At 58.5% G+C, this 57671-nt stretch carries 52 protein-coding genes and 2 pseudogenes (1 of these 54 running past the window's edge); 23 read left to right on the plus strand and 31 right to left on the minus strand.

Annotation, left to right across the window (positions count from 1 at the left end; all coding sequences use genetic code 11):
• The first annotated feature begins 116 nt into the window (after positions 1–116).
• Entirely contained in the window at positions 117–758 is a 642-nt protein-coding gene (locus ACX80D_RS06610; protein WP_459321856.1) for an IS3 family transposase, read from the plus strand.
• Between the two features lie 250 nt (positions 759–1008).
• On the opposite strand, the gene uvrB is transcribed toward ACX80D_RS06610, so the two are convergent.
• Positions 1009–3090, minus strand: a complete 2082-nt coding sequence (gene uvrB, locus ACX80D_RS06615) for an excinuclease ABC subunit UvrB (protein ID WP_459321857.1) — start codon at positions 3088–3090, stop codon at positions 1009–1011.
• A 160-nt stretch (positions 3091–3250) separates the two neighbouring features.
• Between uvrB and ACX80D_RS06620 the strand changes: the two genes are divergently transcribed.
• Positions 3251–3673, plus strand: a complete 423-nt coding sequence (locus ACX80D_RS06620) for a DUF4190 domain-containing protein (protein WP_459321858.1) — start codon at positions 3251–3253, stop codon at positions 3671–3673.
• 129 nt (positions 3674–3802) lie between these two features.
• Here the strand turns inward: ACX80D_RS06620 and ACX80D_RS06625 are convergent, their stop codons facing one another.
• The 3 genes from ACX80D_RS06625 to ACX80D_RS06635 form a co-directional block, all read right to left on the minus strand.
• Positions 3803–4243 carry a kynureninase/PvdN C-terminal domain-containing protein gene (locus ACX80D_RS06625; protein WP_459321859.1) on the minus strand — a complete coding sequence of 147 codons (441 nt, stop codon included), beginning with the start codon at positions 4241–4243 and terminating at the stop codon, positions 3803–3805.
• 132 nt (positions 4244–4375) lie between these two features.
• Positions 4376–4621 carry an aminotransferase class V-fold PLP-dependent enzyme gene (locus ACX80D_RS06630; RefSeq protein WP_459321860.1) on the minus strand — a complete coding sequence of 82 codons (246 nt, stop codon included), beginning with the start codon at positions 4619–4621 and terminating at the stop codon, positions 4376–4378.
• A 40-nt stretch (positions 4622–4661) separates the two neighbouring features.
• Positions 4662–5012, minus strand: coding sequence for a hypothetical protein (locus ACX80D_RS06635; RefSeq protein WP_459321861.1), 351 nt, complete (start codon positions 5010–5012; stop codon positions 4662–4664).
• Positions 5013–5116: 104 nt separating this feature from the next.
• Between ACX80D_RS06635 and ACX80D_RS06640 the strand changes: the two genes are divergently transcribed.
• The gene (locus ACX80D_RS06640) at positions 5117–5335 is read left to right on the plus strand and encodes a hypothetical protein (protein ID WP_459321862.1); all 219 of its coding nucleotides are present in this window, start codon (positions 5117–5119) and stop codon (positions 5333–5335) included.
• A 9-nt stretch (positions 5336–5344) separates the two neighbouring features.
• Positions 5345–5491 carry an Lrp/AsnC ligand binding domain-containing protein gene (locus ACX80D_RS06645; protein WP_459321863.1) on the plus strand — a complete coding sequence of 49 codons (147 nt, stop codon included), beginning with the start codon at positions 5345–5347 and terminating at the stop codon, positions 5489–5491.
• Here the strand turns inward: ACX80D_RS06645 and coaE are convergent.
• Positions 5488–6381, minus strand: a complete 894-nt coding sequence (coaE, locus tag ACX80D_RS06650; protein ID WP_459321864.1) for a dephospho-CoA kinase — start codon at positions 6379–6381, stop codon at positions 5488–5490. The genes ACX80D_RS06645 and coaE overlap by 4 nt on opposite strands.
• A gap of 92 nt (positions 6382–6473) precedes the next feature.
• Here coaE and ACX80D_RS06655 point away from each other — a divergent pair, with 92 nt between their 5' ends.
• The gene (locus tag ACX80D_RS06655) at positions 6474–7196 is read left to right on the plus strand and encodes an IMPACT family protein (protein ID WP_459321865.1); all 723 of its coding nucleotides are present in this window, start codon (positions 6474–6476) and stop codon (positions 7194–7196) included.
• Between the two features lie 64 nt (positions 7197–7260).
• Here ACX80D_RS06655 and ACX80D_RS06660 read toward each other — a convergent pair whose 3' ends face one another.
• The 4 genes from ACX80D_RS06660 to polA form a co-directional block, all read right to left on the minus strand.
• On the minus strand, positions 7261–7899 hold the full coding sequence (locus ACX80D_RS06660; RefSeq protein ID WP_459321866.1) for a DUF805 domain-containing protein: 639 nt from the start codon (positions 7897–7899) through the stop codon (positions 7261–7263).
• Positions 7900–8117: 218 nt separating this feature from the next.
• On the minus strand, positions 8118–9596 hold the full coding sequence (gene rpsA, locus ACX80D_RS06665; protein WP_459321867.1) for a 30S ribosomal protein S1: 1479 nt from the start codon (positions 9594–9596) through the stop codon (positions 8118–8120).
• Positions 9597–10047: 451 nt separating this feature from the next.
• On the minus strand, positions 10048–11448 hold the full coding sequence (locus tag ACX80D_RS06670; protein WP_459321868.1) for a GNAT family N-acetyltransferase: 1401 nt from the start codon (positions 11446–11448) through the stop codon (positions 10048–10050).
• 65 nt (positions 11449–11513) lie between these two features.
• Positions 11514–14141 carry a DNA polymerase I gene (gene polA, locus ACX80D_RS06675; protein ID WP_459321985.1) on the minus strand — a complete coding sequence of 876 codons (2628 nt, stop codon included), beginning with the start codon at positions 14139–14141 and terminating at the stop codon, positions 11514–11516.
• Positions 14142–14280: 139 nt separating this feature from the next.
• On the opposite strand from polA, the gene ACX80D_RS06680 reads away from it, so the two are divergent.
• Positions 14281–14739, plus strand: a complete 459-nt coding sequence (locus ACX80D_RS06680) for a hotdog fold thioesterase (protein ID WP_459321869.1) — start codon at positions 14281–14283, stop codon at positions 14737–14739.
• Positions 14740–14830: 91 nt separating this feature from the next.
• Here ACX80D_RS06680 and ACX80D_RS06685 read toward each other — a convergent pair whose 3' ends face one another.
• The 6 genes and pseudogenes from ACX80D_RS06685 to ACX80D_RS06710 form a co-directional block, all read right to left on the minus strand.
• Positions 14831–15085, minus strand: coding sequence for a hypothetical protein (locus ACX80D_RS06685; protein ID WP_459321870.1), 255 nt, complete (start codon positions 15083–15085; stop codon positions 14831–14833).
• A 344-nt stretch (positions 15086–15429) separates the two neighbouring features.
• Positions 15430–16629, minus strand: a pseudogene (locus ACX80D_RS06690) (inorganic phosphate transporter); the annotation flags it as partial.
• A gap of 524 nt (positions 16630–17153) precedes the next feature.
• Positions 17154–18206: an LLM class flavin-dependent oxidoreductase gene (locus tag ACX80D_RS06695; protein WP_459321871.1), complete on the minus strand. Its 1053-nt coding sequence runs from the start codon at positions 18204–18206 to the stop codon at positions 17154–17156.
• An 87-nt stretch (positions 18207–18293) separates the two neighbouring features.
• Positions 18294–19526, minus strand: coding sequence for a pyridoxal phosphate-dependent aminotransferase (locus ACX80D_RS06700; protein ID WP_459321872.1), 1233 nt, complete (start codon positions 19524–19526; stop codon positions 18294–18296).
• An 89-nt stretch (positions 19527–19615) separates the two neighbouring features.
• A pseudogene (locus ACX80D_RS06705) lies at positions 19616–20677 on the minus strand (LLM class flavin-dependent oxidoreductase).
• Positions 20678–20828: 151 nt separating this feature from the next.
• On the minus strand, positions 20829–22619 hold the full coding sequence (locus tag ACX80D_RS06710) for a long-chain-fatty-acid--CoA ligase (protein ID WP_459321873.1): 1791 nt from the start codon (positions 22617–22619) through the stop codon (positions 20829–20831).
• Between the two features lie 172 nt (positions 22620–22791).
• Here ACX80D_RS06710 and ACX80D_RS06715 point away from each other — a divergent pair, with 172 nt between their 5' ends.
• The 6 genes from ACX80D_RS06715 (at position 22792) to ACX80D_RS06740 (ending at position 26788) form a co-directional block, all read left to right on the plus strand.
• On the plus strand, positions 22792–23061 hold the full coding sequence (locus ACX80D_RS06715; RefSeq protein WP_459321874.1) for a GlsB/YeaQ/YmgE family stress response membrane protein: 270 nt from the start codon (positions 22792–22794) through the stop codon (positions 23059–23061).
• Between the two features lie 13 nt (positions 23062–23074).
• The gene (locus tag ACX80D_RS06720; protein WP_459321875.1) at positions 23075–24277 is read left to right on the plus strand and encodes a YihY/virulence factor BrkB family protein; all 1203 of its coding nucleotides are present in this window, start codon (positions 23075–23077) and stop codon (positions 24275–24277) included.
• Between the two features lie 254 nt (positions 24278–24531).
• On the plus strand, positions 24532–25167 hold the full coding sequence (locus ACX80D_RS06725; protein WP_459321876.1) for a uracil-DNA glycosylase family protein: 636 nt from the start codon (positions 24532–24534) through the stop codon (positions 25165–25167).
• A 64-nt stretch (positions 25168–25231) separates the two neighbouring features.
• Positions 25232–25624, plus strand: a complete 393-nt coding sequence (locus ACX80D_RS06730; protein WP_459321877.1) for a DUF3054 domain-containing protein — start codon at positions 25232–25234, stop codon at positions 25622–25624.
• 132 nt (positions 25625–25756) lie between these two features.
• A complete protein-coding gene (locus tag ACX80D_RS06735) occupies positions 25757–26038 on the plus strand; it encodes an Lrp/AsnC family transcriptional regulator (RefSeq protein WP_459321878.1) in 282 nt (93 codons plus the stop codon).
• Between the two features lie 9 nt (positions 26039–26047).
• Entirely contained in the window at positions 26048–26788 is a 741-nt protein-coding gene (locus tag ACX80D_RS06740) for a copper homeostasis protein CutC (RefSeq protein ID WP_459321879.1), read from the plus strand.
• A gap of 77 nt (positions 26789–26865) precedes the next feature.
• Here ACX80D_RS06740 and trpD read toward each other — a convergent pair whose 3' ends face one another.
• Complete coding sequence (gene trpD / locus ACX80D_RS06745; RefSeq protein WP_459321880.1) at positions 26866–27939, minus strand: anthranilate phosphoribosyltransferase; 1074 nt, start codon at positions 27937–27939, stop codon at positions 26866–26868.
• Between the two features lie 186 nt (positions 27940–28125).
• On the opposite strand from trpD, the gene ctaE reads away from it, so the two are divergent.
• From ctaE to qcrB, 4 genes are all read left to right on the plus strand, one after another.
• Positions 28126–28764 (plus strand): aa3-type cytochrome oxidase subunit III, encoded by a 639-nt coding sequence (gene ctaE, locus ACX80D_RS06750; protein WP_459321881.1) that lies wholly within the window; start codon positions 28126–28128, stop codon positions 28762–28764.
• Between the two features lie 90 nt (positions 28765–28854).
• The gene (qcrC, locus tag ACX80D_RS06755) at positions 28855–29643 is read left to right on the plus strand and encodes a cytochrome bc1 complex diheme cytochrome c subunit (RefSeq protein ID WP_459321882.1); all 789 of its coding nucleotides are present in this window, start codon (positions 28855–28857) and stop codon (positions 29641–29643) included.
• A 99-nt stretch (positions 29644–29742) separates the two neighbouring features.
• Positions 29743–30771, plus strand: coding sequence for a cytochrome bc1 complex Rieske iron-sulfur subunit (gene qcrA / locus ACX80D_RS06760; RefSeq protein WP_459321883.1), 1029 nt, complete (start codon positions 29743–29745; stop codon positions 30769–30771).
• A gap of 2 nt (positions 30772–30773) precedes the next feature.
• The gene (gene qcrB, locus ACX80D_RS06765; RefSeq protein WP_459321884.1) at positions 30774–32444 is read left to right on the plus strand and encodes a cytochrome bc1 complex cytochrome b subunit; all 1671 of its coding nucleotides are present in this window, start codon (positions 30774–30776) and stop codon (positions 32442–32444) included.
• 363 nt (positions 32445–32807) lie between these two features.
• Here qcrB and ACX80D_RS06770 read toward each other — a convergent pair whose 3' ends face one another.
• A complete protein-coding gene (locus ACX80D_RS06770) occupies positions 32808–33587 on the minus strand; it encodes a GntR family transcriptional regulator (RefSeq protein ID WP_459321885.1) in 780 nt (259 codons plus the stop codon).
• Between the two features lie 76 nt (positions 33588–33663).
• On the opposite strand from ACX80D_RS06770, the gene ACX80D_RS06775 reads away from it, so the two are divergent.
• The gene (locus tag ACX80D_RS06775) at positions 33664–33963 is read left to right on the plus strand and encodes an HPr family phosphocarrier protein (RefSeq protein WP_459321886.1); all 300 of its coding nucleotides are present in this window, start codon (positions 33664–33666) and stop codon (positions 33961–33963) included.
• 218 nt (positions 33964–34181) lie between these two features.
• Here ACX80D_RS06775 and ACX80D_RS06780 read toward each other — a convergent pair whose 3' ends face one another.
• The 5 genes from ACX80D_RS06780 to ACX80D_RS06800 form a co-directional block, all read right to left on the minus strand.
• A complete protein-coding gene (locus tag ACX80D_RS06780; protein WP_459321887.1) occupies positions 34182–34583 on the minus strand; it encodes a cytochrome c oxidase subunit 4 in 402 nt (133 codons plus the stop codon).
• Positions 34583–36283 carry an aa3-type cytochrome oxidase subunit I gene (gene ctaD, locus ACX80D_RS06785; protein WP_459321888.1) on the minus strand — a complete coding sequence of 567 codons (1701 nt, stop codon included), beginning with the start codon at positions 36281–36283 and terminating at the stop codon, positions 34583–34585. Before ctaD ends, ACX80D_RS06780 begins: the two co-directional genes overlap by 1 nt.
• Positions 36284–36296: 13 nt before the next feature.
• On the minus strand, positions 36297–37181 hold the full coding sequence (gene ctaC, locus ACX80D_RS06790; protein WP_459321889.1) for an aa3-type cytochrome oxidase subunit II: 885 nt from the start codon (positions 37179–37181) through the stop codon (positions 36297–36299).
• A gap of 180 nt (positions 37182–37361) precedes the next feature.
• Positions 37362–37763, minus strand: coding sequence for a HesB/IscA family protein (locus ACX80D_RS06795; protein WP_459321890.1), 402 nt, complete (start codon positions 37761–37763; stop codon positions 37362–37364).
• Positions 37764–37828: 65 nt separating this feature from the next.
• Entirely contained in the window at positions 37829–39283 is a 1455-nt protein-coding gene (locus ACX80D_RS06800) for a M20/M25/M40 family metallo-hydrolase (RefSeq protein WP_459321891.1), read from the minus strand.
• Positions 39284–39353: 70 nt separating this feature from the next.
• Between ACX80D_RS06800 and ACX80D_RS06805 the strand changes: the two genes are divergently transcribed.
• Together ACX80D_RS06805 and ACX80D_RS06810 are read left to right on the plus strand one after the other, a co-directional pair.
• A complete protein-coding gene (locus ACX80D_RS06805; protein ID WP_459321892.1) occupies positions 39354–39956 on the plus strand; it encodes a DUF3043 domain-containing protein in 603 nt (200 codons plus the stop codon).
• Positions 39957–40277: 321 nt separating this feature from the next.
• On the plus strand, positions 40278–41282 hold the full coding sequence (locus ACX80D_RS06810) for an aldo/keto reductase family protein (protein ID WP_459321893.1): 1005 nt from the start codon (positions 40278–40280) through the stop codon (positions 41280–41282).
• Between the two features lie 135 nt (positions 41283–41417).
• Here the strand turns inward: ACX80D_RS06810 and ACX80D_RS06815 are convergent, their stop codons facing one another.
• Entirely contained in the window at positions 41418–42485 is a 1068-nt protein-coding gene (locus tag ACX80D_RS06815) for a quinone-dependent dihydroorotate dehydrogenase (protein WP_459321894.1), read from the minus strand.
• A 105-nt stretch (positions 42486–42590) separates the two neighbouring features.
• On the opposite strand from ACX80D_RS06815, the gene ACX80D_RS06820 reads away from it, so the two are divergent.
• Positions 42591–44261, plus strand: coding sequence for an FAD-binding dehydrogenase (locus tag ACX80D_RS06820; RefSeq protein ID WP_459321895.1), 1671 nt, complete (start codon positions 42591–42593; stop codon positions 44259–44261).
• A gap of 9 nt (positions 44262–44270) precedes the next feature.
• The gene (locus ACX80D_RS06825; protein WP_459321896.1) at positions 44271–45434 is read left to right on the plus strand and encodes an alpha/beta hydrolase; all 1164 of its coding nucleotides are present in this window, start codon (positions 44271–44273) and stop codon (positions 45432–45434) included.
• Between the two features lie 21 nt (positions 45435–45455).
• Here ACX80D_RS06825 and ACX80D_RS06830 read toward each other — a convergent pair whose 3' ends face one another.
• The 3 genes from ACX80D_RS06830 to leuA form a co-directional block, all read right to left on the minus strand.
• Positions 45456–46292, minus strand: coding sequence for an isoprenyl transferase (locus tag ACX80D_RS06830; RefSeq protein ID WP_459321897.1), 837 nt, complete (start codon positions 46290–46292; stop codon positions 45456–45458).
• A 10-nt stretch (positions 46293–46302) separates the two neighbouring features.
• A complete protein-coding gene (gene recO / locus ACX80D_RS06835) occupies positions 46303–47055 on the minus strand; it encodes a DNA repair protein RecO (protein WP_459321898.1) in 753 nt (250 codons plus the stop codon).
• A gap of 125 nt (positions 47056–47180) precedes the next feature.
• Complete coding sequence (leuA, locus tag ACX80D_RS06840; RefSeq protein ID WP_459321899.1) at positions 47181–48923, minus strand: 2-isopropylmalate synthase; 1743 nt, start codon at positions 48921–48923, stop codon at positions 47181–47183.
• Between the two features lie 330 nt (positions 48924–49253).
• Here leuA and ACX80D_RS06845 point away from each other — a divergent pair, with 330 nt between their 5' ends.
• Complete coding sequence (locus tag ACX80D_RS06845; protein ID WP_459321900.1) at positions 49254–51218, plus strand: M13 family metallopeptidase; 1965 nt, start codon at positions 49254–49256, stop codon at positions 51216–51218.
• Between the two features lie 139 nt (positions 51219–51357).
• Here the strand turns inward: ACX80D_RS06845 and ACX80D_RS06850 are convergent, their stop codons facing one another.
• The 5 genes from ACX80D_RS06850 to ACX80D_RS06870 form a co-directional block, all read right to left on the minus strand.
• Positions 51358–52959, minus strand: a complete 1602-nt coding sequence (locus ACX80D_RS06850) for an LCP family protein (RefSeq protein ID WP_459321901.1) — start codon at positions 52957–52959, stop codon at positions 51358–51360.
• Between the two features lie 183 nt (positions 52960–53142).
• Positions 53143–54108, minus strand: coding sequence for a GTPase Era (era, locus tag ACX80D_RS06855; protein WP_459321902.1), 966 nt, complete (start codon positions 54106–54108; stop codon positions 53143–53145).
• Positions 54101–55489, minus strand: coding sequence for a hemolysin family protein (locus ACX80D_RS06860; protein ID WP_459321903.1), 1389 nt, complete (start codon positions 55487–55489; stop codon positions 54101–54103). Before ACX80D_RS06860 ends, era begins: the two co-directional genes overlap by 8 nt.
• Positions 55486–55959, minus strand: a complete 474-nt coding sequence (gene ybeY, locus ACX80D_RS06865; protein WP_459321904.1) for an rRNA maturation RNase YbeY — start codon at positions 55957–55959, stop codon at positions 55486–55488. The genes ACX80D_RS06860 and ybeY overlap by 4 nt, the downstream gene beginning before the upstream one ends.
• A complete protein-coding gene (locus tag ACX80D_RS06870) occupies positions 55956–57029 on the minus strand; it encodes a PhoH family protein (RefSeq protein WP_459321905.1) in 1074 nt (357 codons plus the stop codon). Before ACX80D_RS06870 ends, ybeY begins: the two co-directional genes overlap by 4 nt.
• A 400-nt stretch (positions 57030–57429) precedes the next feature.
• Between ACX80D_RS06870 and ACX80D_RS06875 the strand changes: the two genes are divergently transcribed.
• Positions 57430–57671, plus strand: partial view of a GerMN domain-containing protein gene (locus tag ACX80D_RS06875; RefSeq protein WP_459321906.1) — the beginning only. The gene runs 757 nt beyond the window's last position; the window shows 242 of its 999 coding nt (coding positions 1–242); it begins with the start codon at positions 57430–57432; the stop codon falls past the right edge of the window.

A 57671-nucleotide genomic window follows, 5' to 3' on the forward strand; every position in this document is an offset into this window, starting at 1 on the left:
TCATCCGTAAAACTACGACGTTGACTCTTCTTCTCTGACATCACTGACATCCTCTCAGCAGGATCAATAATCCCGCTAACTCGGGTGTCCACTAATTCAGGCTAACCCCAGGAACGGTGGCCTCGATCATGGCGGAGAATGGCTGGGCAGCCAGACGAATGCGGGCTTTCAAGCGCACCACCATCCCCTCAGACCCAGAGAAAGTCTTCAAGGATTTGATCGGCCGAGACTTCACCGCTGCAACCCCAGGCACCCGCCTCGTCGGAGATATTACCTACTTACGCACCGGCGAGGGGTGGCTGTACCTGGCCACCGTCATCGATCTATGCACCCGCATGATCGTTGGCTGGGCAATGGCCGATCACATGCGTGCTTCGCTCTGTGTCAGCGCGCTGACGATGGCCAGAGACCGCGGACATCTACGAACCGGAGCAATTTTTCACAGCGATCACGGGGTGCAATACACCTCTCGAGAACTTGGATCCTGGTGCGCTGGCAACAGCATCCGCCAATCCATGGGAGCCAAGGGCGTGTGTTGGGATAATGCCGTGGCCGAGTCAGTTTTCTCGTCCCTGAAGAACGAGTTCTACCACCACTACAGCTTTGACACCCGCCAAGACGCCAGACGGGCCACCATGCGATACATCGAGGTCTTCTACAACCGGTGGAGACCGCACACCCACAATGACGGTCTACCGCCGGCAACAGCCATGGCCAACTTCACCACCCAAAACCAGCAACAACCCCTCGCTGCCTAACCCAAAAGAAACTAACCAACTGTCCCAGATCCTTGACACACCTCACTATGAGCAGTGTAGACAACTACCGACCACCAATGGGCCTCCTATGGGATTCGAACCCATGACCCCCGCTTTCTAAAAACACTGGCCATTAAACACGCAGTGGCGAGGCAGATACCCGCCTCGCCACTGCTTTGAAACCAGTAAATCTGGGCTCTTGGCCCTTCAAAACGCGAAGGCCTATCAGATTCGAACCAATGTCTCCGCTTTAGTCGTGGCCGGCTTCTCGCATCTGGCGGAGTTCCTTCTTCAGGTCCCCCACTTCATCGCGAAGCCGAGCGGCCAGTTCGAAGTGGAGATCGGCAGCAGCACCGTGCATCTGGGCAGTGAGTTCCTCGATTAGCTCCACCAATTCCTTGGCAGGGCGGGAGGTAACTGCAGAGCCCTTCTTCTTCCCTGCCTTGCCGCCGGTCTCCCGCTTGAGCCGCGCTTCTTCCAGGAGCGCTGCGGTGTCCGCGTCTTCCCGAGCCAACTGGTCCGTGATGTCCGCAATCTTCTTGCGAAGCGGCTGCGGGTCAATGCCGTGCTTCTTGTTGTAACTAACCTGGATTTCTCGACGCCGATTAGTCTCGTCAATCGCGAACTGCATGGAAGCTGTGATCCGGTCCGCGTACATGTGGACCTCGCCTGAGACGTTTCGTGCGGCTCGGCCGATGGTCTGAATCAGCGACGTCGAGGAGCGCAGGAATCCTTCCTTGTCGGCGTCGAGGATGCTAACCAAGGACACTTCCGGAAGGTCGAGACCCTCACGGAGCAGGTTGATTCCCACCAACACGTCGAAGACACCCATGCGAAGTTCGCGCAATAACTCCACACGCCGCAGAGTATCGACGTCGGAATGCAGGTACTGGACCTTAATGCCGTTGCCGAGTAGATAGTCGGTGAGGTCCTCGGACATCCGTTTGGTCAGGGTGGTGACAAGAATACGTTCGTTCTTGGCCGTCCGCTTGCGGATCTCGCCGAGCAGATCGTTGATCTGGTCTTGTGAAGGCTTAACTATGATCTCAGGGTCAATCAGCCCTGTGGGACGAATGATCTGCTGCACATAGCCGTCCGACATGCCTAACTCATATTTGCCCGGGGTGGCCGAGAGGTACACCGTCTGTCCGATGCGCTCGAGGAACTCATCCCACTTCAGCGGCCGGTTGTCCATGGCTGAGGGCAGACGGAAGCCGTGGTCCACGAGGGTGCGCTTGCGGGACATATCGCCCTCATACATGGCGCCAATCTGCGGAACGGTCACATGGGATTCGTCAATGACCAGCAGGAAATCGTCCGGGAAATAGTCGATGAGGCAGTGTGGGGCGCTGCCCTTGTCACGCCCGTCAATATGCCTGGAGTAGTTTTCGATGCCATTGCAAAAGCCCATTTGCTCCATCATTTCCAGATCGTACGTGGTGCGCATGCGCAGTCGCTGGGCTTCGAGGAGCTTGTTTTGGCTTTCAAGTTCTTTGGTGCGGGACGCGAGCTCGTCCTCAATTTGTTTTACCGCACGGGACATCCGGTCCGGACCGGCAACGTAGTGCGACGCCGGGAAGACGTACATTTCGTTTTCTTCACGGATAATCTCCCCCGTCAGTGGGTGGAGCGTGTAAATATTTTCGATCTCGTCACCGAAGAACTCAACCCGAATGGCCTGCTCTTCATACATGGGGATGATCTCCACAGTGTCACCACGGACGCGGAAAGTACCGCGGTGGAAGTCAATGTCATTGCGGGTGTACTGCATGCTGACAAACTTACGCAGTAGGTCATCGCGGTTCATTTGGTCGCCGCGCGTCAGTGTAACCATGCCCGCAACGTACTCTTCGGGCGTGCCCAAACCGTAGATGCAGGAAACCGTGGCCACCACGATCACGTCTCGCCTGGTCAACAGGGCGTTGGTTGCTGAGTGACGGAGCCGCTCGACTTCCTCATTGACGGAGGAATCCTTCTCAATGAAGGTGTCCGACTGAGGCACGTAAGCCTCAGGCTGGTAGTAATCGTAGTAGGACACGAAATACTCGACGGCGTTATTGGGCAGTAGTTCCCGGAACTCGTTGGCGAGCTGGGCGGCAAGGGTCTTATTCTGAACCAGTACAAGGGTGGGCCGCTGCACCTGTTCAATCAACCACGCCGTGGTGGCTGACTTTCCCGTTCCCGTTGCGCCAAGAAGCACCACGTCCTTCTCGCCATTGTTGATGCGCTCGGTCAGTTCCTTAATAGCCGCCGGCTGATCGCCAGCAGGTTTGAACTCACTGATCACTTCGAAAGGGGCCACAACACGGTTGATCTCTTGGGCAAGACTCATGATGTTAAAACTACCCCTCCCGGGTGCCAGCCGCACAATATCGAAGTTCCACCATGGGCACAACTCACCATGCAACATTCGGTGGACTAAGTGGTATCCATGCAAAAATGAGATGGAAAATCATCACTTTTACGCGTCAATGTTCCCTTGAGAGGAAACCATGTCTTCCAACACTCCCGAAAATCCGTACGGCCAGCAGCCGTCCGCACCGTACGCCTCGCAACCACCGGCATACTCCAGTCAGCAGCCGGGTCAGCAGCCCGGCCAGTACGGCGCACCAGCCACTGACCCCGGCAAGACGATGGCGATCATCGCCATCATCCTGCCGTTCGTCGGCTTTAGCTTGGTTGGTTTGATCTTGGGAATCGTCGCAAAGGTGAAGTCCAAGAAGGCAGGCCACAAGAACACCTTGGCATTGGTGGCCATCATCATCAGCGCCGTAGTCCTAGTAGCCTCCATCATTGGTGGCATCGCCCTCATCGCCTACTTCACTGACCTTAGCCAGCAAATAGTGGAACTTTGCTCCGACGGTTCCGATACTGTCACTATCAGCGGTCAGCCTGTTCCCTGCCCCGCCTCCTAAATCGTTTTCTAAGAGGTGAGTAGTCAGTCGCTCTCTGGCTACTAAATAGCCGAGTATGAGTATGGCCCGCACCAATTGGTGCGGGCCATACTGCTGTGGATTCTCTCTGGATCAGGTGACAGCCTTGCGCTATTTAGATTCCGGGACATCCCACGAGCGCGTATCCAGAATCTCTCGGAGAATTCCCACCGCGTCCCAAATCCCTGCGAAGCCGAGGTATAGCGGAGTGATACCGAAGCGCAACACCTCTGGCGCCCGGTAGTCTCCAATGACACCGCGGGCAATTAATGCGCTCATCACTGCGTAGCCTTCTGGGTGACGGAAGCTGACGTGACTCCCCCTCTGCGTGTGATCACCGGGCGTGATGAGTTCTAGCGGATGTCCTCTGCAACGCTGTTCAACGAGCGTGATGAACAAAACTGTCATTGCAAGAGATTTCGCCCGGAGTGCGGCCGCATCGACGTCGAGCATGATGTCCAGCCCCGTTTCAGCCATGGCCATCGCTGAGATTGGCTGAGTGCCACAGAGAAATCGATTGATGTCCTGAGCCGGCGAATAGGAATCTGCCATCGCGAAGGGATTCGCGTGCGACCACCAGCCAGCCAATGGCTGCCAGAAACGATTTTGATGCCGCGAGTTGACCCAAATGAATGCCGGAGACCCCGGCCCACCATTGAGGTACTTATAGGTACACCCCACCGCTTAGTCTGCATCAGCTCCAACAAGGTCCAGCGGAACAGCTCCGGCGGCATGCGCCAGATCCCAAACAGCCAGGGCACCAACGGCGTGAGCTTGGGCAGTCACCTCTGCCATGTCCCGCATGGCCCCGGTCCTGTAACTAACGTGCGAAAGCGCAAGGACGGCCGTCGACTCATCGAGGGCCTCGCTTAGCGGAAACTCATCGTCAATCAGCCGTACCTCGTAGCGCACACCGGCTTCATGACTCATGGAGTTCAGGAAGTCGGCAATCCCTTCGGCAATCTAGACGTCAGAGGGAAAATTGTCGCGCTCGGTCACGATAACTCGTTGTATCAGTTACTACCGTCTGCCCTTGGCCACCACCCACAAGTCGGGCAAATTTATCACCTAGGCGCCGCGGAAGATCAAACCATCCGGCGGTGTTCCAGCTGCGGATCAGGCCAACGCCCCATTCTTGTGTGACCACTTCTTGGACTCGTTCCAGAGCTCCTACCGGACGCGGCCCCAAGGAATTGCCGTCCAGATAGATGACACCTTGGGGCAGGATAAACCGCTCCCTGAAAGCGGCCAGAGAATCCCTCGCATCCGCGGCGACGCAATCACTACGTTCGGTACGGGCGGCGGTACCATGCAAAGTCATCTGGGCTCCCTTGGATTCTGTGTTCCTGTGGATTCGGTCGGCAATCTGGGTGCCGCACCAACTCCCCACACCGTAGAATAATCACCTACTCAGAACAAGAGAGATTGGCCATTCTGCTTGCACAGCGGGCCGTCTTAGCTCCCTCTACCTGCCTCAACAGGGTCCGGGCCTTGTGCGTTGCGGGCATCATTCACGGATTCCATGCCGGCATCAATCTCAGCAGCCTAGGCCTAGACGTCGGGGCCATGATCTCCATTAACGTCCATGCTCTCGCCCGAAAGACCATGCTGGAGCTTGCCCGAACGAACGGTGATTTTCCGTAGACTATCAGTGTGTTTGTGCTGGGTGGCGAGTGCGATCTCCTTCTACAGCTTGCCTGCGCCAGCACAGCGCACCTGCGTGACTTCGTTGCCCTCAACCTTGGCAGCAACCAAGCCTCTGTCAGTACCCAGACAACCCTGATCTTTGAGCAACTCTAGGCCTCGAAGGAAATCCTGGCAGGCTGCCCGGGATCGGCGGAGGCCAATATCGTTGCGTCACCAATGGCATCTGCCACGGGAAAGTATCCGGCCCCAGCCAACGCCTCAAGAACCGTGCCGGGGGAAACCCCGTCCGCGGCCTCCACGCGGAATGCCGGACCAGCAGCGTCGGGACGCAAGGCGAGGATGACAGCAGACTCCCCCACCGCATGCTTCAAACGAGCCAAAAGCCTGGCCGTCCCTGCCGCGTCATCATCAGAGGTTCCCCCGTGAGCCCGCCCCGCCGCCAAATTCAACGCAAAGGGCAATAGCCGTTCATGCCACAATCCATCCAGAACGGCGATGACCTCATCCCGGCTCCCGTCATTGACAATCACCACATCCGCCACGGCCGCACGCTCTTCGTCGGTAGCCTGAGCGGCCATACGGGCCAGAGCATCCTCTCGGGACATTCCGCGGTCCCGGATCATCCGCTCAATTCGCAATTCCGAGGGAGCCTGCGCCACCACCACGAGGTGAAAGTTAGGTCCTTGCCCCGACTCCACCAGCAGCGGGATGTCTTGAACCACAATGGCGTCAGGACCGGCGTCGGCATGCAACGCAGCAGCCGCCGCACGCACCAGCGGGTGGGTGATGGCATTGAGCGCAGCGAGCTCCGCCTTATTGGAGAAAACTCGGACCCCAAGAGCGGCTCGATTCAGCGAGCCGTCTGGCAGCAAAACCTCCGCACCAAAGTGATCCACGACGGCGGCCAGTCCAACGGTGCCGGGGGCCACCACGTCGCGGGCAAGCTGGTCGGCGTCAATGACAATGGCTCCCAACTCGCGGAAACGGGTAGAGAGCAGAGATTTGCCGGCCGCGATACCACCGGTGAGACCTAGTGAGAGCATTCCCCCATACTATCGAGCAGGCCACCAGACGGTTTCCCCGGCAAAGCCAGCCGGACACCAGCATTGCCTCCTCCGTTGGATAGGATCGGCAAGTGACACTTCCTCTAGCCTCAGCTGGCCCCAACAGCTACACAACGCTGGCCTCCGGCCCTGACTTTCGGCACGAAATTTCTATCAAAAGATCCCGCTTCATCACGGTTCTACGGCGCGTTGAGGAAGAATCTACCGCCCGCGAGTTGGTTGCTGAATTACGCAAGGAATTCTACGACGCCAGGCACCACTGCTCCGCCTTTGTCATCGGCGCTGACCGCGGCATCCAGCGCTCGAACGACGACGGCGAACCATCCGGCACCGCGGGGATCCCCATGCTAGACGCGCTCATCAAGCGGGAGTTCCCCGCTCCGTCCAGCAACGGGAGCAACACCTCAGCCGCCGCCAACCTCAGTGACGTATGCGCCGTCGTCGTACGTTATTTTGGTGGCATTCTCCTCGGCGCTGGAGGGCTGGTGCGTGCCTATTCGGAATCGGTCAGCACGGCGATGGATATGGTCCCGCTGGTTCGCAGGGAGCGGCTGAAGTTATTCACCATCGCCGTGCCGCATGCGCAGGCCGGGCGGCTGGAGAATGATCTGCGCAGCTCCGGTTACCTCATGACCGGCAACACATACGACGGCGCCGACACTCATCTTGGTCTGGCCATGGCCGACGACGAGCAGGTCATCACCGCCGCCGTGGAACGCCTCGCCGCGCTTACCGCGGGCCGATGCGTGCTGACGGCAGCCGGAACTGACTGGGTCGACACAATTCTGGGCTAACCATTAACCACTTTGGGCCCGCCACCCAAGGTGACGGACCCAAATGGCTGTGGGGTGATGACCGCTAGCGGCCTTGCTGCGGATAGTTGCCCTGCGGCTGGCTGGACGGGAGCTGATACGCCATCTTGTCGAAACGGGCACCTTGGGGGCTGCTGGGAAGGCAAGCCAGAATCCAGAGGACCATTCCACCCACATAAGGAATCAGGCCTAGAGCTAGGAATCCGCCACTCATATTGGCGTCATGAAGCCTTCGGACGGACAACGCCAGCGACGGCACCACCAGCGCCAAAGCGAAGAGCGCGTAAATCACGGCGATGAATCCGGCGAGAGCAGAAGCTCCTGAATCATCCGTTGCCACGATCAGACCCATGACCAGCATGAATAAGACGACGTGGAACAGCTGAACCCACCAGAATTGGCTGCGAGTGGAGCGTCCGCTGAAGCCAGCGTACTGTCCAAGATAGCTCTTGAGGGCTGCAACAGGTCCAGTCACGTTCCCGCGCTGGGAGGACAGGAACCCTTGAGCGTACTGGTGCTGTCCTTGCTGCTGAAACGATTCTGCCGCCGGTTCTTGAACCGGGACCGTTTCAAAGGAAGGCGGCGGAGTAGCCGGACTGAAATAACCTGGGGTGACGTGTCCAGTGGACGGCGGAGTATAGGGGGCCTGGTTATGTTCAGGCCCGCCCGGATAGTTCGATGTCATGTACTGTCTTCCCCTGGATGATGGTGTGTTCTATTGATCATATCCAGTGGGCACTGACAATGTCGCCACCAGCCTAGCCGTTGCCCAATGAATGGCAAAGGACACATCCACTTGGTACGCATTATTCGTTAAGCAGGCGAGGGTCCCCGCCAATGGCGGGGACCCTCACTCACATTAGTAACACCACATTTTCATGGGCGTACTAGCTGAAGCCGAAATTAGTTTCCGGTCAGCTTTTCGCGCAGAGCAGCAAGTGCTTCATCCGATGCCAAGGTACCGGCACCGGTTTCGGCGGCAGCAGGCTCGGAGGAGTAGGAAGTCCCTGCGGACTCGCCACCTTCACCGGCGTTGTCAGCAGCTGCATCTTCTGCGGCGTGCTCGGCAACCTGCTTCTTGTGTGACTCCCAGCGAGCCTGAGCGTCAGCGTACTGCTGCTCCCAGACGGAGCGCTGGGACTCGTAGCCTTCAAGCCACTCGTTGGACTCGGAATCGAAGCCCTCCGGGTACTTGTAGTTGCCCTCTTCGTCGTACTCGGCAACCATGCCGTAGAGTGCGGGATCGAACTCGGTGGAGTCGACGTCGACACCTTCGTTGGCCTGCTTAAGGGACAGCGAGATGCGGCGGCGTTCCAGGTCGATGTCGATGACCTTGACGAACAGTTCGTCACCAACGGAGACAACCTGCTCGGCCAGCTCAACGTGGCGGACTGCCAGCTCGGAGATGTGAACCAGGCCTTCGATGCCGTCTTCAACGCGAACGAACGCACCGAACGGAACCAGCTTGGTGACCTTACCCGGTACAACCTGCCCGAGGGCGTGGGTGCGGGCGAAGGTCTGCCACGGGTCTTCCTGCGTAGCCTTGAGCGACAGCGATACACGCTCGCGGTCCAGATCCACTTCGAGAACCTCGACGGTGACTTCCTGGCCAACTTCGACAACCTCGGACGGGTGGTCGATGTGCTTCCAGGACAGCTCGGAAACGTGAACGAGGCCGTCTACGCCGCCAAGGTCCACGAATGCACCGAAGTTGACGATGGAGGAAACAACACCGGGACGAACCTGGCCCTTTTCCAGCTTGTTGAGGAACGTGGAGCGAACCTCGGACTGGGTCTGCTCGAGCCAGGCACGGCGGGACAGAACAACGTTGTTGCGGTTCTTGTCCAGCTCGATGATCTTGGCTTCGATCTGCTGACCGATGTAGGGAGCCAGGTCGCGCACACGGCGCATCTCGACCAGCGATGCGGGCAAGAAGCCGCGCAGGCCGATGTCGAGGATAAGACCACCCTTGACCACCTCGATGACGGTACCGGTAACGACACCATCTTCTTCCTTGACCTTCTCGATGTCGCCCCAGGCACGCTCGTACTGAGCGCGCTTCTTGGAGAGAATCAGGCGGCCTTCTTTATCTTCCTTCGTGAGGACCAAGGCTTCGACCTGATCGCCAACGGCGACAACGTCACCGGGATCAACGTCGTGCTTGATGGACAGCTCGCGGGAGGGGATGACACCTTCGGTCTTGTAACCGATGTCGAGCAGAACTTCGTCGCGGTCAACCTTGACAACAACACCTTCGACGAGGTCGCCGTCGTTGAAGTACTTGATGGTTGCATCTACTGCGGCGAGGAATTCTTCAGCCGTACCAATGTCGTTGATAGCAACAACAGGAGTACTAGTCTTCTCGGGGGTCGTGATGGTCATGTAGTAGGGGCTCCGATGTGGATAGTTGGTTTCGACGAACCCGGGGCTAGGCCGCGAGGTATCGCGTCCATGCCGGATCGGGTCCGAAAATTATTAGGGTTGCAGGGGTTCCTGCGGATCGTGATTGCACGCCTCGGGTGGAATATGCCGGGTTCTCCGGCCTACTTCACGCATGACATGCCTATTTAGTCTAGTTGGTTGGAGCAGGGAGCGCAAAAGTTCGCTGGTTGCTTGCCTTAATGTCAAGGATGGAGAACTCGGCGCTTCTCATTTTGGGGCCGAATACGTAGATATTACTTGCCGTTATGCTGATTTGGGCCGCCGCTGTGGGGCGTTCTGCGCTGGGTAGATCCCCGTGGGACATGCTTTTTGCTGGAGTGTACGCGCGGCTCCAGTTGGCTGTGTGGTGCTTGTCATAGCGAGGCGCCAAGATGATCGTAGACGGACCATCTTAGAAGTGAGTCAGGCAGTGCGGCGTACTCGTTGGGCTGAACAAGGCATCGAAGCGATCCACAGCCCCAGCCTTGTACTCTTGGAGGCGCCCGGCGGCACTGAGAGTCCGAGCCGAAACACCGCCAAGATACAAGCTCGAGAGTTCAGCGACGCCAAGACTCAGCTCAGGTGACTCATCCACTGACTCCTCCACAGCGGCTTGACCAGCTGCGGGGACCTGACTCTCGCTTCCCGTGACCGTCTCCGCCAACCGCGTCACCGTAGCCCGGCCGCCGTCGACCTCTATGCGGAACAACCCCGAGGCATGCCCCAACTGGTCACCTACATGGATGGTGATGCGTCCGTCGTGCTCGTAGTGCCGCGCTGCCAGAACAGCTGGGACGTCGAGAATGCGCAGCCACAGCAGATCTTCAGTCTTGGAACGCTGGTAGTCCCGCTGGGCGGCAATGGCCCATTCCAGCGGATCAACCAGCGGCGCCCTGTCCCAAGTGATGGCATCGATCAAGTCCAAGGAACCTAAATAGTTCCACAGGGCCAGATAAGCCTCCTCGGTGGCGGCCAGCAGGTCAACAATTTCCACCGTAGAGCGGCTCTTACCCTCGTTGGGGGTGTACGTGACGTAGCCATCCACCTCACCAGCGGAGTTGTAATGCAAGGCGGCCCGAATCTTCTTGACCGGCTCCATGGACTCGTAGCTGCCCTGACCCGCCGCCATGAATCGGTAGATGTCTTGGCGCCCAATGGACCCGTACGTTGATGCGTGGACCTTGGCGAAGACCTCATTGTGCACCTCGAGGATGACCTTGGGATCGGCCACTTCCACGCGGCCCTGCCGTGCCGCGGCAGGGTTGTGGAATGCCAGGCCACCCTTGACAGCAACTTCCACCGAGCATTCATGCGTGGCCACCCCGAACCCGAACCGCCCATAGATGGTGGCCTCCGACGCCGTCAGCGCTGCGATGGGTATCCCCGCGGCTTTGGCCTGAGCGAGGTCTGAGCTCATCATTGCCCGGAGTAACCCTCGACGGCGGTGGCTGGGGCGCACCGTCACGGCAGTAATCTGGTGGACCGGAAGTAACGTCCCCGCACCCACGTTGAGAGTCTTACGGTGGTAGGCGTACGTTGCCACCGGATAGTGCACACCCCACGCACCTACCGGCGCCACAGAGTCACTCAAATAGGCGCCGATGACCATGCGCCCGTCCACTTGCTCCGCCGTCACCAGTTGCTCATTCAGCTCCGGGGCAGGGGGTGCCCCATAGAAACCCAAAGCCACTGCTTCGATCCAATAGCCCACTTCGGCGGGAACTTCCCCGTTCTCAAAACGCACCGGGAACGAACGCAGCTCATAGGGAAAGGACCGCTGTTGACGGGTGGACTTCTCGCTGGCAGTGCTCATGGTGGCTCCTGGTGGAAAAGTTGTGCGGATGGCTGAGGTGTCAGTGGTGGGTGGGGCTGGGATGGTTAGTGCCCGGCGTCGTTCCAGCTGGCGCCCACGCCTACCTGGACTTCCAGGGGCACCTTCAGTTCTGCCGCGGCACCCATCTGTTCGATGACCAGAGCCTTGACCACCTCAAGCTCCCCCGGCCAAATTTCAAGGATCAATTCATCGTGGACCTGCAGCAGCATCCGTGATTTCAGCTCCTGCTTCCGCAAGGCAGCATCTACACCGAGCATGGCGGCCTTGATGATGTCAGCTGCCGAACCCTGAATGGGTGAGTTCAGCGCCACACGCTCAGCGAGTTCACGCAGCTGACGGTCGGTGCTAGCTAGGTCCGGCAGGTAGCGGCGGCGGCCCTCAATGGTGGAGGTGTAGCCGTCAATGCGAGCCTGTTCCACCACACCACGCAGGTAGTCGCGAACCCCACCAAAGCGGTCAAAGTAGTCCTTGACCAAAGTACGGGCCTCATCCACCGAAATTTCCAGCTGCTTGGACAGGCCAAAGCTGGTGAGCCCATAAGCCAAACCATAAGACATGGCCTTGACCTTGGAACGCATGGCTGAGGTGACCTCTTCCGGGGCCACACCAAACACATGTGAACCCACGTAACGGTGCAGGTCTTCACCAAGGGCATAGGCCTCAATCAGGCCGGCATCTTCGGAAAGGTGCGCCATGATCCGCATTTCAATTTGCGAGTAATCCGCCGCCAGTAGGCATTCGTAGCCTTCGCTGACCACGAAGATGTCACGAACCCGGCGGCCCTCTTCGGTGCGGATCGGAATGTTCTGCAGGTTGGGGTTGATGGAGGACAAACGGCCCGTCGCGGCAACATTCTGGGCATACGTGGTGTGAATGCGGCCATCCTGTGCAACAGATTTCTTGAGGGTTTCCACCATCTGCTTCAGCTTCGATGCTTCGCGGTGGGCCATCAGCTGGGCTAAGAACTCATGGCCGGTCTTTTCCAACAACATCTTCAAAGAAGCAGCATCGGTGGTGTATCCGGTCTTGATCTTCTTCGTCTTGGGCAGACCCAACTCCTCAAAGAGCACCTGCTGTAGCTGTTTGGGCGAGCCCAGATTAACCTCATGCCCAATGGCGGCGAAGGCGGCCTCTTGAGCGGCATTCATGGCCGCGGTGAAGTCTGCGAGCAGTGTGGCCAGACGTTCCTGGGAGATATCAATGCCGGTCAATTCCATGGTGGCCAAGATTCCTGCCAGCGGCAGTTCCAACTCGTGCAACAAGCGTTCGGCGCCACGCTCCACCAGCAGGGGCGCAAAATGCTCGCTCAGAAGCAGTGCCACGTAGCCACGCTGGACGGCATCGGCGAAGGTGGAATCCCCTTCCAGCCCCAAATCCAGTTGCCCGGACTCGGTCGCAGCTGCGTCGAAGGAAACTTTCAGGTGCACCTGGCTCAGCTCAGCCAACTCGTAGCTGCGGCGGTCCGGCTGGATGAGGTAGCCCGAGAGGGAGGTGTCATCGACCACGCCAGCCACAGCAAGTCCGCGCAGCGAGAGTGCTTTGAACGCTTCCTTGTACTCGTGAATTATCTTCGGTGCATCCGAAGCCAACCATGCAGCCAGCTCAGATTCCAGCGCCGCATCAGCAGCAGCCAAATCAACCACGACGGCGGATTCGGCACGTACCAGCGCCACCCCGACAGCTTCGTGGGCTAGTCCAACTTTTTCGCTGAGCACCTCAACGGCCATAGCCGAACCGCCAGCAGCAGCGAGCCACGTCTTGAGCTCAGCGGCTTCGGTGAGCACTTGGTGGGCAGGGACTTGGTGAGCTTCTCCGGCGTCGACCGTTTCTTCTTCGCCAAACATGTCAAAGAGACGCTTGCGCAGAGTGTTGAACTGCAGCGCGTCAAAGAGCTCCTCGACAGCTTCGCGGTCCGGGGCCTGAAGCACGGTATCGGTGATGGCGACCGGCAGTTCCATGTCCCGCAGCAGGTGGTTCAGGCGGCGGTTGCGCTTGACATCCTCAACGTGGGCGCGCAGCGACTCCCCCACCTTGCCGCCAATGGCGTCTACGTTTTCAAGGACGCCATCGAGATCTCCGTAGAGCTTGAGCCACTTGGCCGCCGTCTTGGGGCCCACACCGGGAACGCCGGGCAAGTTGTCAGCCGATTCTCCCACGAGGGCAGCAAGATCGGAGTAGCGGTTGGGCGGCACCAAGTATTTGGCCTCAACGGCATCCGCATCCATGGGTGGAATGTCTGAGATGCCCTTCTTCGGGTAGAGGACTAGCACCTTTTCGGTGATGAGCTGGAACGCGTCACGGTCACCGGAGACCACTAGAACGTCCCAGCCAGCCTCCTCGCCCTGCGTAGACAGAGTCGCGATGATGTCATCGGCTTCGAAACCATCCACCGAAATGGTGGGGATGCGCATGGCCGCCATGACCTTGATGATCAGATCGATCTGCCCGTAGAACTCCTCCGGCGTCTTGTTCCGGCCGCCCTTGTACTCGGTGTATTCCAGTGAACGGAACGTGGGTGTGTCCAAGTCGAAGGCAACCACGACGTGCGTGGGCTTTTGCTGACGAATCATGGTCAGCAGCATGGAGGTGAATCCGTGCACGGCATTGGTGTGCTGGCCGGTGTCGGTGGCAAAATTTTCCGGCGGCAGAGCATAAAAAGCGCGGAAGGCCATGGAGTGGCCATCAATGACCAGAAGGCGCGGCGTTTCAGCGCCAGGGAGGCCGGCGGCGGGCGCTAAGGCCGATTTCGGTGCAACAGTGGACAGGGGGGCCGTTTTGGCAGATTCACTCACAAGTGTCAGCCTAGTCATCATGAGCAATAAATTCACGCCGCACCCCATGACCGAAGAACTCCTCGCCGCAGGTATCCCCCCAGAATTTCACGCTTCGTTAGGAGAACATGGCGTAGGGGCGCTGGTCACAAAGATGGGGATCGTCTTCACCCACATGGGGGCCGATTCCATGGTGGCCACCATGCCAGTGGAAGGAAACACCCAGGTGACGGGCCTACTCCACGGTGGCGCACACGTGGTTTTAGCCGAAACGCTAGGCTCCTTTGCCGCATTTTTTCACGCCGGACCAAACTCCAGCGTAGTAGGCATTGAGATCAATGCCACACACCACCGGGGCGCTTCCAGCGGGCTGGTCACCGGCACAGCCACTCCGATCCATCTGGGCCGTACCCTGACAACTCACGAGGTAGTCATGACTAATGAGGCCGGCCAACGCCTCTCAACCTGCCGGATCACCAACATGATTCTGGCGTCCTAGCCCGTCCTTAAACGTCCGACGCCGGGCACTTACCTTCCGCTGAAGCGAAAAGGTGAGTGCCCGGCGTCGTGCGTTGACGAAGGCAAAAAACCTAGAAAATGTTGCCGATAATGGTTTCCGCGATCTCGCTCAGAGCCGGCACGATCAAGACGATCCCGGCCAGAACAGCCAGCACGCAGAAGCCAAAGCAAATGTAGGAGCCCCACTTGGCTGCATGGTTGTTGCGTCCGTCGTCATCGCCGCTGACTGCCGTGAACCGGACACCCAAGGAATACATGGTGACCACAAATCCGGCACCAACAAGGGTTGTCAGGCCTACTGTGACAAATCCAAACCAGTCAATCACTTGTTGTCCTCCGTACCGTTATCCTGGGCCCCATTGTCAACTGCAGCAAGATCCCGCGGCACTTCAGCCTGCTGCACTTCAGGCTGCGGCGCCCTAGCTTGCATATCCGCGGCCGGGTTTTCCTTGACGGGCTTGGGTTGCGCTGATTTGGGCTGCGCTGATTTGGCCTGGGCAGCTTTGGCCTGGGCTGCGGGCTTCGGAGCCTTCGCGTCGAGAGCCGCCTTGGTCATGGCCTTTAGTACAGCCGTGTCGGCGCGGTCTAGTGCTGTCTGGGCGATGGTGCGGGCAGCCGCGGTTTCCGCAGCACGCCTGGCGGCCTTGTCGGCCACCTTCTGAGCAGCAAGGGCCTTGGCGGCCAAACGCTCACGTTCTTTCTTGCTGGGAATGTGCATTGCCTCTCCCACGGCGTCGACGTCGCTGATGGCGTTGCTGTGGTCTACCACCTCACGCTGTGAAATGACGAACATGGTCAAGATAGCGGCCAGACCCAATACGGCCACGATGATCAGGCCAACGGTTCCGGTGCGGATCAACAGGGCGGCCAGGCCACCAATAAGTCCGGCGGCCGGCAGCGTCAAAAGCCAAGCGATACCAATCTTGCCGATCGCGCCCCACCGCACGGTGGAACCCTTACGGCCTAGACCAGAGCCAATCACGGACCCGGAAGCGACGTGAGTGGTGGACAGCGCGAAGCCAAGGTGGCTGGAGGCCAAAATGGCTGCGGCGGTGCTGGTTTCTGCGGCGAAACCCTGCGCGGGCTTGACGTCGGTGAGGCCGGACCCCAGTGTTCGAATGATCCGCCAACCACCGGCGTATGTGCCTGCCGCAATGGCGATAGCACAGGTAGCTATGACCCAGAAGTGCGGGCCTGTGCCGGCCTGCTGCATGCCGGAAGCGACCAAGACCAAGGTAATGACACCCATGGTCTTCTGCGCGTCGTTCGTACCGTGCGCAAGCGCAACGAGCGAGGAGCTAAAGACCTGGCCGCGACGGAAACCGCCACGCTTCTGGGTGAGTTTGTCACCAGAGTCCGGATCATGGCGACGAGTGATGCCGTAGGCGAGCTTGGTGCACAGTAATGCCACCAGTCCGGCAATGGTCGGCGCCAGAATGGCAGGCAGCAGCACTTTGGAGACCACCACCATGAAGTTCACGGCACCCAGTGACCAGGTGCCTACGATGGCCGCACCGATCAGCCCACCGAAGAGGGCATGGGAAGAGCTCGAAGGCAGGCCCATCAACCAGGTCAGCAAGTTCCAGAGCACCGCACCCATCAGTCCGGCAAAGATCATTTCCGGGGTGATAGCGACGCCGTTGGGCCCGCCTTCATTGATGATGCCACCGGAAATGGTCTTGGCCACCTCCGTGGAGAGGAAAGCGCCCACCAAGTTCAAGATTGCAGCAAGAGCAACAGCTGTCTTGGGTTTGATGGCGCCTGTGGCAATGGGGGTTGCCATAGCGTTGGCTGTGTCGTGAAAGCCATTCGTAAAGTCAAAGAAGAGGGCCAATGCTATGACTAGCACGACCATGAAGGTGAGATCCACCCGCGGTCCAATCTTGAGAGGGCGTAAGCGTGAAGGCGAAATTCTGAAGTCGGAAACTATTGCCAACGCCCATGACGTGCGGCAATGATGGCGAACCCAACAGCTACGATCCTACGACGATTTTGGCTCTTAAGTGTCCAGTACCCCCTCATCAGGTTAACGGAAAGTGAACAAGGGGTTAACCCCTGCGGCGGATTCAAGGGTTAGCTGCGACCCGCAGCCGTCACGGCACCGTCACTACGCCGCAGCAGCACCATAGACGCAGCACAGCCTTCTGCCCACCGAGCGAGGAGTGTTTTCTTGATCACGTTGACTCCGCTCATGCTGTCACCGATGATTTTAAGCCGGTTCTACGCACCATAAACACCGAAGAGGTGAGATCCAGCACGCACATCGCGCAGAACCTCACCTCTTACCCAGAATTTTCTTCGGGACCTCATGCAGAATTTCGTTCAGGACTACTCAGCGCTAAGTGGCCTCCGGCCTAGCCCAGCCCTGACCCTGCCCTAGCCCTAGCCCTAGCCCTAGCTGAGGTTTTCACGCACCCGCGGAGCAACTTCGGTGGCGTAGAGCTCAATGCTCTTCATCATGGCTTCGTGAGGGAGCGTGCCGTGGCTGTACTTCAGGTCAAAGCGCGACAGCCCCAAAGACGTGGCCACTGTGGTGATCTTTTTAGCGACAGTCTCGGGCGAGCCCACCATGAGCGCCCCCTTGGGACCGGCGGTAGCATCAAATTCGGCCCGGCTCAGCGGCGGCCAGCCACGATCGCGGCCAATGCGGCCATGCGCTGCTGCGTAATGCGGCCAAAGCTCGTCCATGGCTTGCTGATCGGTTTCAGCAATGTGGCCCGGGGAGTGCACTCCGATGGGCTGTTCGGGCTGGCCAAATTCCTTCAGCGCACGGTGGTAGAGCTCGGCGAACGGGGTGAACTGTGCCGGCTCCCCACCAATGATGGCCAGCATCAGCGGCATGCCATAGTGCGCTGCACGCACCACTGACTGCGGGCTACCACCGACGGCAACCCACGTCTTAAGAGCACCCGATTCGGTGTGGGGGTACACCATTTGGCTATGCATGTCCGGGCGGAAGTTGCCGCTCCAGCTCACGGGCCCTTCCTTGCGCAACTCGTTGAACAATTCCAGCTTCTCTTCGAAGAGTTCCTCGTAGTTGGCGAGGTCAAAGCCAAACAGTGGGAAGGACTCGGTGAAGGACCCCCTGCCCAGTGTGACTTCAGCGCGGCCGGAAGAAACGGCGTCGAGCGTTGAAAAACGCTGGAAGACACGGATGGGGTCATCGGAGCTGAGCACAGTGACGGCGGACCCGAGGCGGATCTGCCGCGTCTGCCCCGCGATGGCAGAGAGCACCATATCCGGGGAGGAAATAGCGTAGTCATCGCGGTGATGTTCGCCTACCCCAAAATAGTCAAGGCCCAGCTTGTCGGCCAGCACGGCCTCTTCGACGACGTCGCGGATCACGTGCGCGGCGTGCTTGGGTGCACCGTTGGCATCCAGGGTAATGTCACCAAACGTGTCCAAACCCAGCTCGATCTGCCGGGGTTGAGAAGTACTGGGAGTCATCAGATTCATCCAATCAAATAAATATACGTTTGTATCTACTTGGAGAACCGAGCTGCTTCAGAAACTATTCCCACAAAGCGCCGCTGGCTACCTAACCAGCGCGGCCTTGCTGCGATAAACAGCCAGGAAGGAGCTGATGCGCCGAATGGCTTCTTCAATATCGGTGACCGAGGGAAGGAGCACAAACCGGAAATGATCGGGGGTGGGCCAGTGGAATGCTGTGCCGTGGCTCACCAGAATCTTTTGGTCCTGGAGCAGATCAATCACGAACTTCTCATCCGATTCAATGGGGTACATGTCCTGATCGAGCTTTACGAACAAGTACATGGCCCCGGCCGCCGGGACACAGGATACGCCAGGGAGCGCGTTGAGCATTTCCGAGGCACGGTCGCGCTGCTCACGCAGCCGCCCGCCGGGCTTGGTGAGGTCATTGATGCTCTGGTAACCGCCCAAGGACGTCTGAATGGCGTGCTGAGCCGGGACATTTGAGCACAAACGCAAAGAGGCAATGAGCTCCAGCGATTCCTTGAAACCTGCCATGGCTGCTCGCGGACCCGAAAGTGCCACCCAACCGGCACGGTAACCGGGCATGCGGTAGGCCTTGGACAAGCCACTGAAGGTCAGGACGCAAATATCGTCGGCAAGCGAGGCCATATGGATGTGACTGCGGCCGTCGTAGAGGATCTTCTCGTAAATCTCATCGGAGAAGATCACCAGATCGTGCTTTCGCGCCAGCTCCACGAACTTTTGAAGAATGTGCCGCGGGTACACAGCACCCGTGGGATTATTCGGGTTGATGATGACGATGGCCCGGGTTGCCGGGGTGATCTTGGCCTCAACATCGGCCATGTCAGGCCACCACTCATTGTCCTCATCGCACAGATAGTGCACGGGAACACCGCCGGTCAAGGTCACCGAGGCGGTCCACAGTGGATAATCGGGGGCTGGGATGAGTACCTCGTCGCCGTTTTCCAAAAACGCTTGCAAGGTCATCGAGATGAGTTCACTGACGCCGTTGCCAACAAATATGTCATCCACACCAATACTCATCAAGCCTTGTGTTTGGTAATACTGCGAGATGGCGGTGCGGGCTGAGAAGATGCCCTTGGAATCGCTGTAGCCTTGGGCTCCACGCAGGTGATGGATCATATCCACCACAATGGACTCGGGCGCTTCCAACCCAAACGGGGCGGTGTCGCCTAAGTTCATGCGCAGGATCCGGTGCCCCTCCGCCTCCATTTTTTGGGCCGCATGCAAGATGGGACCGCGGAGTTCGTACCGGACGTTGGCTAACTTGGAAGAATGTTGCATGGGGCGCATGCTTTCCATTTTCACACATGCACCCCGGCAAGCCGCGTATCCTCCCCTTACGTGGCAGGTCACCGCTGCGGCGCCCTTGCCCGTTGCGGCTATTTTTTTGCCATCAGCCGCTCCACCCGGGGCTTGACCTCAGTAGCCAGTAGCGTGATGGATTCCAGGAAATGTTCGTGGGGCAGTCCACCAATGTCGGACTGCAGGAAGTGCCGCATATGTCCCATATATCCGTGCAGGTGAACAATGCGTTGCGCCACCTCATCAGGGTCACCCACATAGTAGGCACCCGGGGCATCGGCCTGGGCCAAGTAGGCGTTCTTATCCGGCGCCGGCCACCCGCGCAACCGCCCCATCTCCACATTCAGGTTGTGCCAGCCGGGGTAGAACCGGTCCAACGCTTCCTGCTTGGTGGGCGCCACCAATCCCAAAGCGGCCACCGAGACCTTGATGTCGGAACCCGTATGCCCCGCTTGCGCCGCCGATTGTCTGTACAGCTCGGCCAGTGAAGCGAACCTGTGCGGCGCACCACCAATAATCCCGTAGGAGACCGGCAGTCCCAGCTGCCCTGCCCTAGCGGACGACGCCGGACTGCCGCCCGTGGCGATCCACAGCGGCAACTTCCCTTGGACTGGCCGCGGGACGACGGCCAGGTTTTCAATGGCCGGCCTTACGCTGCCGTGCCAAGTGAGACTTTCCGTCTCGGCATTATTGATGGCCATGAGTAGCTCCAGCTTTTCGGACTAGAGCTGGTCATAGTCGCGAAGATCGTAGCCAAAGAGTGGGAAGGTTTCCACCGAAGAGCCGCGGTCGGCGGTGATCTCAATGCGCCCGCCGCCAGAGATGGCATCAGCTGTGGCCATCTGTTGAAAAATCCGAACGGGATCGTCGGTGCTGATGATGCTTGCGGCACTGCCGAGTTTGATGTTTTTGGTGGCGCCTGCCGCGGCAGCCAACATGGCACCCGGTGAAGAAGCGTGCATCGAGACCGTGTGGTGCTCCCCCACGCCGAAGTAGTCAAGGCCCTGAAAGTCGGCATGAACAATTGCCTCAAACAGGTTTCTGATGGCTTCAGCGGTGGAACCGGTGGAGCCGGCCATGCCGCTGGAGCCCTCCGCCTTAAAAGGAGTGTCGCCAAAGCTGTACGCACCGATTTCCATAGTGCCTTCCACAAATCATCGTTTTCACGGGAACGAATGCCGAACCACGAAACTGCGTGATTCTACAGATCAGGTTCATCACAGATTATTCGGGCAAGTCAGGAGCTCCGCAGGACGATGCCCCCACACTGCCATACCGCCACCGCCACTGCTACAGCAGCGGCAGTGACTGCTCCTTGACTTGTTTACGCAGAATCTTGCCCAGCATGGAGCGTGGCATCTCATCGATGACGACGATCCGGACGGGAACCTTGTACCTGGCTAAAAGTTCCTTGCAGTGGTTTCTCAGGGCCGTCTCATCCAACGCCACGCCGGGTTCCAGATGGACGGCGGCCACCACCATCTCCCCACCGCGGTCGGAGACTTTGCCAAATACGGCGGCGTCGGTGACGTCGGGGTGCTGGCGCAGCACCGCTTCCACTTCCGACGGCGAGACGTTGAATCCACCGGTGATGACCAACTCTTTGGCCCTGTCCACAATGGTGGTGAAGCCTGCGGGATTGACCGTGACAATGTCACCGGTACGCAACCAGCCATCATCAGTCAGGGTCTTGGCTGTTTCCTCAGCGTTGTTCCAATAGCCCTGGAACACCTGCGGACCCTGCAGCAGCAGCTCACCAGCTTCGCCTTGCGACACCTCACGGGAAGGCTCGTCAACGTCAACAACTTTCATCAAAGTAGAGGGGAACGGGACACCGATGGTGCCCGCCTGCCGGCTCGGATGGAAAGGATTTCCCAATGCAACGGGAGAGGATTCGGTCATGCCATAGCCCTCCACAAGAAGTCCTCCGGAGACAGATTCCCACAGCTCCACCACATGCTCAGGCAGGTTCATGGCCCCGGAAATGCAGAACTTACAGGACCGCAGTGACACGCCTTTCGCCTTGGCAGCAATGGCTGTGCGCTCGTAGATCGGCGGCACGGCGCAGTACACAGTTGCCGGGGACTTTTTCATCGCAGACAGCACCAGATCGGCGTCGAACTTGGGGAACAAGACCAGCAGACCCTGCTTGCGGATACCGAAGGTCAAGTACAAAGTCATCCCAAAAGCGTGGAACATGGGCAGTACTGCGTACAGGATTTCCTTTTGCTGTTGCGCGCCATGCATCCACGCCTCGCCTTGGAGGGCGTTGGCGTACAGGTTCAGGTGAGTCAACATGGCACCCTTGGGACGGCCAGTGGTGCCCGAGGTGTAACCGATCACCGCCAGGTCGTTGACTCCCGGACGGGGGTGGGCCTCATCCAAGACTCCTGAGGAGAGCAATTTTTTCCAGGGCAATGTGCCGGACGCTGGGGCACTCAGGGAGGCCCGCGTTTCACGAAGCTTCTTTACCGGCAACTGCAGAGCCAAGCGCTTGACCAGCGGGAACTCAGCCAGCAGATCCACGGAAATAATCCGGTCAATAGCAATGTCGGCCGGGAACTCTTGCACGGAGGGAACAACCTTATTCCATGCAATGACTACGCGGGCTTGGTGGTCCTCGAATTGGTGGCGCAGTTCCCGGGAGGTGTACAGCGGGTTGTGTTCAACCACCACAGCACCGAGACGCAGCACGGCATAAAACGCCACCACATGCTGCGGGCAGTTCGGCAGAATCAAAGCGACACGGTCTCCGGCACGGACACCGAGCTTGCGCAAACCTTCCGCCGCCCGAGCAACCTGCTCCCCCAAGTCACGGTAACTGGTGCGGCGAGCGAAGAACTCCATCGCGGGGAGCTCTCCTGCTTCCTGCACGGAACGCTCAAACATTTCCACCAGTGATTCAGTGGGTAGCTGGATCTGCGCGGGAACGCCCGGTTGATAGTTCCGCACCCACGGCTGCTGAGCAGGAACTGCGTTAGTTTCTCGGTTGGCCTCTGGGCTTGATGCTGACGTACTCTCCGAGGGGGATACCGGCGTTGCTTCGGCAGCGGCAGGACTAGATGACTCGTTATGTGGCATGCTTCCATCTTGCCGTTTGTTAGATGAATATAGAAACTTTAACCCCAGCTTGCTGGACTCGGGGCACAAGGCTCGCTAGCGTGGGCCATCCGGAGCACTTACAAAACTAGGTGAACCGGAGGCCAGACGAACAGCAGCACTTTCACTACTAGTTCACTATTAGGAGAATGTCATGGGTTTCATCGGATGGATTATTTTGGGCCTCATCGTCGGGGCAATCGTCAAGGCCATCATGCCCGGCAAGGTGGGCGGCGGCTGGGTCACTAGCCTCGTCTTGGGTGTTGTTGGCGCTATTGTGGGCGGTTGGATTGGCGATGCCCTCTTCAACAAGGGTGAAATGGGCTTCTTCAACATCTGGTCCTGGATTTTGGCCATCGTTGGCGGTCTGGTGGTAGCCGGAATTTACGGTGCCATTACTGGCCGCAACAAGACCTCCGCATAGGAGCTATAAAAAAGTGACAGCAACCCACCGAGGCCCGGCCACCGCGCCGGGCCTCGTCATGCCCGGCGCAGCCGTAGACAAAGCAGACGCCCCATCCCCCGACGATGGCCGCAAGCCAGATAGCCCAACCCAACTTCCGGCCAAATCGTGGAAGTATGCGGGACGGCGCGCTATTGCAAAGTTCAGTGCCGATGGCTGCACGGATCTGGCCGCATCCCTGACCTACTACGGTGTACTTTCCCTCTTCCCTGCACTTCTGGCACTGATCTCCATCATGGGCCTGGTGGGCCAGGCGGAAGAGACGTCTGCACTTTTGCTGGATCTGGTGAGCCGGGCTGCTGGCCCGGAGACCGTTGCGGCCATCCGCCAACCTGTGGAGCAACTGACAACCTCCCCGGCCGCCGGCTTGACGCTGATCATCGGTATTGTCACAGCCTTGTGGTCCGCCTCGGGTTATGTTGGGGCGTTCAGCCGGGCCATGAACCGGATCTACGGCATTGACGAAGGCCGTCCGGTCTGGAAGCTGCGCCCGGCCCTACTGCTGGTGACGCTTGCTGTTGTCCTGTTGGTAGCGACCATGGCACTGATGCTCATTCTCTCTGGACCCGTGGCTCAGGCGGTGGGTGAGGTGCTCGGCGTCGGATCTGCCACCCTCACCGTATGGTCCATCGCCAAATGGCCCGTGGCGGGCATCTTGGCAGTGGTACTGATCGCCATCCTTTACTACTTCACGCCCAATGTGCGTCAACCAAAATTCCGCTGGATCAGCATTGGCGCAGCCGTGGCCCTCTTCGCACTCGTGGTGGCGTCGGCTGGCTTTGGCCTGTACATAGCCAACTTCTCCAACTACAACAAGACCTACGGCACCATTGCAGGCATGATCGTCTTGCTGTTGTGGATGTGGATCATGAACCTGATGCTGCTCTTCGGTGCCGAGGTCGACGCCGAACTCGAGCGGGTGCGTCAACTTCAGGCTGGTATTAAGGCCGAAGCGCAGCTCCAGCTCCCCCCACGCGATATTGCCGCCAGTGCTAAGAAAGAAATCAAGGAATATCAGCTCTTGAGTGACGGCCGGGCACTTCGCGCGGAACTAGAAGCCGAGGCCGAGCCGCCACTGAGAGAATCCGCGGAGGCACGCACACTCATGGGGCTTATCCTTCTCGGGGTAGGCGCTGCCGCCTTGGCCACTTTCCGCAAGCGCCGCCGTCGTCCTTGAGGTAGAGGCCTAAGTAAAGCGCCGCTGAAAGGCACACTCAAAAAGAGGGCTCCCAATGGCCGCCAAGTAGCAGCTCTTTGGGGGCCCTTTTTGGCTGTTGCATTTCTCACAATTTCCTCAATTCAGGGCCCCTTAGCACAGACCCCCGATGCCCGGTTGCCGGGAAATAATTGATAGGCTGGTAAGTCGGCCCTCCTTCCTTAAGGGAAGCTGCGCCAACCACTCCCATTCCCTCTAAGGAGAACTAAGCCTCAATGACATCCGTGGCCACTGAATCACTGCGTGAACAGCTCTGGAATCGCCGTTACGACGAGAACATTGCTCCCATCACCGAACTCTGCGACACCCTGGCACAAGCCCGGCCCGAGCAGCAGGTGGCTTACGTGGACCCCGTACACGATGTTGACGAGTGCAAGATCATCAGCTTGTTTTCCAATGTTGGCGAAATGGACCCTTCGGGCTTCGTGACGGCGGGAGACGAGCAGGCAGCAACGCGTCTTTTGGGTATCCACTGGCAGATCGGCCTACGCCCCAGTTACGTCATGCCGTGGAACGTCCACCCCTGGTTTACCCCCGGCGAGCCCAACGGCCGTTTGACCGCTCCCCAGATTGAGCAGGGTCTGCGCCCCTTGGTGAAGTTCCTGACACTCGTTCCCCGCGCCTCGGCACTGGTGGCTCACGGCACCGAAGCGCACCGCCTAGCTGATCAGCTCCTGAAGGCTCAGGGACCCATGTTGTACAAGCGTGGATTCGGAATTTACAAGGTTCGTTCGCTCTCAGGCCGTAGCTTTGCCGGTTCTGCAGAACGCCAGGAACAGTGGTTGCTGGAATCCGCTAAGGCTTACGCCGAGTCGATGACCCGTAACGGCATTCCGGTCAAGGTCCGCTAAAGCTGGGCTAACAACATCTTGCTCGGGGCGGGTGCTTGGATTCTTTAGGGCTAAACTCCCTTACGTGAAACACACAGAATCCCCGCCCCGCCCCGCTCTTGTTCTACTGACGCTTGCTGTCGACATTGTGCTGGTGCTCGCCTTCGCCATCTCCGGTCGCCGCAGCCACGATGAAACCCTGGGCGCCGCAGGCGTCTTCGAAACAGCGTGGCCGTTTTTAGTCGCCTTGGCCGCAGGCTGGCTCATCTGCCGTCTCTGGCAGCAGCCGTTGCGGATTTTTCCCCACGGCATTTGCCTCTGGCTCATCACCGTGGTCGGTGGCATGGCGCTGCGCATACTCTCCGGATCCACGGCCGCACTCCCCTTCGTGGTGGTAGCCACCTTGGTTCTGGCACTGTTCCTGCTAGGTCAGCGCACCGTCACAACACTGGTCCTGCGGCGCACTGCGAAAGCGTAGTTTCGGACGAGCTCTGGGTTACGATCTAAGCGTGTGAACCGTGGTTCTCTGACAGCGTTCCGCACCGTAATTCACCGCTTTGCTTCGCGACCCCGCTTCGCGATCCCCGCCTCACGATAAGGAACCACTACTGTGATCACCGCCTTCGTCCTGATCAAGACCGACGCCTCACGGATCCCCGAGGCGGCTCAAGAAATTTCGGAGCTGGCAGGGATCAGCGAGGTGTACTCCGTGACTGGCGAGTGGGATTTGATCGCCATTGCCCGCGTTCCCAAGCACGAGGATCTTGCCGAAGTCATCGCCGACAAGCTCTCGAAGGTCAACTCCGTGGTCTCAACCACCACCCAGATTTCCTTCCGCGCCTACTCCCAACATGATCTGGACGCGGCCTTCGCCCTCGGCTTCGATCACTAAGACGGCTCGATGCGTCTTGAAATAGCAGTCCAAGATGTTCCCGGCGCCCAACTTGCAGCCAGCCATGGCGCGGACCGCATTGAGTTGTGCTGCGCACTGCAACTAGGTGGCCTCACGCCATCGCAGGGGTTGCTGCGCAGCGTCCACACCGCCGCACCGACCCTACCCATCCACGTCTTGATCCGGCCGCGGCCCGGCGATTACGTCTATGACGCGCCAGCTCTTGCCCTCATGGTGGCGGAGATCAATGAAATGCGCGACGCCGGCGCTTCCGGTGTGGTCATCGGCGCCTTGAAGCCCTCGGGCGCCATTGACTACGCCACTACCCAGACTTTGATTGCCGCTGCCGATGGCCTGCACATCACCTTCCACCGGGCTGTGGACCACTTATCCATGCACGACGCCGTTACTGCCGTTCCCCACTTGGCAAGCCTCGGGGTGCAGCGCATCTTGAGCTCCGGTGGCGCGCTCAGAGCGGGTAACGGCATCACCCAGCTTCAAGCCATGCATGAGGCAGCGTCCGGTTCACTGACCATCATGGCCGGCGGTGGCGTAGACGTAACTGACTTTGCAGCTTTTCATGAAGCTGGTCTCCGCGATGTACATCTGTCCGCAAAACGAACCGTTAAGCAGACCCCAACGGATCCACTGACGGACGCCGCCCGCGCTGAAGATCCTAGCTATTTCGTTACCGACACACACATAGTAGAGCGTGCTGGGATGGCAGCCAAGGCGTTGGCGCTGGCCTAAGCCGCCTCAGGACCGCTTCGGCTAGTCTGGGCTAGCTCTGCTGTCTCTATTGGCCACTGACCCTTTGGCCCTGCCTACTACTGGCTCTGCTTACCTTCGCTGCTCAGTGCCACCCAGCTGGTGAGGACCTTAGCAGCGGCACCACTATCAATGGAGGCTTCAGCTCTGACCACTGCGGCTGCCATCCGTTCCAGCAGGGGTCCCTCGTGTGAGCTGTCGTAAGCCACTAGGCCTGCGGCAGCATTCAGGACCACGGCGTCGCGGATTGGAGACCGCTCCCCATTGAGGATGCGGCGCACTACGCCAGCATTAAATTCGGCGTTCTTCCCCCGCAGGTCTTCAATGGTGGCACGTGCGATACCAAGATCCAAGGGATCAAAATGGCTTTCGGTGATGGCATTACCCCGGACCTCCCAGATAGCGGAGGTGCCCGTCGTCGTCAATTCATCTAGTCCGTCACTGCCCCGGAACACCAGGGCACGGATGTTCCTGGCCGCCAACACACCGGCCATGAGTGGAGCCATACGAACATCTGCCACACCAATAGCAGATGCCACGACGCGGGCAGGGTTGGTCAACGGGCCTAGGAAGTTGAAGGCGGTGGGGACAGCGAGTTCTCTTCGTGCAACTGCGGCATAACGCATGGAGGGGTGGAAGAAGTTTGCGAAACAGAAGGTAATACCCACTTCTGTGGCAGCACGTTCCACCATCTCCAACGGTAGATCCAGGCGCACGCCCAGGCTCTCGAGGACGTCGGCCGAACCAGCAGCCGAGGAAGAAGCACGGTTGCCATGCTTAACCACGGTGGCGCCGGCTCCGGCACATACCAAGGCAGCCATGGTGGAAATGTTGACGGTATTGAGGCGATCTCCACCCGTACCCACAATGTCAAGGGCCTCACTGGAGACCTGTAACGGCCGGGCATTGGAAAGCATTGCTTCCACGAGGCCTGTCACCTCCGCCACGGTTTCACCCTTGGCTCGAAGCGCCACCAGGAATCCTGATATCTGCGCATCGCTGGCATTGCCAGCCATAATCGTGTTCATGGCCCATGCGGTCGCATCCTGTTCAAGATCGTTTCCTGCAATCAATGCAGCAATGAGATTCGGCCACGTGTGCGTGCTTGAGGAAGTGTCTTGGAGAGGATTCACCTTTCAAATGTTAGACGAATTCACAGGGTTCCTAGTCTTTGTGACCATTGACACGTGCATCATGTTGTGCATAGGCAGCTGGGTTTAAGCTGTGAATACACCGGAATTTCGCAAGTTTGTAGAAAAAGATCCTTCATTCGGAGTTTTGCATTGGGAACTCTGGAGTTTTATAGACATAATGTCTATGTGACAACTGCGACCCATACCCCCAGTACCCCGGCGCATCCGACGCTGAACCGTCCGAACTTGGTTTCTGTAGGAACCGTAGTTTGGCTGTCCAGTGAGCTGATGTTCTTTGCCGGCCTTTTTGCCATGTACTTCACACTGCGTTCCACCACAGGTGGAATGTGGGCTGAAGAAACGGCCAAGCTGAACTTCCCGTTCGCCTTGGTAAACACCCTCATCCTGGTTTCCAGCTCCTTCAGCTGCCAGATGGGCGTGTTCACCGCGGAGAACCTTCGGCCTCGCCGCACCGGAAGCCTCTTCCAGTTCTCCAAGTGGGGAATGACGGAGTGGTTCCTGTTGACCTTCGTTCTTGGTGCAGTATTCGTTGCCGGTCAGACGACCGAATACGCAATGCTGACAGCCGAGCGCGTGACCCTGGATTCCAACGCCTATGGCTCCGCCTTCTACATAACCACCGGGTTCCACGGCCTGCACGTTATTGGTGGTCTCATAGCATTCCTCCTCATCATTGGCCGCGCGTATGCAGCCAAGAAGTTTGGACACTTTGAAGCCACAAGTGCAATCGTGACTTCTTACTACTGGCACTTCGTGGATGTCGTGTGGATCGGCCTGTTCTTGGTCATCTACGTCCTGAAATAGGCTGTTCGCAGCTTACTTCTACACCAGGTACGAATTAGCAGTTGCGGCTCTCACTAGGGGCTGCTGGATATAGATCAAAGGAACCACCAAGTGAAGGCACTCTCGCAGAAGCGACGTCATCCGCTGGCTGCACTAGCGTTGCTAGTGTTGGGACTCATGCTGACAGGTGGGCTATATGCCGTTGTCACAACCGTGAATGAGGCTAAGGCCGACACCACCACCTACACGGCGCAGGAAGTCCAAGAGGGCGAGAAGCTCTTTATTGCCAACTGCGCTACCTGTCATGGCCTTGGCGCCAGTGGCACCAACGCTGGGCCGTCACTGGCTGGCGTAGGCGCTGCAGCTGTTGACTTCCAGGTCGGCACAGGCCGCATGCCCATGCAGATGCAGGGACCCCAGGCTAAGCAAAAGCCGCAGCAGTTCACCACCTCCCAGACCCGCGAAATGGCCGCTTACGTAGCCACTTTGGGTGACGGCCCGGCCATTCCCGACGAGCAGTACCTCGACGGCGGTGGCGATGCAGCCGTCGGTGGCGAGCTGTTCCGCGTGAACTGCGCCATGTGCCACAACGCTGCTGCAGCCGGTGGTGCACTGACCCGCGGTAAGTTCGCTCCCCCGCTAGCTGGTGTTGAAAACACCCACATCTACAGCGCCATGGTTACGGGCCCGCAGAACATGCCGGTCTTCAACGATGCAAACATCAGCCCTGATGGCAAGCGCGACATCATCACGTTCTTGAACACCATCGAGAACCAGGGCAACCCGGGCGGCGCCAAACTTGGCTCACTGGGCCCGGTCTCTGAGGGCTTGTTCCTCTGGACTGCTGTTCTGGGTGTCATTATCGGCTTCACCATTTGGTTGACCTCACGGACCTCCTAGGTCCCGCGAAGTCTTAAGATTTTTGGCTGCAGTTGCAGCCGCAGAAACATACATTACGACCCCGGGAACGCACCGGGATAAGAGAAGGATGAGGGGATTATGGGCAACCATAGTGACGGCACGCCGACAGGCTCGGACGCCGTAGCTAAGGCTGGTCACAAAGAGGTGGATCAGTTCCAAGACCCGGGACTGGCTCCACATCGTTTGCGACTAGCTGACACGGACCCCAAGGCTGCAAAGCGGGCCGAACGCCAGGTGGCATGGCTATTTATCATTTCCATCGTCGGAACCCTGCTGTTCTTCGTGGGCTACTTTGGTGTTCGTCTAGATGACTCATTCGGTCAGCTGCGTCTGCAGAACACCCTTCTGGGCTTGGGCATCGCCTTCGCTATGTTGGGCATTGGAACAGGCATTGTGCACTGGGCTCGCGCCCTCATGCCGGACCATGAAGTCATTGAGGAGCGCCACGAACTGCGCACCGAAGAAGACCGCGCGGCCGCTGTCGAGATGCTTGAGAACATTGTCGAAGAAACCGGTATCAAGCGTCGCCCGTTGATCCGCAACACCCTCATCGGTGCTGTGGCTCTGGCTCCGCTGCCGGCTATCGCGATCTTCCGTGACCTCGGTCCACTCCCAGGTGACGCCCTCCGCCACACACTGTGGAAGGAAGGTGAGCGTCTGGCTCGCGATCCCGATGGAACTCCGATCAAGGCCTCCGATGTCACCATCGGCTCTGCCTTCCACGTGATCCCGGAATCGCTGAACAGCCTCGAGCACGGCAAGCTGAATGAGAAGGCCAAGGCCGTCGTTTTGCTGATGCGTCTCAACCCCGAGGACCTGAACCCTTCAGCAGGTCGCGAAGACTGGGGCTACAACGGCATCGTTGCTTACTCCAAGATTTGCACCCACGTCGGTTGCCCCGTTGCGCTGTACGAGCAGCAGACACACCACCTGCTGTGCCCCTGCCACCAGTCGACCTTCGACCTGACGCAGGAATGCAAGGTCATCTTTGGCCCGGCCGTCCGTCCTTTGCCGCAGCTGCCGATCTCAGTTGATGCCGATGGCTACTTGGTCGCACAGAGCGACTTCCACGAACCTGTTGGACCGAGCTTCTGGGAGCGTGGCTAAACATGTCTGCAGTTACTGAAACACCCTACGAACCCAAAACCTCCGCAGGGCGCATCACCAACTTTGTTGATGAGCGCGTTGGCGGTTCCGGTATGGTCCGTGAATTCGCCCGGAAGGTCTTCCCTGACCACTGGTCCTTCATGTTCGGCGAAGTGGCAATGTACTCCTTCGTCATCTTGCTTCTCTCGGGTACCTTCCTGACGTTCTTCTTTGATCCGTCCATGGCAGAAACCCATTACAACGGCCCCTACGTCCCGCTCAAGGGCGTCGAGATGTCAGTGGCTTACAACTCCACCCTGCAGATATCCTTTGAGGTCCGTGGCGGTTTGTTCATGCGCCAGGTTCACCACTGGTCTGCCCTGCTCTTCGTGGCAGCCATTGCTGTGCACATGCTCCGCGTGTTCTTCACGGGTGCGTTCCGCAAGCCCCGCGAACTGAACTGGGTTGTGGGTAGCGTGCTGCTCATCCTCTCGATGGCTGCAGGCTTCACCGGCTACTCACTCCCCGATGACCTGCTCTCCGGTAACGGTCTGCGCATCATTGATGGTGTGGTCAAGTCCGTCCCCGTTGTTGGTACCTACATCTCCTTCTTCCTCTTCGGTGGAGAATTCCCGGGCACCATGATTGTTGGACGTCTCTACATGATGCACATCATGCTGGTTCCAGCTCTGATCCTGCTGATGTTGGCCATCCACTTGTTCATGCTCGTCATCCACAAGCACACGCAGTACCCCGGTGCTGGACGTAACGACCGCAATGTTGTCGGCTACCCCCTCGGCCCGGTATACGCTGCCAAGGCCGGTGGATTCTTCTTCATCATGTTCGGCATCATTGCCTTCATCTCCGCTACCTTCCAGATCAACCCGGTCTGGAACTACGGCCCGTATGACCCCTCCCCCGTATCCGCAGGCACCCAGCCTGACTGGTACATCGGATTCGTCGATGGCGCTCTGCGTTTGATGCCAGGTTGGGTATTCAACATCCCCATGGAATGGCACATCCCGCTGCCGTGGGGAACTAACACGCTGTCCTTCAACGTGCTTGGCCCGGCATTGCTGCCCGCGGGTCTGTTGTTTGCAGTCATGTTCGCTTACCCGTGGATTGAGCGTTGGGTAACCCGCGACAACCGCGAGCACCATGTACTTGACCGTCCTCGCAACGTTCCGACCCGTACCGCCATCGGCATTGCCGGCTTCATCTTCTACTGCGTCATGTGGGCAGCTGCAAGCTCCGACTTGATCGCAACTCACTTTGAAGTCTCGCTGAACGATGTCACTTACTGGTTGCGCGTTCTGTTCTTCGTAGGACCGATCCTTGGCTTCATCGTCACCAAGCGTGTTTGCTTGGCGCTGCAGCGCAAGGACCGCGAGATCGCACTGCACGGCCGCGAAACCGGACGCATTGTGCGCCTGCCTCACGGTGAGTTCCAGGAGATCCACGCACAGCTCGATGACTACAAGCGTTACAAGCTGGTTGGTTACGAGTCCCCCGTTGCTGAAGAGGGCATCCCGAACGAAAACGGGATTGTCACCAAGAAGGAAAACCTACGCTCCAAGCTCAGCAGCTTCTTCTTCGAGGATCGTGTTGCTCCGGCAACACCGTCTGAGCTCGAAGCAGGTCATCACCACGAAGCTGTTACGGCCGGTGACGACGACAAGGCAATCACCCACTAAGCACCACAGTGGCAGTTAGCCCATAAGCACTAAGGCGGTTCCTCCGGGAGCCGCCTTAGTGCTTTAAGTGTCTCCGCCGTTATCCGGTCCCCGCCGCCCCGAGTCAGGCGCACCTTCTCGGACTTCGGCACTCGGGCAACTCGGCGCTCCAGAGCTCCTGCACTCCGTCCGCGCTTTGGAGCAGAGAGCTAAACCGCAGCTACTGCAATCACAGCTAAGGCAAGTGCAGCAGCGGCACATTCGTCGGTCCCCGTGGGCATCTGAGACACCGCGAACCCAGAACACACGGCAGGTGCTGGCCCCGCTCGCAGATGCGGCCCAATGAGGCCCAGAAGCTCCTGCACGGGCCGTTGGTGCAGTTCTTTAGTACATCCTGCGGGTACGAACGCCAGCGCGTTGCAAGGGCACCCGTAGCTTATAGCGGTCGGCCCGGTAGAAAGACATTGAATAGTCCACGGTTGAGCGAGACACAAATGCATGCCGCTCAGTCCTCAGCACTGGTGCACCGATATCGACTTGCAGAAGCCGTGCAATAGACGGAGTAGCAGCATTGGCCTCGATGATGTCCTCGCCCCACTCGATAATGAGCCCGTACCTCTCCCCCAAGACGTTGTACAGGGACGCGGGCGGTCCGGCGTCGAGAATACCCGGGACCCGCCACGCAGGGATGAAGTTCTCATCGACGCTCATAGGCAGATCATCGGCCAGCAGCAACCGTCGGAGTCGGATCACAGCGGCGCCCTCTTCGATTTGCAGTTCGCGGGCCAGCCGGGCCGTTGCAGGAATCTGTTCAAAGGCGAGAGTGCGTGCAGCGGGGCGCAGGCCTCGGCGAGCCATTTCTTCAGAGTAAGACGTTAGTTTAAGAGTGACATCAAGCTTGGCCCTGGCCACGAAAGTGCCAACGCCCACCACCCGTTCGAGTAGTTCTTCCTCAACGAGGGCCTCGACGGCTTGACGTAAGGTCATGCGGGCAACACCAAAACGTTCTGCCATGTCCCGCTCAGAAGGCAACTGCCGGCCTGGCTTACTGCTCTCTACGATGTACTGACGCAGCAGCTCCCGGAGCTGGATGTGGACCGAAACCTTAGCGTCCCTGTCCAACTCCCCCGGGATCTCGCTCGCCGACGGCACCAAATAGCCCATGAAACTCCTCTGTTCACATGTACCAGCCTAAAACACGACTACTCTCTATACAGAACCATCTACCGTAGGAGTCACCATGTACACCCGGAAAGCCACAGTGGTAGCCGGCGTAGGCTTGCATGCCCGTCCCGCTGCCGTGTTCGTGAGGGCAGTGAATAAAACAGGATTGCCCATCACGTTAGCGAAGGATGGCGAGTCTCCCATCGATGCTAGGTCGCTGCTCGCCGTCATGAGCGCCGACTTTGAACACGGCACCGTTGTTGAGATCGGCGTCGGCCCTCACGAGGCCCCCGAGGAGAGTGTTGTGGCCGCCGTGGACGCCCTAGCAGAGCTCTTGAGCACTGAGCTAGTAGACCTCAAAACCGTATCGTCCTAGACCCTGTGGGCGTTCAGAGGTGATGGGCCTGTACTAACGAGGGTCTTCAGGGACGCTTGACAGCTCGTGGGCGTAACCACAGCGTAGCCGCGGAGGCTCGATGCCCGCGGTGGAATAACCGGTCACAGGGAACAGAAAAGGGATTGCCCCGCACCAACGGTGCGGGGCAATCCCTTTTATACGTGCACTTCTCTGAGACCAGAGAACTATATGTGAATCTAGTGTGCGTGGTCTCCGCGGCTGTACTCGTAGACCCAGCCAACCAAGGCAATAACGGCCAGACCGGCGCCGATCAGGAAGACCCACCAGCCAACAGCCAGTCCTGCGAACCCGAAGGCGCAAGCCACACCGAGGACCAACGGCCACCAGCTCCAGGGGCTAAAGTGACCCTGCTCGCCGGAACCCTCATGAACTTCAGCGTCAAGTCGATCCTCGGGGCGAGGGCCTACGCGCTCTCCGGTGAACTTGACGTAAAAACCAATCATGAAGCACAAGCCCGAAAGCAAGTACAGGGCAAGGAAGCCGACGGGTTCGGTCCACTCAACCATGAAGCCGTAAACGGTGGCCACGGGGATGAAGAAGATACCCAGCAGTATGAACAACCATGCTTCGATTTTCACTACTTAGTTCCCTTCGCGGCAGCTGCCGGTACGGGCTGGTAGTGCGGGGCCAGCTCCGGGTGGTGGAGATCAAGCGCCGGACGCTCCGAACGGATACGCGGCAGCGAGGTGAAATTGTGGCGCGGCGGCGGGCAAGAAGTCGCCCATTCCAAGGAAGCACCGAAGCCCCAGGGGTCATCGACCTCAACCTTTTTGCCACTACGCCAAGTGATGTAGACGTTCCAGAACCAGGGAATCATCGAGGCGCCCAAGACGAAGGATGAAATCGTGGAGAACTGGTTCATCCACGTGAAGTTATCTTCAACCATGTAGTCGGCGTAACGACGCGGCATACCCATGACACCCAGCCAATGCTGAATGAGGAAGGTGCCGTGGAAACCCAGGAACAAGAGCCAGAAGTGGATCTTGCCAAGACGCTCGTTGAGCATCTTGCCGGTGAACTTGGGCCACCAGAAGTAGAAGCCGGCGAACATGGCGAACACCACGGTGCCGAAGACCACGTAGTGGAAGTGAGCCACCACGAAGTAGGTGTCCGAGACGTGGAAGTCCAATGGCGGTGAGGCCAAGATAATACCGGTCAAACCACCGAACAAGAAGGTGACAATGAAGCCAAGGCTCCACAACATGGGCGTTTCGAAGGTCAAGGACCCTCGCCACATGGTGCCAATCCAGTTGAAGAACTTCACACCCGTTGGTACGGCAATAAGCATCGTCATGAAGGAGAAGAACGGCAGCATAACCTGGCCAGTGACGTACATATGGTGAGCCCACACGGTCACGGACAATGCGGCAATGGAAATGGTGGCGAACACCAAACCCTTGTAACCGAAGATCGGTTTACGGCTAAAGACCGGGAAGATCTCCGAAACGATGCCGAAGAACGGCAGCGCAATAATATACACCTCAGGGTGCCCGAAGAACCAGAACAAGTGTTGCCAGAGCAGGGCGCCACCGTTTTCGGCGTCAAATATATGAGCCCCAAAACGTCTGTCAGCACCCAGTGCGAAGAGTGCAGCTGCCAGCGGCGGGAAAGCCATCATGACCAAGATGCCGGTAATCAGCGTGTTCCAGGTAAAGATCGGCATGCGCCACATGGTCATGCCGGGGGCACGCATGCAGATGATGGTGGTGATGAAGTTTACGGAACCAAGAATGGTACCGAAACCTGACAGTGCCAGACCGAAGACCCACAGGTCTCCACCGACGCCGGGGCTGTAAGTGGTGTTCGACAGCGGCGCATAAGCGAACCAGCCGAATGCTGCAGCGCCCTGAGGGGTGATGAAGCCGGCGACCGCAATGGTGCTACCGAAGCTGAAGAACCAGAACGCGAGAGCGTTCAGTCGCGGGAACGCAACATCCGGTGCACCAATCTGCAACGGCATGATGACGTTGGCGAAACCAGCGAACAGCGGTGTTGCGAACATGAGCAACATGATGGTGCCGTGCATGGTGAACAACTGGTTGTATTGATCCTTGGTCTGCAGGATCTGCATACCGGGCTCAAACAATTCCGCCCTGATGATGAGCGCCATGACGCCACCAAGACAGAAGAATACGAATGATAAAATCAGGTACATGTACCCGATTGTTTTGTGGTCGGTGGAGGTGATCCAGTTGACGACAATGCGTCCCTTGGAAACCGGAACGACTCTAGGTGCAGCTGAATTGACTTCAGTTGCCGAGTACTCGAGCGTAGACACTTTCCTCTCCCCCCTACTTCTTCTGGATCTCAGTGATGGCGGCGTTGGGGTTGCGGTCGTACTTCTCAGTCAACTCGCCAATCTGGCCCTTGTCCTTCAGCGACGTGAGGTAGGCATCGAACTCTGCCTGCGTAACAACCTTAACGTTGAAAAGCATCTCAGAGTGGTACTCGCCACACAGCTCAGCACACTTACCGTCATACGTTCCCAACGCCGTGGGCGTGAGGGTCATGTAGTTGGTCTTGCCGGGAAGCATGTCCTTCTTGTCCAGGAATGCCGGGACCCAGAAGGAGTGAATAACTTCGCGTGAGTTCAACTGGAGTTCCACCGAACGGTTCACGGGCAAATAGAGTGTCGGCAGAGTCGACTTATCGAACGGCTTGCCGTCCAGCTCAGCCTGAACTCCGACGGAATAGACAGATTCCTTGACATCGTTACCGGCCAAGTAATTGAAGTCGAATGACCACTGCTTGGCGCGAACGTCAATCGTCACATCCGGGTTGTCATCTCGGGCATTGATGGATTCCTGCTCCACGTTTGTGAAGTGGAAGAACACCAGCACCATGAACAACGGGATCAGTGTGTAAAAGATCTCCAAGGGGAGGTTGTAACTGGTCTGCCGCGGGTACCCCGTGGCATCCTTGCGACGACGGTAGGCAATGATGCACCAGATAACCAGTCCCCACGTAATAAGGCCGATGATCAAAACGGTGATCCAAGTGTTAACCCACAGATCGATGATTCCCGCCGTGTGATTGGTGGTATCTCGTTCTGATGGCAACCAGCCATTTTTATTCTCTGCCGTGCATCCTGACAAAGCTAACGCTCCGGCAATCGCCAACCCCGCTATGGGGATGACTCTTGCGCGTCGGCTGCCGGTTCGGTCCTGCGAACTCACAGACGGCCCTTCCTCTTGTTACTACGCTCCGCAACGGTTGCATACCGTTGGAGCTAAATGGGTTTTACTACTCGGTGTAGAGCTTACCGCTATGGCACACAAAATGCGTACTAAACCCTCCGTGCGTCGAATGTCCACCAAGATTCTTGGTGGACATCCCTACCTCGAGCAGACGATTTCTTAGTGGAACGAATCGCCGCAGGCGCAAGAGCCTCCGGCATTCGGGTTATCAATGGTGAAACCCTGCTTTGAGATGGTGTCCTCAAAGTCGATGCTGGCACCATCCAGGTAAGGCACGCTCATTTTGTCGATGACGACTTCGACACCGTCAAAATCGCGCACAGCGTCTCCATCGAGCATGCGCTCATCAAAGTACAGCTGGTAGATCAGACCGGAGCAACCGCCGGGCTGAACTGCAACGCGCAGACGCAGATCGGTACGGCCTTCTTGCTCAAGAAGGCTGCGCACCTTGCCAGCGGCAACATCGCTGATCAGCACACCATGGGTGGGCAGCTCAGTTGCCTGCGCGGCAGTGGCAGTGGCAGTGGCAGAGGAAGTTTCTTCGTGGACATTTGCAGTCATGGCATTTCCTTACGTGGGGGTACAAGTACATGCTACGTCGAGCCCGGCAGGGGCGCTAACTAGTCTCAACCTCTCGTGTCGCCCTTATGTTCCCCCAGCGCGCCACCATTGACGGCAGCCAACAGCAGGGCCTGCGACACAATTGCCTTTTCAAAGTCACCTAGGTGCAGTGACTCGTTGGCGCTGTGCGCTCGGGAATCTGGATCTTCGACGCCGGTCACCAAGATCTGCGCCGTCGGAAAGGTCTCCTTCAGATCAGCAATGAACGGGATAGAGCCGCCCATTCCAGTCTCTACAGCAGGCACTCCCCATGACTCCCCCATGGCCCACAAAGCTGTCCGGGCCGCGGCCGCAGTGGTGTCAGTTGCGAACGCCTGGCCGGCCTCGCCCGGAACGAACGTTGCCTGGGCACCAAACGGAGCGTGCGCTGCCACGTGCGCCGTCAGCGCTTCCATGGCAGCGCCCGGGTCTTGGCCGGGAGCCAGACGCAAACTGATTTTGGCCCGCGCCGAAGGTAACAATGTGTTTGAACTCATATCGACGCTGGGGATATCCATGCCAATGACCGACAGGGCTGGCTGGGACCACAGCCGTGAGGTGAGGCTGCCGCGGCCGGCAAGCTGGACGCCGTCGAGCACGGCCGCGTCGGCACGGAAGGCTTCTTCTGGATATTCCAAGTCCACCTCAGGCCCGATGTGCAATCCAGCGATCGCCACCGAACCCTGCTCGTCATGGAAGGTGGCGATCAAACGTGCCAGCAGGGTGGGGGCGTCTAGGAGCGGCCCACCAAACATGCCGGAGTGCACTGCGTGGTCGGTGACGCGGACCTCTACCGTGCCGTCAACGAGTCCACGCAAGCTGGTGGTCAAGGCGGGAATGCCCACTTGCCAATTAGCTGAATCGGCCACCACGATCACATCTCCGGCGAGGAGTTCACGGTACTCGTGCAGGAAATCCTTGAAGGTGGGCGAACCGGCCTCTTCTTCTCCTTCAATGAAGAAGGTAATTCCGACGCCGAACTCCGCACCCAGCGTTTGGGTGACGGCACGGAAGGAAGCAATGTGGGCCATGATGCCGGCCTTGTCGTCGGCCGCTCCGCGCCCATAGAGCCGCCCGTCGCGTTCCGTGGCAACAAAGGGCTCAGTGTTCCACAGGGCCGAATCGCCGGGGGGCTGAACGTCGTGGTGCGCGTAGAGAACTACGGTTGGCATGCCGGGGGCAGGAAGCTTCCTGGCCACAACAGCGGGACCACCTTGACCACCATCGTTCTTGGGTACACGGAGAATCTGCACGTCATCAAGGCCAGTGGAACTGATCAGGGCCGCCACAGCCTCGGAGCTGCGCTCGAGCTGTGCGGCGTCGAAAGCCTCCCAGGCGATGCCGGGGATGGCCACGAGCTCCACCAGCTCAGCGACGGTAGTGGCGAAGTTGGCGGACACGCTGGCACGCAGTGCGGCGATAGGCAGTTGGGCAGCGAGTTGGGGATCCAGCGCTGTGGCGCCGGTGTTTTCGAGAGTCATAATCCCCAGACTACCGCCGCCAAATCCGATCCGGTCACGGTGGGTGCCCGGTTCAGGGTATCCTTTACGGGTGTTTGGACGTAAGAAAGATCAAGCCCCCGACCCGCAGGTCACGCCTGCCTCCAACGAGCTGTTTGACCGGTCCAGAGACCCGCAGTCAGCCAAAGGCGTGCCCACGCCGTCGCGCAAAGCGCAGGAGGAGGCGCGCAAGCGACCCCTCGTGCCGAACGACCGCGTCGCAGCCAAGAGTGCGGCACGCGATGCCCGCCGTGAAGAGCAAGCCCGCATGCGCCGCGCCCTTGACACCGGCGAGGAGCGTTTCCTGCCGGCCCGTGACAAGGGTCCCCAAAAACGCTATGTGCGTGACTACATCGATGCCCGCTTCAGCTTGGGCGAGTACGTCATGTTCGCAGCACTAGCCATTGTGCTGCTGACGGTGGTCATCCCGCCCACGAACGATGCCACACTGATCTTGTTTGCAGGGTTCTGGGTCATGGTTGCCGGTGTTGCCGTGGATGTTTGGATCATGACTCGCAGGCTCAAGCGCTTGCTGATCGCCAAGTTTGGCGGGGTCGATTCCGGTGTCATCTGGTACGCCTCGATGCGCGCCATGCAATTCCGCCGCTTGCGCTTGCCCAAGCCCTTGGTACGTCGCGGAGAATGGCCCTCCTAAGCCCCACGCCCTCCCTAACGCCCTAGCGTCCTAGCGTCCTGGTTCGGTTCTGTTCGGGATTTTAGGAACGTGGGCCCGCGTTAAAGAACGCACCCCAGCACAACATGCCGGTCGCTTCCTGAGGGGAAGTGGCCGGCGTCGTACTTTAAGCGCGCTTCGAGTCCTTACGTCTGGCCCCCTGAACTGCGTTTTGGGGGCCAGACGTGAGGACTCGCGGCAGTCCAGTGGTCATGACTATCCGTCCCTGGCCTCTCTTCACTTCTCCGGCGACACCCACCTCTCGCGAGCCCGCACAGGGGCGTCGGCCGATACGCTGAGAACATGGAATACCGCTACCTTGGCCGCTCAGGCCTGAAGATCACTGAAATCACCTACGGCAACTGGCTCACTCACGGCTCCCAAGTGGAGAACGATGTCGCCACGGCGTGTGTTCGTGCCGCACTCGACGCCGGCATCACCACCTTTGACACGGCCGACGCCTACGCAAATGGCAAAGCCGAAGAGGTTCTGGGCGCCGCCCTAGCCTCCGAACGCCGCGAATCCTTGGAAGTTTTCACCAAGGTGTACTGGCCCGTGGGACCCAAGGGACCCAACGACACCGGGCTCTCGCGCAAACACATCATGGAAGGCATCAACGCCTCCTTGCGACGCCTGAACATGGACTACGTTGACCTCTATCAGGCGCACCGCTTTGATCATGAAACCCCGCTGGAGGAAACCATTGCCGCCTTTGCCGATGTGGTGCGGGCTGGCAAGGCACTGTACATTGGCGTCTCGGAGTGGAACGCGGAGCAGCTGCGCGAGGGCCAGCGACTGGCACGCGAAGCCGGATTCTCGCTGGTCTCCAACCAACCGCAGTACTCAGCGTTGTGGCGTGTCATTGAACCCGAAGTCATCCCGGCATCTATTGAATTGGGCATGTCCCAGGTGGTGTGGTCGCCCATGGCGCAGGGCGTTCTGAGCGGCAAGTACCTCCCCGGCGCTCCCCTCCCGGCAGGTTCACGTGCGCTGGATGAACATGGTGGCGCGAACACCATCAAGGCCTTCCTCAACGATGAAATCCTGTCCAACGTGCAAAAGCTGCGCCCCGTCGCCGATGAGTTGGGCCTAACCATGCCCCAGCTGGCCATCGCCTGGGTACTGCAAAACGAAAACGTCGCCACGGCCCTAGTCGGAGCTTCGCGCCCCGAGCAGGTCGCCGAAAACGTCAAGGCGTCCGGCGTGAAGATTCCGGCCGAACTCATGGCCACCATCGACACCGCACTGGCCCCATCAGTTGTCAACGACCCCGCCAAAACGGTCAGCCCGCCCACCCGCGTAGCGTAGTCGACAGCGAAAAACCGGCTCTTCCGTCGAGATCCCTCGCGAGCAGTAAGATTTCCTCGGTCGCTGGGCGACCTTGAAAATCCCTCCTCACTCTGGGACCCCGACTGCAGGGCCGGTTTTTGCGTTTGCGCAGGGCTATTTGCGCAGTGCTGCTAGCTCCTTGTTAATGCGGGCTGCCCAGAAAGGACCTTCGTAGAGGAAGGCCGTGTAGCCCTGAACTAAAGTGGCGCCAGCGTCGAGACGTTCTTGGACGTCGGCGCCGGTCTCAACGCCGCCCACCGAAATCAACGTCAGCTGATCGCCAACAAGAGCCTTCAGTTGGCGCAGTACGGCCAGTGAACGCGCTTTAAGAGGTGCGCCGGAGAGTCCGCCAGCACCCTTTTCCTGCACCAGCGCAGCCGGGCTGGTCAATCCTTCGCGGCTGATGGTGGTGTTGGTGGCGATGATTCCGTCGAGTTTAAGCTCCAAGGCAAGGGCGGCAACGTCGGCCACGTCCTCATCGGCTAGGTCAGGTGCAATCTTTACTAGGAGCGGTACATGACGCCCGGCAGCTGAGTCAGCCGCCTCGCGCACACCGCTGAGCAGGGGCCGCAAAGTCTCCACGTCCTGAAGCAACCGCAGGCCCGGCGTGTTGGGAGAGCTGACATTGACCACCATGTAGTCAGCCGAGTCCGCCAACGTACGGGCGCTAATGAGGTAGTCACCCAGCGCGTCCTCCAGCTCGACAATCTTTGTCTTGCCAATATTCACACCGATGATAGGGCGCACAGCCGGATAGGTCTTGCGCAAGCCACCCAACGCCTGCTTGAGGCGCGGCTCTACGGCAGCTGCGCCGTCGTTATTGAACCCCATGCGGTTGATCACAGCGCGGTCTTGAACAAGTCGGAACAATCGCGGTTGCGGATTGCCGGCTTGGGCCTGGCCGGTAATGGTGCCAATTTCAACGTGGCCGAAACCGAGGTTGGCAAGGGCGTTAATGCCTTGGCCTTCCTTGTCGAAACCGGCGGCTAGACCAAACGGGGTGGGGAAAGTCATGCCCAGCGCCTCCGTTTTAAGGGAGGCGTGAGGAGTAAACATGCGGCGCAACAGCGCACCAGCTCCCACGGTATGGGTGGCCTTGATCATGGTGAACCCGATCTTGTGGGCCTTTTCGGCGTCCATCCAAGAAAAGCAGAGCCGGAAAAATGTGGGATAAATTCGCATACTCCTAGTTTTCCGGTTCCATACCCCAACTGCAAAACGCTTGAACATGACGTGGACGCGAACACCGTCACACACCTGAGCCCAAAGAGGGATTAGCATGGCCCCATGAATACCAATGGCGGTAGCATCTGGCAGCAATCTGACGTGGTGATTGTGGGGGCCGGGCTCTCCGGTCTGGTGGCTGCCGCCGAAGCTTATAACGCTGGCCAAAAGGTAATGATCTTGGATCAGGAACCAGAAGCGTCCCTCGGCGGGCAAGCTCACTGGTCCTTCGGCGGGCTCTTTCTGGTTGACTCCCCCGAGCAACGCCGACTGGGCGTCAAGGACTCTGTGGAGCTGGCCATGAACGACTGGATGGGATCGGCCGCCTTTGACCGCCCCGAGGACACCTGGCCCCGTGCCTGGGCGGAGGCGTATGTGAACTTTGCCGCCGGAGAGAAACGCGCGTGGCTGCACGCACTGGGCGTCCGCCTCTTCCCCCTGGTTCAGTGGGCTGAACGCGGCGGTTACGACGCTGAGGGGCACGGCAATTCCGTCCCTCGCTTCCACGTGGTGTGGGGCACCGGTCCCGGCATCGTGGCACCCTTCCTGAGCAAAGTGAAGGAAGGCATCGCCGCCGGACGTGTGCAGATCGCTTTCCGCCACCGCGCCACAGATCTAATGTTCGACGCCGGAGTCGTCACCGGCGTGCGCGGCCACGTTCTGGAGCCTTCTGCGGCCGCTCGCGGCGTAGCCAGCAGCCGTGATGTGGTGGGCGAATTTGAGATCTCCGCTGGCGCCGTCGTTGTCACCACCGGGGGGATTGGTGGAAATCATCCGATGGTTCGTGAGCAGTGGCCCAACGGTAACGGACCCGACTACATGCTGACCGGGGTCCCTGCCTCCGTTGATGGTGAGTTCCAGCAGTCGGTGGCCAAAAGTGGTGGCACCCTGATCAACACGGACCGTATGTGGCACTACACCGAGGGCATCCACAACCCCGAACCGGTGTGGCCCAATCACGGCATTCGAATTCTGTCCGGCCCTTCTCCCTTGTGGCTCGACGCCACCGGGAAACGGCTCCCTGTCCCTTTGTTCCCCGGCTTTGATTCTCTGGGAACTCTGCGGCATCTGGAGACCACCGGTCATGGGCATTCTTGGTTTGTGCTGAACAAGACCATCATGAGTAGGGAGTTCGCGCTCTCTGGTTCAGAACAAAACCCGGACCTGACCGGCAAGGATGTCAAGCTGTTGGCCAAGCGGGCTCTTCCAGGCACTCTTGGTCCCGTGCAAAAGTTTCTCGATGCCGGGATCGATTTTGTTCAAGCCACTACCGCCCAGGAGCTGGCCACGAAGATGAACGCCCTAGTGGGTAGCTCATTGATTGATCCCGATGGGCTGCACCGCTCCATCGCTGCCAGGGACATGCAGGTGGACAGCGGCCTGGGCAAGGACACACAACTCAATGCCATCCGTGAAGCGCGCCGTTTTGCCACCGATAAGTTGATGCGCGTGGTGCCACCCCATGCCATGATGGCGCCGGAGCACGGCCCCCTCATTGCGGTCCGCCTGTCCACCTTGACGCGCAAGAGTCTTGGCGGGCTTGCCACGGATCTCTCTGCACGGGTTCTGGGGTCCGACGGCGCTCCCATCCCTGGCCTTTTTGCCGCCGGTGAAGCGGCGGGCTTTGGCGGCGGAGGGATGCACGGCTATCGCGCACTGGAGGGCACGTTCTTAGGTGGTTGTCTCTTCTCGGGGCGCACGGCTGGCCGTGAAGCTGCGGGAAGCTGCGGGTAGCATCGATGAATGAACAATAGCCACAGCGAAGTTACGTGGGTCCAAGATATTCTGGGCCCCGATTACCAAGCAACCACCCTGATGGTGCAGACCCGCGAACAGAAGGTTGCAGAGCACGCGCGCGCTGAGACCGGCACTGCTCCGAAAGACTCAAAGTCTCAAAGTGGTCCGCAACAAGTAAGCGCTGACAAACTCCCGGTTGCGGAAATTGTTCGCGAGTCCAATGCTGACGAAAGTATTTTGGCAGGCCATCAGTACAGAGCCACCTTGGTCCGACACCGTCCGCTGGAGCAAAAAGGCACGCGTGAGCAAGCAGAAGACGGAGCGCAACCTCACTCTGCTATCCCGGTCCTCTTCATCCACGGGTGGAGCGACTATTTCTACAACACCGGGTTAGCCGAATTTTTTACGGTGCGGGGCTATGACTTCTATGCCCTTGACCTCCATAATCATGGGCGCAGCTTGGACTCACTTGAGATGGGCGGATATGTGGCCGATCTGGCCGACTACGACGCCGAGATCCTCGCCGCGCACAGGGTCATCAGCGGCGGGCGTCCCATCATCTTGGTAGGCCATTCCACGGGTGGGCTTATCGCGACCTTGTGGGCTCACCATCACCCCGGTCTAGTCAGCCATCTGGTGCTCAACAGCCCGTGGTTGGAGATCCAGGGAGGGGCGGCCATCAGGCGCGCTGCAACTCCACTGGTGCAACTTGCTGATCTGCGTCCGCTGTTGCGCATGCGCGTGCCGGAGCGCTCGTTCTACTGGCGCGGCATCAGCAATCAGGCGTATGGCGAATGGGCTGTCGATAAGGCTCTGCGTCCGCCTCACGCCTTTCCTGTGCGGGCCGGGTGGATGAAGGCTATCTTGGCTGCCCAGCAGGAGGTCGCTACCGGGTTAAAACTTCCCATGCCAATTCTGGTGTTGCTCTCTTCCAAGAGCATGCTCGGTCCCGTGTGGAGTGATCAAATGCTGCAGGCCGATGTGGTTCTGGATGTCCGGTCTTTAGCCGTGCGGACCCTCTCCTTGGGTAACTCCGTTACGTTGGAAAGGATCGACGGCGCCCTGCACGAGGTGTTCTTGTCCCGGCTACCCGTCCGCGAAGACGCCTACGCCAAATTAGCTCGCTGGCTGCACGGGTACGTAACCCCAAATTTAACTACTCCGAGTTAAATAAATATCGTTCAGTCAAGTTCAGGCCTGTGCGGTGGCGTCAACTGCTCCGCCGTAACGGCGGTCCCGACGGGCATACTCGTCCACTGCAGCCCACAAAGTCAGCCGGTCCACATCTGGCCACAGGGTATTCATGAAGACAAACTCCGCATAGGCCGACTGCCACAGCAGGAAATTGGAGAGTCGCTGTTCGCCGCTGGAGCGTAGGAACAGATCCACATCCGGCACATCCGGTGTGTACATGTATTTCTGCAGCGTCTTTTCACTGACTTGCTTAGGGCTGAGCCTCCCGGCCGTCACGTCTGTTGCCAAGGCCGTCACAGCATCTGCAATCTCAGCTCGGCCACCGTAGTTAACACACATGGTCAACGTAATCACGTCGTTATCCTTGGTGTGCTCCTGGGCCGTTTCCAATTCCTTGATAACCGAGCCCCACAGTTTAGGTCGGCGTCCGGCCCAGCGAATCCGCACGCCCCAAGCGTCCAATTGATCACGTTGGCGTCTTAATACATCCTTGTTAAAACCCATAAGGAAGCGAATCTCCTCGGGCGACCGCTTCCAATTCTCCGTGGAAAAGGCGTAGACACTAACGTACTTAATGCCCATTTCTATGGCCCCGGCCATGACATCCAGCAATGCCGGTTCCCCCGCTTTATGCCCCTCTACGCGCGGCAAGCCACGCTGATTGGCCCACCGACCATTGCCGTCCATAACAATGGCAACATGCTCAGGGATAAGCTCCCTCGGGATGGCAGGAACCGCCGCTCCCGAGGCATGCGGCCACGGTGCCACAACAGGTGGCTTGGCAGCACTGCGACTGCTCTTGGACCGGCTGTTCTTTTTTCCGCTAAGCTCCATTGCCATCTTCCTAAACACGCTCTACAAGTTTGAGGGAACGCACAGTGCGTTCCAAATGCCATTGCACATATCCAGCCACGAGTCCGGCAGCCTCACGCCGGTGAATGGTCAAGGAGCCATCTGCACCAGCCCAATTGCCACTCAACAGTTGACCCAATAACGCCATGGTCTCCGGAGCCGGTGCGGCCGATCCCGGCGGCCGGCACTCGTGGCAGACAGCCCCACCGAGAGACACATTGAAAGCACCGTGCGGACCGGGTTCACCGCAGCGTGCGCAATCAGAGAAACTGGGCGCCCACCCAGCAATCGATACTGCACGCAACAGATACGAATCAAGAATCAGTTCAGGCGCATGAGCGCCTCGGCTGAGGGCAGCCAACGCACCCACGAGCAGCAGATAGTGGGCTGTAGAGGTTTCCCCATCAATGTCAGTGAGCCGCTCCGCCGTTTCAGCCATGGCGGCAGCAACTACATACCGGTCATAGTTCGCGGCAATGGCATCCCCGTAGCTGGCTCTAGCAACAGCCTGTGTGACGATGTCCAGAGAGCGGCCTTTGACCAGCTGCAAATCTGCCACCATAAACGGTTCCAAGCGGGCACCGAACTTACTGCTGGTACGCCGCACACCCTTGGCCACTGCCCGCAGCTGCCCATGGTGGTGGGTCAAGAGGGTGATGATTCGATCTGCCTCGCCCAATTTATGGGTACGTAGGATGACGGCGTCATCTCTGTAGGTACGGGAAGCAAACGATTGATTGGACACTCCCCCATTCTCCCATCTTTGCCCACCGAAGGGGTCCAAACCGCGCCGGTAATAACAACACCCGGCACCAAGCCTGTCTAGGGCCGGTGCCGGGTGTTCCATAGAACAAGTCCAGTCGGTGCGGACTAGCCGTTCTTGACATCCCGGATCGCACGGTTGACAGCCGAAATGACGGCCTTCAGTGAGGACGTCGAGGTGTTAGCGTCAATGCCCACGCCCCACAGCACTCGTTCGCCGACGGCACATTCCACAAAGGCTGCGGCACGGGCGTCGCCGCCTTCGGACAACGCGTGCTCGGAGTAATCCAGCACTCGGACATCAACGCCGTCCTCTGCAAGAATGGCCAACAGGGCTGCGATAGGACCGTTGCCGGTACCTGTCCGCGTATGAATCGTGCCATCAATGCTGACCTTGGCGGTGAGGCTCATCTCACCGTCGTCATCCGTGGAGGTTGAGAACGAACCAATACGGTACCGGCCCCACTGGGCGTCAGTGTCCTCGGCCGGCAGGTACTCATCCTTGAAGATGGTCCAGAGTTCGGTGGCACTGACTTCCCCGCCCACCGTGTCGGTGCGCTGCTGGATGACACCGGAGAATTCGATCTGAGCGCGGCGCGGCAGATCCAGACTGTGCTCGTTTTTGAGCAGGTACGCCACGCCGCCTTTGCCGGACTGGGAGTTGACGCGGATAACTGCTTCGTAGCTGCGGCCCAGATCCTTCGGATCAACGGGCAGGTACGGAACAGCCCAGGTGTGCTGGTCCACGCTGGTGCCGGCTGCTGCTGCGTCGGCTTCCATGGCGTCGAAGCCCTTTTTGATGGCGTCCTGGTGTGAGCCGGAGAATGCGGTAAAGACCAGATCGCCGCCGTAGGGAGAACGCTCAGGAACCGGCAACTGGTTGCAGTATTCCACCGTGCGTCGAATTTCATCAATGTCGGAGAAGTCGAGCATGGGATCGATGCCTTGGGTAAACATGTTCAGTCCCAGAGTCACCAGGTCCACGTTGCCGGTACGCTCTCCGTTGCCAAACAAGCAACCTTCGATCCGGTCTGCTCCTGCCAAATAACCCAATTCCGCTGCGGCAACACCTGTTCCGCGGTCATTGTGGGGGTGCAGGGACAGCACAATGCCTTCGCGCGGGTGCAGATTACGGCTCATCCACTCAATGGAATCCGCGTAGACATTGGGGGTTGCCATTTCCACCGTTGCCGGCAGGTTCATGATGACCTGGTTGTCAGCAGAAGCTTCGAAAATCTCTGCGATGGCGTTACACACGCGCAGCGCGTATTCCGGTTCGGTGCCTGTGAAGGACTCCGGTGAGTACTCATACGTGATCTTCGTGTCAACGAGAGTCTCTTCATATTTCTTGCACAGGCGGGCGCCCTGCAAGGCAATGTCCAAGATGCCATCTTCGTCTTGGTTGAACACCACACGTCGCTGCAGCACAGAGGTGGAGTTGTACAGGTGAACGATGGCCTGCTTGGCACCCTGCAACGACTCGTAAGTGCGCTCAATCAGGTGCTCACGGGCCTGCGTCAGGACCTGGATCGTGACGTCATCGGGGATGTGGCCGCCTTCGATCAGTTGGCGTACAAAATCAAAGTCAGTCTGTGAAGCGGACGGGAAGCCAACTTCAATTTCCTTGAAGCCCATCTTGACGAGCAACGCAAACATCTTCATTTTGCGCCCTGGGCTCATGGGGTCGATGAGCGCCTGATTTCCGTCCCTCAGGTCAACGGCGCACCAGCGCGGGGCCTTCGTGATGGTCTTGTCCGGCCAGGTGCGGTCAGGCAGGCTGATGCTGATCTGGTCCTGGAAAGGAATGTAGCGGTGGACAGGCATTCCAGAGGGTTTTTGCGCATTTCGCATTGTGGGTGACCTTAATGTTGTTCAACGAAGGAGAGGCCGGCCAGGCAACACAAACACCGCAGCGAGGGTGGGCCATTGTCCGCGTTGATCACATCAACGGGTTCGAGGCCTCGCCGCGGCAGCTAAGAAGAAGCATTCCAGTGCGCACATTTTTACCCTAACACGGCACGTAGGATGAAGGTGAACGAACTCACCCGTGGGTTCGTTCACCTTGTAACAGTCCAACGTTTGCAGTTCATTTGCAGTTCATTGCCGCTCGAGAGAGCACGTCCTTGAGAAGCGTTGAACCACCCTGAATACCCGAACTCCCATGAAGAGGAACCGATTCATTTGACTCACTCCGGTATCAATCTCAGTCACATTGACCCGGGCACACGGCCCCAGGATGACCTATTTCTCCATGTCAACGGTGCCTGGCTGGAAGCGGAGGTGATCCCTGAGGACAGGGCACTCACCGGATCTTTCATCACCTTGCGCGATGAATCCGAAGACGCTGTCAAAGCCATCATTGAGCACGCTGGCACGGAGGCAGGCAACCCCGACGCCGCCAACCCCGCGTTGTCCGCCAAGATCGGTGCCCTGTATTCAGACTTCATGGATGAAGACGCCATCGAAGCCGCGGGCGCTGCTCCTTTGGCAGAGAAATTGCGCTCCATCGATTCGGCTGACTCCATTGAAGCCCTCGTCCGGCTAATGGGTGAGCTTGATCGAGCTGGCGGGAGCACCTTGTTCGGCGCCTATGTGAACAACGACGCCGGAAATCCGGACCGCGCGCTGCTGCACCTTTTCCAATCGGGCCTGGGCCTGCCGGACGAGTCCTACTATCGAGATGAGAAGTTCGCGGCGATCCGCACTTCCTATGTGGCACATGTACAGGCCATGTTGGAGTTGGCTGGAGTCGCTGACGCCGCCGCCAAGGCACCGCGCATCATGGAGTTGGAAACCGAAATTGCCGCCACCCATCTCGACAAGGTCTCGCTCAGGGACCCCCAGAAGACCTACAACCTCAAGAACCGCACTGAAGCTTTGGCTCTCTTGCCCGCCTTGGGGATCTGGTTGGATGCACTGGGTGTGACTGAAGAGCAAAGCAGCGAGATGGTAGTTGCAACACCAGAGTTCTTTAGTGGCCAGCAGCATCTCTTGGTGGCAGAGCGACTCGCCGATTGGCAGGCATGGTTAGCCATGCGCACCATCTCCAGTCTCGCGGGTTACTTATCCAAGGACTTTGTGGACACTAACTTTGCCTTCTACGGCACCACCCTTAGCGGCACCCCGGCCATCAGGGAACGCTGGAAGCGCGCCGTGGCTCTCGTTGAAGGAGTCCTGGGTGAGGCAGTAGGCCAGCTTTACGTTGCCAAACACTTCCCCGAGTCGCACAAAGCCCGGATGGAAGCCCTAGTAGCTAACCTGATTGAGGCGTATCGGAGCAGCATTGCCGATCTTGCGTGGATGAGCAGCGAAACCAAGGAAAAGGCGCTGGAGAAGCTGGCCGCCTTCACCCCCAAAATTGGCTACCCTTCCACATGGCGCGACTATTCAACTCTGGAGATTGTAGAAGGCGAGCTGCTGGGCAACATTGAGCGCAGCAACGCGTTTGAGCTGGCCCGTCAGCTGGCGAAGATTGGCGCACCCATTGACCGCGAAGAGTGGCTGATGACCCCCCAGACGGTTAATGCCTACTACAACCCCACGATGAACGAAGTGGTCTTCCCGGCCGCCATCTTGCAACCACCATTCTTCGATGCGGAGGCCGACGACGCCGCAAATTATGGCGGAATAGGCGCCGTTATCGGTCACGAGATTGGTCACGGTTTCGATGACCAAGGTTCCCAGTTTGATGGCTCCGGTGCCCTGCGTAATTGGTGGACAGACGACGACCGTGCAGCTTTTGAAAACCTCACCCAGAAATTGGTGCAACAATACAACTCCTTGTCCCCCATGGCCGCCCCGGAAGAGTTCGTCAACGGTGAACTCACCTTGGGCGAGAATATTGGCGACCTTGGCGGTTTGGCGATCGGATACAAGGCCTATCAGCTCAGCCTTAACGGCAGCAGCTCACCCACCATTGATGGTCTGACAGGGGCTCAGCGTTTCTTCTACTCGTGGGCCGAATGCTGGCGCACCAAGATTCGTCACGAGGAAGCCGTGCGGCGTCTCACTGTTGACCCACACTCCCCCGCAGAGCTGAGGTGCAATGCAGTGGTTAGTAACTTGGACGCTTTCCATACGGCCTTCGGAACTACCGCCGATGATCAACTGTGGCTGGAGCCAGCAGACCGCGTAAGCATCTGGTAAGAAACTAGCGGACTAGAACGGGCCACAAGCATAGAAGGCTGGCACTGTTCGCGAAGAAATGTTTCGCGAACTGTGCCAGCCCTCTTTGTCTTCTTTTCGCGGACCAATGCTCCAGTTGCTCTGCTATCCAGTCAGTCTGCTAATACGTGTAGTAAAGCGGGTTAACCGTCATGCAGCCAGCATCTTCTTCGGCGGTGCTGGCCACGATGTTCTCGGGCACCACGATCGTGCCGTATTCCTGGCCAGAGACCCAATCAGCACCCACCACGAGACTGATGCCTGTCACCGTGGCATCAAACTGCACGGCTGCTGGAGGAAGCTTGAACTTCGTGGCCAAGTCTGCCGCCACATCGGCCATGTCAGCGCCGTACAGCAGCTGTGTCTCACTGACCGCGGGGACATCCCCTGCCTGCCACGCATTGCTAAACCCATCCGCAGCAAGGGCCTGCACCAGCTCAATCGAACGGCCAACAATTGCCGTGGCATTGACCACACTGATGGGCTGCAGGGCCTTTTCATACGCCGGAGCCTCGGGACTTTGGCTAGCGGCTGGAGTTTCAGCTGACGGACTGCTGGATGAGGTACTACCAGTGGGACTGGAAGTAGGTGTCGGCGAGGCGGTCAGGTCCGTGTCATGGCGCAAGGCCGCGAAGAATTGGCTAGCCTGCGGTTGTTGGAGTTGTACGCGATTATTGTCGGCCACGTACGGCTCAGTTGGAACCGTCACAAAGGACACTTTGGCGAGGTCGATCTTCGCGAGACGCGTAGCGATACTGATCATGGAGGGGATGCTGGCCAAGTTCTCATCGATCGTAAGGTTCTTCGTCACCACATCAGCTAGAGTGTACAGTCTGGGCAGATTGGTCAGCGTACCTTCACTCTTGACCTTACGCACCATCGATCCAAGGAAGTACTGCTGCGCCTTGATCCGGTCCAGATCCCCGGATTCACCGAAGGCATGGCGGGTCCTTAGGAAGGCTAGGGCTTGCTCTCCTTCAACCAGACTGTTGCCTTCTGGGAGTCGCAGGAAGGAACCGTTGTCGTCATACATTGCATGGTCGACACATACTTCGACCCCGCCCAGCGCTGTGGAGAGTTCTTTGACTGCAGTGAAGTCTGCCAACATGAAATGGTCAATGGTCAATCCGGTCATGTCATTGATCGCGGCAACGGTACAGCCAGGTCCGGCCTGCAATGCGCCATTGAGCTGTCCAGCGGGAGAACCGTAAACCGTCTCAGATGTTTTGGCCGAGACACAATCGGGAATGGGGACCACCAAATCTCGAGGGAAGCTAGTCACAGAGACCCGGCTATTGTCGGCGGAAATATCCATCAACAACATGACATCGGATTGTCCCGGTCCGGCGGAGTCCTCTTGAGTACCGTATTGGCTGTTCTTGCCGTCTCGGGTATCGGTTCCCAGAATCAGGATCTGCAAGGAACCGGTGTCTTCAATGGATGAACCATTGTTGGACCCGTTGGGCAGGCGTCCATCCAAGGGTGCTGTAGTGACATTACTCTGCAACTTATAGAACAACACCCCTGCCGTACCAACACCAATGACCAGAGCACTGCATAGTGTCAGTGCGGCAATGCGCAGCCAGAGCGGCGCTTTCTGGTGCGGGCGGTAGTGCCTACCAGCAGGCTCTACTGGGTTGATAACTCCGCTAGGGTGCTCAGGTCCACTCCGTGGGGTGCCAGCAGCCTTAGCTGCTCCCGTTTCGGCACGGCGTCGCCCCATGAACAAACCTTTCACTATGGATATTAACTCTCACGAGTTTAGCGGCGAAGACTGGGAACATCCCCAAAGCCACACGTTCGCCCAGTACGGAACACAAAAAAGTTGCGTGGCGGCCCATCAGACCGCCACGCCCACCATTCGAGTCACTAACCCCTACCTAGGGGCTAGCTTTAGCAACCCTGACTAGAAGCCCAACTTGACCAGTTGCTTCGGGTCACGCTGCCAGTCTTTGGCCACCTTGACATGCAGGTCCAGATAGATCTTGGTACCCAGCAGAGCCTCGATCCCCTTCCGAGCTGTGGTGCCAACGTCGCGCAGCCTAGCCCCACCCTTACCGATGATGATGGCTTTCTGAGACGGTCGTTCCACATAGAGGTTGACCCGCACATCCAACAACTGGTTGTCCTCGGTGCGTCCTTCTCGGGGCAGTATCTCTTCAACAACCACGGCCAGGGAGTGGGGCAGCTCGTCGCGGACACCTTCGAGAGCGGCCTCGCGGATCAGCTCGGCCACCATGATGGCTTCGGGCTCATCGGTGAGGTGACCATCGGGGTACAGAGCCGGAGAAACGGGCATGAACTCGGCAAGTACCCCTGCCAATGTTTCCACCTGGAAATCCTCTACGGCTGACACCGGGATGACGGCAGCAAAACCAGATTCGCCAAAGATTTCCCGTCCCAGTCGATCAACCGCAATGAGCTGGTCAGTGACGGCCTGACGGTCCACCGTGTCTGTCTTGGTCACAATGGCAATGACCGGCTTCTTGCCAACATTGGCCAGCTGTTGGGCGATAAACCTGTCACCGGGGCCAATCTTTTCATTGGCTGGGAGGCAGAAACCAATCACATCGACTTCGGCCAAAGTGTCGGCTACCAAATCGTTCAGGCGTTTGCCCAGCAAGGTACGCGGACGGTGCAGACCCGGGGTGTCCACGAGAACTAGTTGGAAGGTTTCCCGGTGGACCAGACCTCGGATGGTATGCCTGGTGGTTTGCGGCTTGGCTGAGGTGATGGCAACCTTTTGGCCTACCAAAGCGTTGGTCAGCGTTGATTTACCGGCATTTGGACGCCCGGCTAGAACAGCAAATCCTGCTCGGAAACCGTCGCCCTTGGGAGCAGGCATAGCCAGTTTCTTATTCGACTTACTCATGGTTGCTCCTAGTTTTTTGATCATTGGACACCTCGTCAAGAGGCGCAATAGCTTGTGTTTGTGTACTGATGCCAGTGTCCGTCTCCGGCGCTCTACTGGCAACAGTGTTGCTAGCAGGACTGTTGGTAGTGAAACCCTGGCTGGCGATCACGTGGCTGATGCGATTCCGCTGTGATTCTTTACGTTCTGCTTGCAAGGTCAGCCCGGACACCTCAACGGTGTCCCCCACCATGGGGATCCTGCCCAAATGCTTAGCGAGGAGACCACCTACGGTGTCCACTTCGTCGTCGTCCAGGTCTTTGCCGAACAGCTCACCCAGTTCATCGACAGCCATTCGGGCCGTGATCCTGAAGCGCCCTTCAGCAAGGGTTTGCACATCAGGGGACACTGAATCATACTCGTCTGCAATGTCACCAACGATTTCCTCAATGAGGTCCTCGAGCGTGACGAGTCCAGCCGTTCCACCGTATTCATCCACCACGATGGCCACGTGAGTGTGTTCTACCTGGAGTTCTTTCAGGAGCACATCCACCGGTTTGGACTCGGGAACATAACGGACATTTCGGGTGAGTTGTTCTACGGTGGGCTGGGTCTGCATCTCACTATTGCGGTGCAGGGTGGCCACGAGATCCTTCAAATACAGGATTCCGAGAATATGGTCAGTGCTCTCGCCAATGACCGGGATACGTGAGTACCCCGAGGTCAAGAAGGCGTCCAGAGCATTTTCTAGGGTGGCATCTTGTTCAATACTGAGGATGTCAGTGCGTGGAACCATGACCGCACGGACCATGGTTTCACCCATATCAATCACGCTGTGGATCAGTTCCGCTTCGTTGTCCTCAATCATGTCGGCTTCGCTGGCACGGTCTACGAATTCCCGGAACTCCTCTTCGCTGACAAATCCTTCGTCAGCTGCCGGAGCGTCCTTGGTCAAGGCCGCGCCAAGCCGGTTCAACCATTCCGGGATGGGTCCCAGAACACGGCGCAATAAGTGCACTAACCACGCGGTGCGCCCCACCAGGGCACCGGCGTGGAGCCGGCCCAAGCGCCGCGGTGAAACGCCCACAATCATGAACCCCAAAAAGGCCATGATGATGGTGGCAATGAGCCCGGCAATCCATTCATTCTCGAGAATGCGCACAAAAAAGATCGCCACGGCTACGGCCGCCGCCATCTCTGACCACACCCTCCAGAACTTCAGGGCATTCAGGTGCGCGAGCGGATCGCCCAGGACCTTATCCATGGAAGCGCCGCGCCGGTGCGCGGTGATCGTTTCTGAATCATGGCGGGGAAAGAAGCTCAACGCCGATTCAACGGCTGTCAGGAACGCGGCGATGACCGTGAACAGAATCCCCATGACAGGGAGAAAAACTAAGGTCACTGCGTGGTCTCCTGGGGGGCTTCCTTTCCTAGGAAGCCGGAAAGGAGTTCACGCTGGATACCGAACATCTCTTCTTTTTCCTCAGGTTCACGGTGGTCGTAACCCATCAGATGCAACATGCCGTGGGTGGTTAGCAGCAGCAGTTCCTCATCCATGGAGTGACCTGCGGCCACAGCCTGATCTTGGGCAACCGCCGGGCACAAGACAATATCGCCAAGCAGCCCAGCAGGAGTTGGGTCTCCCGCCGTCCCTGGACGGAGCTCATCCATAGGGAAGGACAACACGTCGGTGGGACCGGGCTCGTCCATCCATTCGATGTGGAGTTTCTCCATGGTTTCCAGATCCGCCAGAATCACCGAAACTTCGGTTTGCGGGTGCAGGTGCATGGCGGTGAGAATGTGCCGGATGAGCTTAACCAGCTCTTCTTCGGCTGCCTGAACACCAGACTCATTGTTGATTTCGATGCTCATCGTGACGTGCTGTCCTTCGGTGTCGTGGGGCTAGGATGGGCTTCATCCCAGCTGTTGTAGGCGCTGACTATTGCGCCTACAAGGCGGTGGCGCACCACATCAGTGGCGTCCAAAACGGCAAAGTGGATATCGTCAACGTCCTCGAGAATTTCCTTGACTACCCGCAGACCCGATTTTGTCCCAGAGGGCAGATCAACTTGGGTGATATCGCCAGTCACCACAATCTTGGAACCAAACCCCAACCGGGTCAGAAACATTTTCATCTGCTCCGGAGTAGTGTTTTGGGCTTCATCCAAAATAATGAAGGCATCGTTCAAAGTACGTCCGCGCATATAAGCCAGTGGCGCCACTTCAATGGTTCCGGCCGCCATCAGACGTGGAACCGTTTCTGGATCCAGCATCTCGTTCAGGGCGTCGTAAAGCGGGCGCAGGTACGGGTCAATTTTGTCGTAGAGGGTGCCTGGCAAGAATCCCAACCGTTCCCCGGCCTCTACTGCGGGGCGGGTGAGGATGATTCGGCTGACTTCCTTGTGCTGAAGAGCCTGGACTGCTTTGGCCATGGCCAAATAGGTCTTTCCAGTTCCAGCCGGACCGATGCCAAAGACCACGGTATTGCGGTCAATGGCGTCAACATAGTCCTTTTGATTCGCCGTTTTGGGCCGGATGGTGCGGCCCCGGCTGGACACGATGTCGTGGCTGAGGATATCGACAACAGAAACTTCAGGACGCGCTTTGAGCATTGCTACTAGTTGCTCCCAGATGTCCGCAGTCATAGGGCTGTTACGCGCCACCATGCCCCGGGCTTCTTCCAACAGGTGCATAATGCGTGGAACTACGGCGGCAGGGCCGGTGATGGTGAGCACGTTGCCGCGGGCCAGAAAAGAAATTCCGGGGTAAAGGTTTTCGACTATGCGCAAGCCTTCATCTTCGGCCCCCAGAGTGGCCACCATCTGCTCCGTGGAGCGGAAATGGACAAGCTCAGTGCGCGTGCCATCAACGGAGTAAGGGAAGCGGTGACCGGGCCCCTCATCGGGGACTTGACCACCGTGGTTTGCTGTTGTTTCTACCATAAGTCCGGCCCGTCGGGGCCTGAAATCTCTCCTTGGGTTTACCGGTATGCTCTACCGGAATTCCTTCGATATCTATGTGAAATCAATTCTAGTGCACACCCTGAGATTAGTACCGCCGCTAATACCTGAATTGTCACTGTTCTCCGTACATAGTTGGCGCTCTCTCTGCCCCTGTGGCGTTCCGCTTCGCCGTTGTGCAACTTTTTCCTTTATCAGCGTAGAAGTGTTTCGATACGGTTTCAGTTCTCGCCAACAGGCCAATTACAGCCCATCTGCACAGCCCCCTGTGCCAAGCTAGAAAGGGTTCAAAGCCTTGTGGGGATGCTTGGAACGACCCGATTCCGACCAGGAATGGGACCTGAAAACATCATCGTCAATAGAAACTGCGAGATAGCTCCCCATGTCTGCCTTCCATCCTGCGCCTAAACCCCGGATCGGCCCCTGCGCCGCCCGTGAGGCTCGGGCGCAGCGAAATGTGGATAAATTGCGCGCCGTCGACAAGATTGCCATTGTCGCTTTGTCGTTGTCACTGCTCCTAGGCGGCTGCACCTCGGGTGACGGCGGGAAGCCTCCCATGACGATGCCAGCCACGATGGCCTCGTCCTCGGCCGGTATGGTTACTAGTGCACCGTTGGAAACCGC

The sequence above is a fragment of the Arthrobacter sp. Sr24 genome (assembly GCF_054511175.1).

Coding starts and splice junctions, on each gene's coding strand:
- rpsA (WP_459321867.1), bottom strand. CDS start 9,596: ATGACCATCACGACCCCCGAGAAGACTAGTACTCCTGTTGTTGCTATC.
- era (WP_459321902.1), bottom strand. CDS start 54,108: ATGAGTAAGTCGAATAAGAAACTGGCTATGCCTGCTCCCAAGGGCGAC.
- leuA (WP_459321899.1), bottom strand. CDS start 48,923: ATGCGAAATGCGCAAAAACCCTCTGGAATGCCTGTCCACCGCTACATT.
- ACX80D_RS06850 (WP_459321901.1), bottom strand. CDS start 52,959: ATGGGGCGACGCCGTGCCGAAACGGGAGCAGCTAAGGCTGCTGGCACC.
- ACX80D_RS06700 (WP_459321872.1), bottom strand. CDS start 19,526: ATGCGCCCCATGCAACATTCTTCCAAGTTAGCCAACGTCCGGTACGAA.
- ACX80D_RS06820 (WP_459321895.1), top strand. CDS start 42,591: ATGAATACCAATGGCGGTAGCATCTGGCAGCAATCTGACGTGGTGATT.
- ACX80D_RS06660 (WP_459321866.1), bottom strand. CDS start 7,899: ATGACATCGAACTATCCGGGCGGGCCTGAACATAACCAGGCCCCCTAT.
- ACX80D_RS06870 (WP_459321905.1), bottom strand. CDS start 57,029: ATGGTAGAAACAACAGCAAACCACGGTGGTCAAGTCCCCGATGAGGGG.
- ACX80D_RS06635 (WP_459321861.1), bottom strand. CDS start 5,012: ATGACTTTGCATGGTACCGCCGCCCGTACCGAACGTAGTGATTGCGTC.
- ACX80D_RS06815 (WP_459321894.1), bottom strand. CDS start 42,485: ATGCGAATTTATCCCACATTTTTCCGGCTCTGCTTTTCTTGGATGGAC.
- ACX80D_RS06695 (WP_459321871.1), bottom strand. CDS start 18,206: ATGACTCCCAGTACTTCTCAACCCCGGCAGATCGAGCTGGGTTTGGAC.
- coaE (WP_459321864.1), bottom strand. CDS start 6,381: ATGCTCTCACTAGGTCTCACCGGTGGTATCGCGGCCGGCAAATCTCTG.
- qcrA (WP_459321883.1), top strand. CDS start 29,743: ATGGGCAACCATAGTGACGGCACGCCGACAGGCTCGGACGCCGTAGCT.
- ACX80D_RS06680 (WP_459321869.1), top strand. CDS start 14,281: ATGAGCAATAAATTCACGCCGCACCCCATGACCGAAGAACTCCTCGCC.
- ACX80D_RS06725 (WP_459321876.1), top strand. CDS start 24,532: ATGACATCCGTGGCCACTGAATCACTGCGTGAACAGCTCTGGAATCGC.
- ACX80D_RS06800 (WP_459321891.1), bottom strand. CDS start 39,283: ATGACTCTCGAAAACACCGGCGCCACAGCGCTGGATCCCCAACTCGCT.
- ACX80D_RS06715 (WP_459321874.1), top strand. CDS start 22,792: ATGGGTTTCATCGGATGGATTATTTTGGGCCTCATCGTCGGGGCAATC.
- ACX80D_RS06740 (WP_459321879.1), top strand. CDS start 26,048: ATGCGTCTTGAAATAGCAGTCCAAGATGTTCCCGGCGCCCAACTTGCA.
- ybeY (WP_459321904.1), bottom strand. CDS start 55,959: ATGAGCATCGAAATCAACAATGAGTCTGGTGTTCAGGCAGCCGAAGAA.
- ACX80D_RS06830 (WP_459321897.1), bottom strand. CDS start 46,292: ATGGAGCTTAGCGGAAAAAAGAACAGCCGGTCCAAGAGCAGTCGCAGT.
- ACX80D_RS06810 (WP_459321893.1), top strand. CDS start 40,278: ATGGAATACCGCTACCTTGGCCGCTCAGGCCTGAAGATCACTGAAATC.
- ACX80D_RS06670 (WP_459321868.1), bottom strand. CDS start 11,448: ATGAGCACTGCCAGCGAGAAGTCCACCCGTCAACAGCGGTCCTTTCCC.
- ACX80D_RS06825 (WP_459321896.1), top strand. CDS start 44,271: ATGAACAATAGCCACAGCGAAGTTACGTGGGTCCAAGATATTCTGGGC.
- ACX80D_RS06625 (WP_459321859.1), bottom strand. CDS start 4,243: ATGGCAGATTCCTATTCGCCGGCTCAGGACATCAATCGATTTCTCTGT.
- qcrB (WP_459321884.1), top strand. CDS start 30,774: ATGTCTGCAGTTACTGAAACACCCTACGAACCCAAAACCTCCGCAGGG.
- ACX80D_RS06795 (WP_459321890.1), bottom strand. CDS start 37,763: ATGACTGCAAATGTCCACGAAGAAACTTCCTCTGCCACTGCCACTGCC.
- ACX80D_RS06710 (WP_459321873.1), bottom strand. CDS start 22,619: ATGCCACATAACGAGTCATCTAGTCCTGCCGCTGCCGAAGCAACGCCG.
- ACX80D_RS06770 (WP_459321885.1), bottom strand. CDS start 33,587: ATGGGCTATTTGGTGCCGTCGGCGAGCGAGATCCCGGGGGAGTTGGAC.
- ACX80D_RS06630 (WP_459321860.1), bottom strand. CDS start 4,621: ATGAGTCATGAAGCCGGTGTGCGCTACGAGGTACGGCTGATTGACGAT.
- polA (WP_459321985.1), bottom strand. CDS start 14,141: ATGGCCTTCCGCGCTTTTTATGCTCTGCCGCCGGAAAATTTTGCCACC.
- ACX80D_RS06775 (WP_459321886.1), top strand. CDS start 33,664: ATGTACACCCGGAAAGCCACAGTGGTAGCCGGCGTAGGCTTGCATGCC.
- ACX80D_RS06620 (WP_459321858.1), top strand. CDS start 3,251: ATGTCTTCCAACACTCCCGAAAATCCGTACGGCCAGCAGCCGTCCGCA.
- uvrB (WP_459321857.1), bottom strand. CDS start 3,090: ATGAGTCTTGCCCAAGAGATCAACCGTGTTGTGGCCCCTTTCGAAGTG.